The following is a 56211-nucleotide window of genomic DNA, read 5'->3' as shown; positions in this document are numbered from 1 at the left end:
CGAAAGGGTGATGTCCGCGGCGTCCACCTGCTCGACCACGGAGGCGGGAACCGGCTGTACGGTCGGGTCGCTCTGCCCCTCGGTAGAAAATGCAGTCATGCTCGGCTCCGGGTGATGGTGATGGTCACATCGTCGAAGGGGACGGTGATCGGCGCATCCGGCTTGTGGACGACGACTTCCACCTCCTCGACACCCTCGTGCCCCAGGCACTTCTGGGCGATGCGTTCCGCGAGTGTCTCGATCAGATCGACCGGGTCTCCCTGCACGATTTCGACGACTTCCTCCGCGACCACGCCGTAGTGCACGGTCTTCGTCAGGTCGTCGGCGGCTGCCGCGGGACGGGTGTCGAGGCTGAGAACCAGGTCCACGATGAAGGTCTGGCCCTCTTCCCGCTCCCGGGGAAACACACCATGGTTCCCACGGGCCCTGAGGCCGCGCAGCGCGACACGATCCACGCGAATCACTCCTGCTGTCGTTGGTCGTAGAGGCACGGGGCCGCATGCGGGTGGCGAGGTGCCCTCATTCGAATCTACCTGCGAGCACCGACAGTGCTCGCCCGCGGGGCTATGGACAGGGCCGTGCTGGGCCGGTAGCCGCCTCCCCTACCCGCCGTCCCGGATTCCATTCCCCTCGGAGGCATACCCGCTCAGGAGGGCGTGTCCTCGTCATCGTCGTCATCGGAGTCGGCCAGCACCGGCGACCCGTGGTGGGACCAGAGTTTCCAGCCGTCCCCGGTGCGGCGGAAGACATTGGTGGCGACGACGAGTTGGCCGACCAGCGGCCCGAGCTCGCCGCCGTCCTCCGCCGGGCCGCCGCTGAGGATGTTCTCGGTGCAGGTCACCAGAGCCGTGTCACCGGTCATCGAGACCCCGACATCGGTCAGGAAGAACTGGATGTACTCGGTGTTCGCCATGATCAGCGCATAGCTGCGCAGCACCTCGCCGCGGCCGCTGAGTACCGGCCAGCCGGGGTGGACGCAGGAGATGGTGAGGTCCTCGCCGGGCAGCCAGAGCCCGGAGAGCTCGTCGAGGTCGCCGCGTTCCATCGCCTCGTAGAAGGCGGTGTTGGCCTGCTCGACCGCCGCGATGTCGGCGGCGACCTCCGTCTGGTCGTCGTGCGGCTCGGTCACGCGGCTCCCTCGACGGCGCGGGCGACCCGTACGGCGTCGGCGGTGGCCCGGACCTCGTGGACCCTGACCGCCCAGGCGCCCGCCTGGGCGGACAGGGCGGAGATCGCGGCGGTGGCCGCGTCGCGTTCACGGGCGGGCGGCGGGGCGGCACCCTCACGGGCCAGCACATGGCCGAGGAACCGCTTGCGGGAGGCGGCGACCAGCAGCGGTCGGCCGAGAGCGCTCAGCTCGTCGAGGTGAGCGACGAGAGCGAGGTCGTGGGCGGCGTCCTTGGCGAAGCCGAGGCCCGGGTCGACCACGATCCGTTCGGGGGCGACACCGCCCGCGACCACGGCGTCCATCCGCATCCGCAGTTCCGCGACGACCTCGGCGACGACGTCCTCGTACACCGCGCGGCTGTTCATGGACTCGCTGAAGCCGCGCCAGTGCATGACGACGAACGGCGTGCCGGACGCGGCGACGACCGGGATCATGTCCGGGTCGGCGAGCCCGCCGCTCACATCGTTGACCAGGGCCGCACCGGCGGCGACGGCCTGTTCGGCGACGCGGGCCCGCATGGTGTCAACGGAGATCGTGACGCCTTCCCGGGCCAGCTCCCGGACGACGGGGACCACACGCCGCAGTTCCTCGGACTCGTCCACCCGGCTGGCGCCCGGGCGGGTCGACTCGCCGCCGACATCGACCAGGTCGGCGCCCTCGGCGACCAGGTCGAGGCCGTGCTTGATCGCAGCCGTGGTGTCGAACCAGCGGCCCCCGTCGGAGAAGGAGTCCGGGGTCACATTGACGACACCCATGACCGCGCAGCGGTCCCACCCCGGCAGGCCTTGGACCGTGCCTCGTCCACGCAACGTACTCATGCGACCAGCGTAGGCCCGTACCGAGCAGTGTTATGCCGTACGGGCACCGTGCTCCTGGCCGGCGACCGGTGCGTGGGCGCAGGGGAGGGGCCGGGCGGACGCGAAGCGGCGAGCGAAGGGACGGGGCAGGCCGACGTTGACGAAGCCCTCGGCCTGCATCGCGGCGAAAGAGATCCGGGGCAGGTCGCGGCTGCTGCGGTAGACGACGAAGCGGGGCTCCCAGCGGGGCCGGAACTTGGCGTTGAACTTGTACAGCGACTCGATCTGGAACCAGCGCGACAGGAAGATCAGCAGGCCGCGCCAGCCCCGGAGCACCGGGCCCGCGCCCAGTCGCTCGCCGCGGGCGAGCGCCGAGCGGAACATCGCGAAGTTCAGCGAGATGCGCTCGATGCCGAGCCGGGGCGCGTCCTGGAGGGAGGCGACGATCAGCAGCTCGTTCATGCCGGGGTCGGCGGAGCGGTCGCGGCGCATGAGCTCCAGGGACATGCCGTCCGTACCCCACGGGACGAAGTGGATCACGGCCTTCAGGTCGCCGTACGGGGAGTCGGCGGTGCGCTCGTCGGCCTTGTGGGCGGTGGCGATGACGCAGTCGCCGTCGGCCGGGTCGCCGATCCGGCCGAGCGCCATGGAGAAGCCGCGCTCGGTGTCCGTGCCGCGCCAGTCGGCGGCGGCCCGCCGGATGCGGGTCAGCTCGGTCTCGCCGATGTCGCGGACGCGCCGGACCCGGGTCTCGTAGCCGGCCCGCTCAATGCGCTTCACCATCTGGCGCACGTTGCGCATCGCGCGCCCGGCGAGCGAGAAATCCGCCACATCCACCACCGCCTCGTCGCCGAGCTCCAGCGCGTCGAGCCCGGTCTCGCGGGTCCAGACCTCGCCGCCTGTCTCGCTGCAGCCCATCACTGCGGGTGTCCAGGAGTGCGCCTTGGCCTCGTCCATGAACCGCTCGATGGCGCCCGGCCAGGCCTCCACGTCGCCGATCGGGTCGCCGCTGGCCAACATCACGCCGGAGACGACGCGGTAGCAGACGGCGGCCTTGCCGCTGGGGGAGAAGACGACGCCCTTGTCGCGGCGGAGGGCGAAGTGGCCGAGCGAATCGCGGCTGCCGTGCTTGTCGAGGAGGGCGCGCAGGCGGAGCTCGTCCTCCTCGGTGAGCCGGGCGGCCGGATGTTCGGGGCGGAACGCGAGGTAGATGGTGGTGACGGCGGTCAGCAGACCGAGTGCGCCGAGCGAGTACGCCACGGTCCAGGAGGTCACCCCGGCGTACTCGACGGGGCCCTCGAAGCCGAACATTCCGTACAGGACGTGCTGGAGCCGGTCGGCGATGGAGGGGTTCCCGACGACCCGGCCGGGGTGGACGGAGACGATGACCAGTCCCAGACCGAGCGAACCCGCCCCGAGGAGAACGAAGTTGGCCAGCGCCCTCCAACGGCTCCGCGGGTCGGGGAGTGCGGTGAACTCGTTCCGGTGGCGGACCAGCAGGTAGCACAGCGTCAGTGAGACGACGGTGCCGATGACCGAGTGACGGTAGGTGAACTGCGCTGCCGCACCGGCCGGGAGGAGGGCCACGGCGGCGCGCCAGGCCCGCCGCTTGCGCCGCTTGAGGCCGTGTGCGAGAAGCAGCAGCAGCACTCCCGCGCTCAGCGACAGTGCGGCGGCGAAGGGTCCGAGGGCCCCGGGGAGCACTTCGGCGAACGTGTGCATCCGGCTGTGCCTGAAGCGCGGGAACACGCCTGCGGCGACGTCGACCAGGCCGACGAACGTGCAGGCGGTGCCGACGAGCGCCGGTACGGCCTCCGGGCGCGGTCCGCGTGCGAGCTTGCGTACAGCACGCGGAACCAAACCTGATTTATCCCCATCTAGCGTGACAGACATCGCTTCCCGTGGTTCCGCGAGAGATTCTTGAGTCCGTCGGCCGAAGCGCCCCGGACGATGTGCGACCTCTAGGACGAGGCTTCCGGGCGGCGGGTTCACCCGCATCCCGGAAATTTCCTGACAAGAAAGCTCACCCACTATGGGGCTCACCAGTAAGGCAGTTCTGGCCCTGGCCATCGGGCTGGCTGTCGTTCTGTTCGCCGCCACGGTCTGTCTCTGGCCGAGGCTCGCCCGCCGCAGCGTGTCCGCGGTGTTCGGCCGGGTCGGCCTGTTGCTGGCCACTCAGGTGATGCTCTTCGCCTCGGTTGGCCTGCTGGCAAACAACTCCTTTCAGTTCTACGGCTCCTGGGCCGACTTTTTCGGCCGGCAGCAGGAACTGGGCGTGGTGGCGGACGGTGCCACCGGGGCGTCGGCATCGAAGAACATCGTCCGGGTCGGGATGGAACGGCCCGATGTCCCGGGCGAATCGCGGACCACGGCCGTCGGCCGGATCGACAAGGTCGTCGTCGCAGGACGGCTCTCGGGAATCGAGAGCTCGGCGTATGTGTATCTGCCGCCGGAGTACTTCCAGTCCGAGTACGCCCGCCGGACGTTCCCCGCGGTCGTCGTCCTCACCGGCTACCCGGGCACCTCGGAGAACCTCCTGAAGGGTCTTCGGTACCCGCGGACAGCGCTCGACCGGGTGAGATCCGGCCGGGCGCAGCCGATGATTCTGGTGATGCTGAGGCCAACGGTCACGCCGCCGAGGGACACCGAGTGCGTGAACATAAAGGGTGGTCCCCAGACCGAGACGTTCTTCGCGAAGGACCTGCCGCAGGCGGTCTCGGACGCGTACCGGATCGGGAAGCGGGCGCGGAACTGGGGCATCATCGGCAACTCGACCGGTGGCTATTGCGCGCTGAAGATCGGCCTGCACCACCCGGACAGGTTCTCGGCCAGCGCCGGTCTGTCCGCGTACTACAGGGCCGCCGAGGACCCGACGACCGGTGATCTCTTCCAGGGGAGCCGGCAGGCCCGCGAGCGCGCCGATCTGCTGTGGAGCCTGGATCATCGGCCGCAGCCCGATTCGTCCTTCCTGGTGACCACGTCGCGGCACGGCGAGGGGAACTACCGGGGTACGCGGCACTTCATGGCGAAGGTGAGGGCGCCCGCGCAGGTGTCGTCGATCGTGCTGGACAGCGGCGGGCACAACTTCAACACGTGGCGGCGGGAGATCCCTTCGGTGCTGGAGTGGATGAGCAGCCGGCTGAGTGAGGACTGAGCGCTCGTCGCCGGCCCGGCGAGTGCCGGTCTCAGCGAGCGCCGGTCCTGGCAATGGTCGCCACGGTTTCCACGGCCACCTCGGCGCGGGGCACGTCCTGGGCGTCCGCGTCGATCGAGCGACGTAGCGCTTCATGGAGGCGAGCCGGGGTGAGCACCCCGAGGAAGCGGCCGGTGCTCTCCTTGTCGATGACCGCTATCCAGCCCGCGTCGTGCTGGAGCATGGTGGCGAACGCCTGCTTGAGCGGGGCGCCGACGGGGAGCCAGGCCTCCATGCGGCGGGCGTGTTCACGGACCGTGCCCTTGGCCTCGGTGCGGGCGGTGTCCGCCGGGATCCAGCCGTGCAGTCTGTCATCGCGGTCCAGCACGACGGCCCAGCGCGCCCCTTCCGCTCGCAGCCGCTCGGTCGCCCGGGAGAGCGGGTCGTCCAGATGCACGACGGGAGGCTGGTCGAGGTCGCTCTCCTCGATGGGGGTGACGGAGAGCCGCTTGAGACCGCGGTCCGCGCCGACGAAGTCCGCGACGTAAGGGGTGGCGGGTGCGCCGAGTACGGTCGCAGGGGAGTCGAACTGCTCGATGGAGCCCTGCCCGTAGACGGCGATCCGGTCGCCGAGCCGGACGGCTTCCTCGATGTCGTGGGTGACGAAAAGAACGGTTTTGCGGACCTGTGCCTGGAGTCTGAGGAATTCGTTCTGCAGGCGTTCACGGACGACCGGGTCGACCGCACCGAAAGGTTCATCCATCAGCAGTACCGGCGGATCCGCGGCCAGTGCCCTTGCCACTCCGACGCGTTGGCGCTGACCGCCGGAGAGCTGGTCCGGATATCGGTCACCGTAAACGGACGGATCGAGTCCCACGAGGTCGAGGAGTTCGGCGGCGCGCTCCCGGCCCTTTCCTCGTTTCCAGCCGAGGAGATGGGGAACGGTCGCCGTGTTTTCCAGCACCGTCTTGTGCGGGAAGAGACCGACCTGCTGGATCACATAGCCGATACGGCGGCGCAGTCGGACGGGGTCGATGGCGGATATGTCGTCCCCGTCGAGGAATATCCGGCCCTCGGTCGGTTCGATCAGCCGGTTCACCATCTTCATGGTGGTGGTCTTGCCGCAGCCAGACGGCCCCACGAGCGTGACCAGTTCGCCCTCTGCCACGTCGAAGGAGAGATCGTCGACGGCGGTCGTGCCGTCCGCGTACCGCTTGGTGACGTGCTCGAATCGGATCATGGTTCCCCATTGTGGCGCGTGTTCTGTGAAGGACATGTTGCTGGAATACAACGGCCTCGGCGATTGTCAGTGGTCGAGGATAGGGTCGCCAGACATCGGTCCGACACGGCAAACGGGAGGTGGGGGGACGGATGGCCGGACAGAACTGCCTGGTGGCGAACGACTGGATCTGTGGGGAGTATCTCCGTTCCCGCAGCCAGGAGTTGACCGATGCGACCGTCCAGCACATCTGGATCACCGCGGTATCGGTGGTGATCGGACTCCTGGTGGCATTTCCGCTGGCGCTGCTCGCGCGCCGCAGCCGGCGGCTGGCGGGACCGGTGCTCGGGCTGACGACGGTGCTCTACACCGTGCCTTCGCTGGCGATGTTCTCGCTGCTGCTGCCGCTGTTCGGGCTTTCCGCCGCGCTGGTCGTCACCGGCCTTGTGCTGTATTCGCTGACCATTCTCGTACGGAACATCGTGGCCGGGCTCGAAGCGGTGCCGCAGGAGGCGAAGGACGCCGCGAAGGGCATGGGGTACGGGCCGGCGAGGCTGCTGTGGGAGGTCGAACTCCCGCTGGCGCTGCCCGCGTTGATGGCCGGGGTCCGGATCGCCACGGTCTCCACGATCGCACTGACGACCGTCGGCTCGATCGTCGGCAGAGGCGGCCTCGGCAACCTCATCGAGGATGCCCTGCCGAGCTTCTTCAAGGCGCAGGTGCTCACCGCGTCGGTGCTCTGCGTCCTGCTCGCGGTGGTCGCCGACCTGCTGCTGCTCGGGGTGCAGCGGCTGCTGACGCCCTGGACCCGGATACCGAGGGCCCGCGACGCCGTGGGTACGGGCGCTACGGAAGAGGCGGTCTGACGCATGGGGGTTCTCGGAGAGGCCTGGACCTGGCTGACCACCGGCGCCAACTGGTCGGGGGAGAGCGGGGCGGGCCACCGGCTCGGCGAGCATCTGTACGTCAGCGGGGTGTCGCTCGCGCTGGCCTGCCTGATCGCGCTGCCGTCGGCCCTGTATCTGGGGCACATCGGGAAGGGGGGTGCGCTGGCCGTCAACGTCTCCAATGTGGGGCGGTCGATACCGGTCTTCGCGGTGCTGGCCCTGTTCATGGTGTCGCCGCTGCGCAACGCCGGATATGTGCCGACGGTCATCGCGCTGGTGCTGTTCGCCGTGCCGCCGCTGCTGACCAACGCCTATGTCGGGATGACGGAGGTGGACCGGTCGGTGGTGGAGGCGGCGCGGGGCATGGGGATGTCCGGCGGCCAGCTCTTCGTGCGGGTCGAGCTCCCACTGGCCTATCCGATGATCATGACCGGTCTGCGCTCGGCGGCGGTCCAGGTCGTCGCCACGGCCACGATCGCCGCGATGGTCGGCCAGGGCGGTCTCGGCCGGATCATCACCGCCGGATTCAACACGTACAACACACCGCAGGTGGTCGCGGGCGCGCTGCTCGTCGCCGTTCTCGCCCTGCTCGTCGAGGCGGTGCTGGTGGGGCTGGACCGGGCCCTGTCGCCGCTCCGCCGCCGGCGAACCGCCTGATCACCGATCCCATTCATGTGCCCAACGCACCTCGCAAACAGCCCTGTTGCTGTGGACGGAGAACAACATGAGCAAGACCTCGCGCATAGCGGGCGCGGTCATCGGCATGGTCGTGCTGGCCGGCTCACTCGCAGCCTGCGGCGGCGACAGCCTGGAGAAGGACAAGGGCGGTTCCGCCGCGTCCGGTGATTCCGGGAAGAAGGGCTCGCTCGTCGTCGGTGCCGCCGCCTTCACCGAGTCCAAGGTGGTCGCCGAGCTGTACGCGCAGATTCTCGGCGACGCCGGATACAGCACCTCGGTCACCACGGTGAAGAACCGGGAACTGTACGAGCCCTCCCTGGAGAAGGGCGAGATCGACGTCGTACCGGAATACGCCGCGACGATCGCCGAATTCCTCAACGCCAAGGTGAACGGGGCGAAGGCGGCCGAGGAGAAGCCGGTTGCCTCCGGTGACGCGGCGGCTACCGTCGCCGCGCTGGAGAAGCTCGCCACCCCGCGCGGACTGAAGGTGCTTCCGGCCGGTGACGCCGTCGACCAGAACGCCTTCGCGGTGACCAAGGAATTCGCCGACAAGAACAAGCTGAAGACTCTTTCGGACCTCGGCGCTTCCAAGCTGAAGGTGAAGATCGCGGCGGGCGACGAGTGCGAGGTGCGGCCGTTCTGCGCGCCGGGTCTGAAGAAGACGTACGGCATTGATGTCACCGGTATCGACCCCAAGGGAGTCGGCACCCCGCAGGCCAAGCAGGCCGTGAAGGACGGCAAGGACCAGCTGGTCCTCACCACCACGACGGACGCGGTGCTGGACAGCTACGACCTGGTGTTCCTGGACGACGACAAGAAGCTCCAGAACGCGGACAACGTCCTTCCGGTTCTCAATGCCAAGGACGCCGGCGCACCGGACATTGCCGATGCGCTCGGCAAGCTCACCAAGGTACTCACCACGGAGGACCTCGCGGAACTGAACCGCAAGGTCGACGCCGAGCGTGCCAAGCCCGCCGATGTGGCCAAGGACTATCTGCAGTCGAAAGGCCTGATCAAGAAGTAGCGGATGACGACTTAGGAGGCCGCCGGTAAGCCCGCCAGGTAACTGCCGGGGAACAGATTGCCGGGCGGCCTCCCAAGTGACCCCTACGCACGGTAAATTTCAGGCCATGCCACGTGGACGTCATCGCCATTCGCCGCCTCTCCACAGAATCCTTCCTCCTTCGGTCGTCGCCGGAGCGGCAGTCGTCTGTGCGGCGGGCGCCTGGCTACTCGCCGAACCCCTGGTCCTGCGCGGACTGGTCGCCGCCGCGGCGGCCGCCGCCGTCACCGGGGCGTATCTGATGCGCGCCTGGGACCGGGAAGCGGGCCGCCGCGTCGCGGATCTGACGCGCGCCCGTGCCAGCGACGAATGGAATACCGAGGAGCGCATAGCGGAGCTCGAGGCCGACCTCGACGAGTCGCGGACGCTGCGCGTCCGGCTCGAGACGAAGCTGCGCCGCAAGCGCGTGGAGCTCGCCGGTCTGCGCGGTGAGCACGCCGCGCTGCTGCGCCGGTACGCCAACGCCGAGACCGAGCGGGCCAGCGCGCTGGAGGGCCGCAGGCAGCTCGCGATCGAAGCGGCCGCCACGCCCCGGGAGCTGCCCACCGCCCGTTCCACACCGACGCCGGCCGCGTATCTGCGTGCCGCCCAGGCCCTGCAGGACCTCAGCCGCAACGCCGCGCTCCAGGAGGCCCGCCGCACCGCCGAGCAGGCCCGGAAGCGCGATCTCGAGGAGCGCGCCCGGGAGGCCGAGGAGCCGCAGGGGAAGCATGCGGCGACCGCGGCACCGGGCACCGAGCAGCGTCGCCCGCAGGCTGCCCTGCCCCCGGCCCGCCGCCCGTCGACGGCGCTCCCGGCGCCGCGCACGTTCCCGGCCGCCAGCGCGGTCGTCCCGTACGCCGCGTCCCGCCGCCATCCGGTGCCGCAGGGAAGCTTCGACTTCTTCGGTACGCAGAAGGCACACGCCGCGATCGAGTCCGTGCAGAACGAGGACCTTGCGGACGTGGTCGGCGAGGAGGCACTGGCCGCGCACCGTACGGGCACGGCCGCGAACCGCACCGTCGGCAAGGTCATCGACCTGACTGCGCACGACGAGACCGAACAGCTGGACGTCGCCGGACTGCGCAGCGCGATCTCGTAGCGGGCCGGCGGATCTCGTTACGGGCCGGTGGCAGCGGGCCCGGGACCCTGCCGGCTACTTGTCGATGTCGCCGACCACGAAGAACAGCGAACCCAGGATCGCCACCATGTCGGCGACGAGCGTCCCCGGCAGCAGCTCGGTGAGCGCCTGGATGTTGTTGTACGAGGCGGAGCGGAGCTTCAGCCGGTACGGGGTCTTCTCGCCCTTGGACACCAGGTAGTAGCCGTTGATGCCGAGCGGGTTCTCGGTCCAGGCGTAGGTGTGGCCCTCGGGGGCCTTGAGCACCTTGGGGAGCCGCTGGTTGATCGGACCGGGCGCCAGCCCGGCCATCCGGTCCAGGCAGGCGTCCGCCAGTTCCAGGGCGTTGTGGGTCTGCTCCAGCAGACATTCGAAGCGGGCCAGGCAGTCGCCCTCGGTACGGGTGACGACCTTGAGGGTGTCCTGCAGCTCTCCGTACGCGAGATACGGCTCGTCGCGCCGCAGATCGAAGTCGACCCCGGAGGCGCGGGCGATCGGACCGGACACCCCGTACGCGTGCACGGTCTCGGCGGACAGTACGCCGACACCGCGGGTTCGGCCCCGGAAGATCTCGTTGCCGAGCACCAGCCTGTCGTACACGTCCATCCGCGAGCGGACGGACGCGACGGCGTCCCTCGCGCGGCCCAGCCAGCCCGCCGGGAGGTCCTCCTTGAGACCGCCGACCCGGTTGAACATGTAGTGCATCCGGCCGCCGGAGACCTCCTCCATCACGGCCTGGAGCTCCTCGCGCTCCCGGAAGGCGTAGAACACCGGGGTGATACCGCCCAGTTCCAGCGGGTACGAACCGAGGAACATCAGATGGTTCAGCACCCGGTTCAGCTCGGCGAGCAGGGTCCGCGTCCAGACCGCGCGCTCCGGGACCTCCATGCCGAGCATGCGCTCGACGGCCATCACGACGCCCAGCTCGTTGGAGAACGCCGACAGCCAGTCGTGGCGGTTGGCGAGCATCACGATCTGCCGGTAGTCGCGGGCCTCGAAGAGCTTCTCCGCGCCGCGGTGCATATAGCCGATGACCGGCTCGGCGTGCTGGATCCGCTCGCCGTCGAGGACGATCCGCAGACGGAGCACGCCGTGGGTCGAGGGGTGCTGGGGCCCGATGTTGAGCACCATGTCGGTGCTCTCCGCCGCGCCGCCGATGCCGACTGTCGTCTCCGTCATACGGCCAGTATTCCCTGAGCGCCGGGGGCGGTGCGGGGTGGGGCGCCTGCGGCGGGGCCCGCCCCCTACGTGCCCCTTCCCGCCCCGGACCCCGGTACTCGACGCCGGACGGGCCGAGAGAGGCCCTCAATCACCGGGCGGGCCGGTCGTGCCGGACGCGGCCGCCGGATACGGCCGCCGCGTCACCCGTTGCATCAGCCAGCCGAAGTCCCCGAGCCCGCCCCGCGCGGTCAGCTCAGCCGCCTCACCCGCCGACGCGAGCGCGCGCAGGTATCCCGCCGGATCGGTCGAGGCCAGGGCGAGCGACGGCCGCTCCCCGCTGATACCCAGCCCCCGCAGTGCCTCCCGCTGATCCATCACCTCGGGCTCCTCGCCCATGGTCCCGGCCGCCGCGCACGCGTCCAGCGCCACATGCGAGGTGAGATCGCAGCTGCCGTCCGGCACCGGCTGCACCTCGCGCCCCGCCCGGAAGCCGGTCAGCGTGCCGAACGGCGGCCGCGCCTGCCGTACGTGGGCGTAGTCGACAGCCACCGCGAGCCCCGCGGACAGGGTGGAGACCGCCCGCGCCCACGCCTCGTCGCGCGGCCGGCCGATCTCCGCACGGCTGCCCGGCCCGGCCGACGGCCACCAGCGTCGCAGCCAGGCGGCGTCCGCCCCGGTCACCGGTTCACCCAGCCGCTCGGCGCCGTCCGCCGTCCTGACAAGGACATACCGGTCGATGCCGTCCGCGTCGGTCTCCGCGACCGGCGTCGGGACGTTGTCCAGCCACTCGTTGGCGAAGAGCAGCCCCCGCGCCCCCGGCGGCGGCTCGGCGCACCACTCGATCCGCGGGTCCAGGCCGGCCGGCCGCCCGGCGATCTCCACGGCGTACGCCCGTACCGAGAGTCCCGCCGGGGCGATGCCGGGCAGCGCAGCAAGCACCCCCGTCACCAGCTCTCCCCGCCCGGCCCCCAGATCCACCAGATCGACCGCGTCCGTCCCCAGCTCCCGCGCCGTCCCGACCAGCAGCCGGGCCACCGCGGCGGCGAACTGCGGGGACGCGTGCACGGACGTACGGAAGTGCCCGGCCGGCCCTTCGAGGCTCCGGTAGAACCCCCCGTCCTCGTACAAAGCGGCCTCGGCCGCCTCCTGCCACCCACGCCACTCATCCGTCACGGGACCAAGTCTCCACCTTGGGGAGTACGGTCCCAGGAACCGGATCGACCCTCCGGCTGACCCACCCACCTGCCGCCTGTCCCTACGCTGGGTTACGTGCAGCGCCTCTACGACTTCATCCGCAGACACCCGACGGGCGTCGACATCTTCTGGGCTGTCGTCCTCCTCGGGCTCTCCGGTGTGTCCGTCGTGGGTGACCAGGGCCGCGGCACACATCGGCTGGCTGCCGTGCCGGTCGTCATCGGCCTCTGCCTGGTCGTCGCGCTGCGCCGCCGGGCGCCGGAGAAGATGCTGCTGCTCGCCGTCGCGGCGGGCGTCGCGCAGCTGCTGCTCGACGTCAGGCCGAGTGTCGCGAACTTCGCCATGCTGGTGATCACCTTCACGGTGGCCACGGTCGGCGAGCGATGGGCCTCACGGCTCGCACTGGCCTGCAGCCTGTGCGCGGCCGGTCTATCGCAGCTGCGCTGGCCCAGCGAGACCCGGGGCGGCTGGGTCCAGGAGGTCTTCGTCGTCGTCGTCATGACCGTGCCGTTCGTCCTCGCCTGGGTGCTCGGCGACTCGATGCGGACCCGGCGGGCGTACTTCAGTCAGCTGGAGGAGCGGGCCGCCCGCCTGGAGCGGGAGCGTGAGGCACAGTCGAAGGTCGCCGTGGCCGCCGAGCGGGCCCGTATCGCCCGCGAACTCCACGATGTCGTGGCGCACAACGTCTCGGTGATGGTGGTGCAGGCCGACGGGGCGGCGTACGTGATGGACGCGGCGCCCGACCAGGCCCGGCAGGCCCTGGAGACCATCTCCAGCACCGGCAGGCAGGCCCTTGCCGAGATGCGCCGGCTGCTCGGCGTGCTGCGCACCGGCGACAGCCAGGAGAGCGGGGAGTACGTCCCGCAGCCCGACGTCGAGCAGATCGAGGACTTGATCGAGCAGGTCCGCCGGACCGGTCTGGCGGTGGACTTCAAGATCGAGGGCACACCGCGCCCGCTGCCCACCGGCGTCGAGCTGACGGCCTACCGCATCGTGCAGGAAGCCCTGACCAACACCCGCAAGCACGGTGGTCCGGACGCCGGGGCCAGCGTGCGGCTGGTCTACTTCGACGACGGGCTCGGGCTGCTGGTCGAGGACGACGGCCGGGGCGCGGCGCACGAACTGTACGAGGACGGCGGCGCCGACGGCGCAGGTCACGGGATGATCGGTATGCGCGAGCGGGTCGGCATGGTCGGCGGCACGCTGGACGCCGGTCCGCGGCCCGGCGGCGGGTTCCGGATCAGCGCACTGCTGCCGCTCAAGCCCGCCCACTAGCTTGCTGGACAGGAACAGGAGACAAGGACCCTCATGGCGATCCGCGTGATGCTCGTCGACGACCAGGTGCTGTTGCGCACCGGCTTCCGGATGGTGCTCGCGGCGCAGCCGGACATGGAGGTCGTCGCCGAGGCCGGCGACGGCGCGGAGGCGATCGAGAACCTTCGCTCCACCGCCGTCGACGTGGTGCTGATGGACGTACGCATGCCGAGGCTGGACGGTGTCGAGGCGACCCGGCGCATCTGCGCGCGGCCCGATGCGCCCAAGGTGCTCATCCTGACCACGTTCGACCTGGACGAATACGCCTTCTCCGGTCTGAAGGCCGGGGCCAGCGGTTTCATGCTCAAGGACGTGCCGCCGGCCGAACTGCTCGGCGCGATCCGTTCGGTGCACAGCGGCGACGCGGTCGTCGCCCCGTCCACCACCCGGCGGCTGCTCGACCGCTTCTCGCCCCTGCTGCCGAGCAGCACCGACGAACCCAAGCACAAGGACATCGGCAAGCTCACCGAACGCGAACGCGAAGTGATGCTGCTGGTCGCGCAGGGCATGTCGAACGGCGAGATCGCGGCGCGGCTGGTGCTCTCCGAGGCGACGGTCAAGACGCACGTCGGCCGCATCCTCACCAAACTGAACCTGCGCGACCGGGTACAGGTCGTCGTGCTCGCGTACGAGACGGGGCTGGTGCGGGCCGGCGGAGGCGGGGCGGGCTGACCAGGGCGGGCGCGCGCGGCTCACCTCACCGCAGCACGCCCTCCAGGAAGTCGCTGCCGAGCCGGGCCACCACCGTCAGGTCGAGCTGGTGCAGTACGTAGCGGCCGCGCCGCCGCGTGGTGACCAGACCGGCCTTCTTCAGTACCGAAAGATGCCGGGACACCTCGGGCGCCGTGATGCTGTGCGAGTCGGCGAGCTCACCGGTCGTGTACGGAGAACGGGCGAGGTTGCGGCACAGCCGCATCCGCATGGGGTGGGCCAGCGCCTCCAACCGCAGCTGGAGCGTTTCGACCGAGGCGGAGGAGGGCAGCTCGGGGCGGTGCACCGGATAGTGGATCACCGGGCGCCATCCCGGCGCGTGCAGCACCATCAGATGCGGCCAGCCGAAGCTGGTCGGGATGAGCGTGAGCCCGGCGCCGACGGCCGGGTCGGTCGCGGTGGTCGAGCCCTCCGTCATCTTGTCGGCGCTGATCCTGCACGCGCCCTCGTCGAGCGAGAGCGCGGCGGACACCGCGCCCAATGCCTCACCGGCCCCCTTGCGGCGCAGCAGATCCGTCTTGTGCCGGGCGTCGGCGACCAGCTGGACCTGGACCCGCCGCCAGGTGTCCGCGAAGAACGCCTCGTCGCAGTCCTCGAAGAGACGCCGGACCCAGCGGCGTACGGGGACGGGGTCGGCCAGCAACTGCCGGGTGAACTCCACCTGCCGCGGGCCGCGCGCCGCCGCCATGTCCAGTGCGCGGGCGCGCATCAGCGGGTCGCTGAGCGGGGAGGGCGCGCCGATCCCGTACAGACTGGCGCAGGTGAACTCCAGGGCGGAGGCGACGAACCGTTCGTCGTCCAGCCGGTCGAGGATGTCCAGATCCTCGGCGAGCGTCGCCCCGGTCCGGCCGTCGCCGCCGCGCACCCCGGCGAACGGCATGAAGACGTCGGAGAACGTGTTGCGCCACAGGAAATCGGCCTCGTGCAGCCGGTCGGCCAGGTCGGGCTCCAGCGAGGCGGCGGTCGCCGTCGCCCAGCCGTGAAGTCCGGGATGGTGCCCCGGCTCGGAGAGCGCATGCAGAGCCAGCCCCAGCTCGGCGAGGGGCGAGGTCTCGAAGACGATGCGCTCGGGCGGCAGTCCCGCGATGTCGATGTTCACGCTCACCCCCCAATAGTGCGGGGTGCGGCGAAAACGTCAGGTGCCGTTTGACGGAGGTCGTCAATCGTCGCGCGGGACCGCCGGGACCGGCCCACGCTGAGTTCATGGACGCCATTCAGCAGCACATGATCTACAGCTATCGCTCGGCCCAGCACGGTGAACTGCCGCCGCCGCTGCCCGGCCGGCACGACTGGGCGGTGGTACGGGACGTACGCGACCGGCGCCGCTTCGACGCGGTGACAGCGGGCCTCCCGGCACGCCGCCGCTGGCGCACGGCGCTACGAGAACTGTTCACCCACGGGCATCGCCCCACCCCGCCTGACTCCACCCCGCCGGGCAACTCCAGCCCCTCCGGCGCTTGAGGACGGAGCGGCCGCCGGCTTGAGGACGGAGCGGCCGCCGGACCACCCGGTGCCCCGCTAACCCAGCCGCTTCACGAATTCCCCCACCGCCACCCGCACATCCCGCGCGGTCCACTCCAGCCCCGCTTCCGACACCGTGACCTCCGTGTACGACACCCCGGGCGGTCCTGCCGAAGCCGGGTGCCACCTGCGGAAGAGCGCCACGCCCGTCTCCTCCGCCTGCCGTACCGCCGCCTCGGTCAGGGCCTCCGCCCCGTACGGCAGCCATACCTGGAACTGGTGCGTGTGCGGCGGTTCCGGATGCACCCGGAACCACGGAACAGCGGACTCCGTGAAGCCCTCGGCCAGGGCGCCGGCCACCACCTTCGCCTGCGCCACGTAGGACGACAGCTTCGGCAGCTCCCGGTCCAGGCCGACCAGCGCGGAGAGCGCCGCGGGGAACTGCTGGTAGAGCTGGCCGCCGTACCGGTGGCGCCAGGTGCGGGCCTCCTCGATCAGGGACTCCGGACCGGCGAGCGCGGCCCCGGACAGTCCGCCGAGCGTCTTGTAGAACGACACATACACGCTGTCCGCGAGCGCTGCGATCTCCGGCAGCCCGCGCCCGAAGCGGGGGGCGCACTCCCACAGTCGCGCGCCGTCGAAGTGCACCACTGCATCGCGTTCGCGGGCGGCCGCCACCACGGCCTCCAGCTCCTCCCACTCCGGCAGTACGAAACCGGCGTCGCGCAACGGCAGCTCCAGCATCAGCGTGCCGAAAGGTTCGGTGAAGTCGCGGATCTCCTGCGCGGTGGGCAGCCGTGGCTCGGACGTCGGGTGGACGGTACGCAGCCCGCTCACCGACCCCAGAGCACCGCGCTCGTGCACTTCCGGGTGGGCGAGCGGATGCAGTGCCACGGTCTGGCTGCCGGTGCGCCCTGCCCAGCAGCGCAGCGCGACCTGCTGAGCCATCGTTCCGGTCGGGAAGAAGGCCGCGGCCTCCATGCCGAGCAGATCGGCGATGCGCTGCTCCAGTACGGCGACGATCCCGTCGCCGTAGATGTCCGCGGGCCGGTCCAGATCGGCCACGGAACCGGCGTACGCGCCCAGGTCGGCCAGTTGCTCGCCGAGGGTGCGGTCGACGGGCGGCCGCGAAAGTATCCGTTCGGCCCGGCGCCAGGCGGCGATCCGCCGGAACCGTTCAGCCGTTTCGCGGTCCGGCTCACCGTCCCGTATCCCGTCCCCTGCCCGGTCCCGGATCTCCTCCCGGATCTCGTCCTGCGCCTGTGCTCGTGCCTGCTCATGCCTGTCTGCCATGGGACGATCATCACGCAGAAGGCGGCCCCCGCCCACACGGTTACGCGGTCCACGCCCCGGCGGCCGTCCACGCATTCGTCCACAGGCTGTGGACGGCCCGGAGTCTGCGCGAAACGCTGGCGTAGCATGCAGAGAAATCGTCCGGTACCCCCCGCGGACTGGAACGGAAGGCCATCGCCGCGTGAACGCAACAGCACCCAAGGAGCCCCTCGACGCGAGGGATCGCCCCGCCCGCCTCACCGTGGGCGTCGTGGGCGCGGGCAGGGTCGGCCCTGCCCTTGCCGCGTCCCTGCAGCTCGCCGGTCACCGCCCGGTCGCCGTGTCGGGCGTCTCCGACGCGTCGGTGCGCCGGGCCGCCGCGCTTCTGCCCGACGTACCTCTCGTACCGCCCGCCGAGGTGCTCGCGCGTGCCGAGCTGGTCCTGCTGACCGTGCCCGACGACGCCTTGCCCGGCCTCGTCGAGGGCCTGGCCGAGACCGGTGCGGTCCGCCCGGGGCAGCTGATCGTCCACACGTCGGGGCGGTACGGGACACGGGTCCTGGACCCTGCCCTGCGGGCCGGCGCGCTGCCGCTCGCCCTGCACCCTGCGATGACGTTCACCGGCACGAGCGTCGACGTCCAGCGGCTGGCCGGCTGCTCCTTCGGCGTCACCGCGCCCGAGGAGCTGCGACTCGCCGCGGAGGCGCTCGTCATCGAGATGGGCGGCGAGCCCGAATGGATCGCGGAGGAGTCCCGTCCGCTCTACCACGCGGCGCTCGCCCTCGGCGCGAACCACCTGGTCACGCTGGTCGCCCAGTCGATGGAGCTGCTGCGCACGGCAGGGGTCGAGGCTCCCGACCGGATGCTCGGCCCGCTCCTCGGAGCCGCTCTCGACAACGCCCTGCGTTCCGGTGACGGCGCGCTGACCGGCCCGGTCGCCCGTGGCGACGCGGGCACGGTCGCCGCACACATCGGCGAGCTGCGCAAGCACGCCCCGCAGACCGTGGCCGGATACCTCGCGATGGCCCGCGCCACCGCCGACCGGGCGCTGGCGCACGGCCTGCTCAAGCCGGAGCTGGCGGAGGACCTGCTCGGCGTCCTGGCCGACGGGGCCACGGGTGCGGGCACCACGGGCAGCACCGGACCGGGAGAGACCCGATGACCGAAACGTCCACCGCCCTGGTCCGTACGGCGGCGGAGCTCGACGCGTCCGGCGGGCGCAAGGGACCGCGGGCCGTCGTCATGACCATGGGCGCCCTGCACGAGGGGCACGCGAGCCTGATCCGGGCCGCCCGCGCCGCCGCGGGCCCGGACGGCCAGGTCGTCGTCACCGTCTTCGTCAACCCGCTCCAGTTCGGGGAGGCCGCGGACCTCGACCGCTACCCCCGTACCCTCGACGCCGATCTCGCCGTCGCCGGCGCGGCCGGTGCCGACGTGGTGTTCGCCCCGTCCGTCGACGAGGTCTACCCGGGCGGTGAGCCGCAGGTCAGGATCGCCGCGGGCCCGATGGGCGAGCGGCTGGAAGGGGCGTTTCGTCCCGGCCATTTCGACGGGATGCTGACCGTCGTCGCCAAATTCCTGCACCTGACCCGCCCCGATGTCGCGTTCTACGGGCAGAAGGACGCCCAGCAGCTGGCGCTGATCCGCCGTATGGTGCGCGACCTGAACTTCCCGGTGGAGATCGTCGGCGTGGAGACGGTCCGCGAGCCGGACGGCCTCGCGCTCTCCAGCCGCAACCGTTTCCTCGACGCCCAGGAGCGCCGCACCGCCCTGGCCCTGTCCGGGGCCCTGTTCGCGGCCCGCGACAGGCTCGCCGCCCAGCAGGCGCTGCACGCCCGCGCGCAGACCACCCCGGCGACGACGGGCCGGGCCGCCGCACTCACCCGGCTCGGCGAGGCCCGCGCGGCCGCCGACACCCAGGCGGTGGCCCGGGCCAGGCCGGACGACGGACCCGCGGCGGTGCGCGCCGCCGCACGCATGATCCTCGACGACGCGGCCGCCGAACAGCCCCCGCTCGCCCTGGACTATCTGGCGCTCGTGGACCCGGCGGACTTCACCGAGATCCCCGACGACCGGACCATCGGAGACGCGATCCTCGCCGTCGCCGCCCGGGTGGGCGCCACCCGCCTCATCGACAACATCCCGCTGACCTTCGGAGCCGACACGTGACCGGAATACGGCTGACCGCCCCCGCCCCCGGCTGGGCCATCGACGCGGATGTCGTGGTGGTCGGCTCCGGCGTCGCCGGCCTCACCACCGCGCTGCGCTGTGCGGCCGCGGGCCTCGCCACCGTCGTCGTCACCAAGGCCCGGCTCGACGACGGCTCCACCCGCTGGGCGCAGGGCGGTATCGCGGCAGCCCTCGGCGAGGGCGACACCCCGGAACAGCATCTGGCCGACACCCTGGTCGCGGGCGCGGGCCTGTGCGACGAGTCGGCGGTACGGACCCTGGTCACCGAGGGCCCCGACGCCGTACGCCGCCTGATCGGGACCGGCGCGCACTTCGACACCACCGACACCGGCGACATCGCGCTCACCCGTGAGGGCGGCCACCACCGTCGCCGGATCGCGCACGCGGGCGGGGACGCGACGGGCGCCGAGATCTCCCGCGCCCTGGTCGAGGCGGTCCGCTCCGCAGCCCTCCACACCGTGGAGAACGCCCTGGTCCTGGACCTGCTGACGGACGCCGAAGGCCGCACCGCCGGCGTCACCCTGCATGTCATGGGCGAGGGCCAGCACGACGGCGTCGGCGCGGTCCACGCCCCCGCGGTGGTCCTCGCCACCGGCGGTATGGGCCAGGTCTTCTCCGCCACCACCAACCCGCCGGTCTCCACCGGCGACGGCGTCGCCCTCGCCCTGCGGGCCGGCGCCGAGGTCTCCGACCTCGAATTTGTCCAGTTCCACCCGACGGTGCTCTTCCTCGGCGCCGATTCCGAGGGCCAGCAGCCCCTCGTATCGGAAGCGGTTCGGGGCGAGGGCGCCCATCTCGTCGACGCGTCCGGCACGCGGTTCATGGTCGGCCGGCACGAACTGGCGGAACTGGCGCCGCGCGACATCGTCGCCAAGGCCATCACCCGCCAGATGCAGCTGCACGGCACCGAGCACATGTACCTCGACGCCCGCCATTTCGGCGCCGAGATGTGGGAGCAGCGCTTCCCCACGATCCTGGCGGCCTGCCGGGCCCACGGCATCGACCCGATCACCGAGCCGATCCCGGTCGCCCCCGCCGCGCACTACGCCTCCGGCGGCGTCCGTACGGATCTGCGCGGCCGGACGACGGTCCCTGGGCTGTACGCGTGCGGCGAGGTCGCTTGCACGGGCGTGCACGGCGCGAACCGGCTGGCGTCCAACTCGCTCCTCGAGGGCCTGGTCTTCGCCGAACGCATCGCGGCGGACATCGTCGAGGACCGGTCGCGCACGACGGAGGCCTCAGCCCTTGTGACGAAGGCAGCGGTCCCGGTGACGGACCGGGACACCGAAAGGGACACCGACCGCCCCGCCCCCTCGCCGCTGCTCGCCCCCGAGGTGCGGACCACGATCCAGCGGATCATGACCCGGGGCGCCGGCGTCCTGCGTTCCGCCGCCAGTCTCGTCACCGCCGCCGACGAACTCGAGGCCCTGCACAACAGTGCGGCCGCCGACGCCTGGGCGGCCGGGCCGAAGCGTGCGGAGCCCGGTGTCGAGGCGTGGGAGGTCACCAACCTGCTCCTCGTCTCGCGCGTCCTGGTCGCCGCCGCCCGGCAGCGCGAGGAGACCCGCGGCTGCCACTGGCGCGAGGACCGGCCCGAGCGGGACGACGAGACCTGGCGCTGCCACCTCGTCGTGCGGCTCACTCCGGACCGCCGGCTCGTCCTCAGCCGGACTGAATCCGAGGCATTCCCGCCCGTACACCCGGCGGGGGCACCAGACTGCGCAGCAGCGACCACGACCCACCCCACCCCCGAGGAGCCGTAACGGTGAGCACGCCCGAAGAGAATCCGCGCCCCACACCCGTGGACGTACCGCTGATCCAGATCGGCGCGCCCGCACCGTCCGCCGGCGGCTGCGGGGACGCCTGCGGCTGCGGCGGGGACGACGACTACGAGCTGGACCCGCTGGAGTGCGGCCTCGACCCCGACCTCGCCCAGCTCCTCGCCGACGCGGGCCTCGACCCCGTTCAGGTCGAGGACATCGCGCACGTCGCCATCGAGGAGGACCTCGACCACGGCGTGGACGTCACGACCGTCGCGACGGTCTCCGAGGAGGCCATGGCCACAGGTGACTTCACCGCCCGTGAGGCCGGTGTCGTCGCAGGTCTGCGGGTCGCCGAGGCCGTCCTGTCCATCGTCTGCACGGCCGAGTTCGAGGTCGAGCGCCACGTCGAGGACGGCGACCGCGTCGTCCCCGGCCAGAAGCTGTTGACGGTCACCACTCGCACCCGCGACCTGCTCACCGGCGAGCGCAGCGCGCTCAACCTGCTCTGCAGGCTCTCCGGCATCGCGACCGCGACCCGCGCCTGGGCCGACGTGCTCGAAGGCACGAAGGCCAAGGTCCGCGACACCCGGAAGACCACTCCGGGACTGCGCGCCCTGGAGAAGTACGCGGTGCGCTGCGGCGGCGGCGTCAACCACCGGATGTCGCTCTCCGACGCCGCGCTGGTCAAGGACAACCATGTCATCGCGGCGGGCGGTGTCGCCGAGGCGTTCAAGCGGGTGCGGGACGAGTTCCCGGACGTACCGATCGAGGTCGAGGTCGACACCTTGGACCAGGTCCACGAGGTCCTGGCGGCGGGCGCCGACCTGATCCTGCTGGACAACTTCACCCCGGCCGGGACCGAGGAGGCCGTAGCGGTCGTCGGCGGCCGCGCGGCCCTGGAGTCGTCCGGCCGTCTCACTCTCGACAGCGCCCGCGCCTACGCCGACGCGGGCGTCGACTACCTCGCCGTGGGTGCGCTCACCCACTCCTCGCCGATCCTCGACATCGGCCTGGACTTCCGTGACACCGACGGGGCCGGCGCCTGATGCTGCTCACCATCGACGTCGGCAACACCCATACCGTCCTGGGCCTGTTCGACGGTGAGGAGATCGTCGAGCACTGGCGGATCTCCACCGACGCCCGGCGTACCGCGGACGAGCTCGCGGTGCTGCTCAACGGCCTGATGGGCATGCACCCGCTGCTCGGCGAGGAGCTGGGCGACGGCATCGAGGGCATAGCGATCTGCGCCACCGTCCCTGCGGTGCTGCACGAGCTGCGCGAGGTCACCCGCCGTTACTACGGGGACGTCCCTGCCGTGCTCGTGGAGCCCGGCATCAAGACGGGAGTGCCGATCCTGGTGGACAACCCGAAGGAGGTCGGCGCGGACCGCATCATCAACTCGGTCGCCGCCGTCGAGCTCTACGGCGGCCCGGCCATCGTCGTCGACTTCGGCACCGCCACCACTTTCGATGCGGTCTCCGCCCGCGGCGAGTACGCGGGCGGGGTCATCGCCCCCGGCATCGAGATCTCGGTCGAGGCGCTCGGCGTCAAGGGTGCCCAGCTCCGCAAGATCGAGCTGGCCCGGCCGCGCAGCGTGATCGGCAAGAACACGGTCGAGGCCATGCAGGCGGGCATCGTGTACGGCTTCGCGGGTCAGGTCGACGGCGTTGTCGAACGCATGAAGAAGGAGCTGGCGGCCGACCCGGACGACGTCACCGTCATTGCGACCGGCGGCCTTGCTCCGATGGTGTTGGGCGAGTCCTCCGTGATCGACGAGCACGAGCCCTGGCTCACCCTCATCGGCCTGCGCCTGGTGTACGAGCGCAATGTGGCCCGGATGTAGGCGGAGCGCCGGGCACCTGCGGGAACGACGCGGCGGCGGGATGGCCGCCGCCGCGCCGCCGTCGGCCAGCTAAGCCGATTTTGTCCATTTAGCACGTATTGTCGCGCTATGCCCACGCCTTACGGATCACGCGGCGGTATGGCGTTCAGCGCGGACGAGCTGCGAGTGCTCCGACGCGCCCTCGCCAACGCCCTCCACCCCGCGCCCCTGCCCGACGACGATGTCCAGGACTGCCTGCGTCTTGCGGGCTCCGTCGACGAGGTGGCCGGCGAGGCGGGACGGCTGCGCGCGTTCCTCCTCGCCGACCTCGTCCGCTACCGAGATGCCCTTCCCGGCTCCGCCACCGGCTATCTGGAACTGCTCCAGGACGCCCTGGCCGCCGGTTACGACCCCCGCCCGGAGGATCTGGCCGCACTGCGCCTCCAACGCTGCAGACCGGTCGCCGCGGCGCTCCTGGAGCGCTGCCAGGTGCTCGCCGAGCGGTCGGTACGGGCCCGGCTCGCCGGCCGGGCCGTACCCGCGACGACCCCCGCTCCGCGCAGCCGGCTGCTGGCGCTGCCCGGCGGCCGGGCGGCGGCCGCCGAACCCGAACGGCCGAAGACCCCGCCGGCCCCGGCCCGTCCGGTGCCGACGCCCGAGCGCCCCGCGCCGAAGCCCTCGGAGGTCTTCCCGCCCCGCCGCCCGGCCCCGCCGGCCCCGCCGGCGCAGCAGCGCGCCGCGGGATAACCACGCCGGACGGCGGAGGGGGCACACGGAAGTCCGTACCGGGCTCGCTACTCTGGACGCCATGGACTACGTATCCGCGCTCGTGCCCCCCGTGGTGATGGCCGCCTTCTTCATCGGTCTCGTCGTGACGATCGTCAAGAGTCAGGGCGGCCCCAACAAGGCCAAGGAGGACGCGGCCGTGGACTCGGCGACCAGGCGCGCCGAGGCGGTGCAGAAGACCCCGCGGACCGACGGCGTCTGACCGGTACCTCACGTACTGCCACTGCACTGCACAGCACTGGATCGCATCGCACTGCACCGAGCGAAGGGCGTACGGCTCATCATGAGCCGTACGCCCTTTTGCTGTGCAAATAACCTGCCATTCCAGACATCTAGCACTATGGTGACGCTGTGCCCCGCCAATTGGGAGAGCTGGAAGACGCCGTGATGACGCGGGTCTGGCAATGGAACCGTCCGGTCACCGTGCGGGAAGTCCTTGAGGACCTTCAGCAGGAACGGTCCATCGCGTACACGACCGTCATGACGGTAATGGACAATCTCCATCAGAAGGGCTGGGTGCGCAGGGAAGTCGAGGGCCGCGCATATCGATATACGGCGGTCTCCACCCGCGCCGCCTACTCGGCCGCACTGATGAACGAAGCCTGGTCGCACAGTGACAACCCGGCGGCCGCTCTTGTCGCCTTCTTCGGCATGATGTCCGCCGAGCAGCGCGAAGCTCTCCGCGATGCGATGCGGATCGTATCCCCGGAGGCCCCGGGGGCCGGTGATCACCCGGCTGATGACGCGGGCCCGGAGGCCGAGCGATAGCGTCGGGGCATGTCCTCAGAGCTTCCGCATACAGATTTCCGTACCGAACCGTCGGTTATAAACGCAGCCATCACTGTCCGCCGTGCCAGGACGAGCGATGTGCCCTCGGTCCGTCGTCTGCTCGACGGGTACGTACGCGAAGGCATCCTGCTCGACAAAGCGACGGTGACGCTTTACGAGGACATCCAGGAGTTCTGGATCGCGGAACGCGACGCGGATGCCCGGGTCATCGGCTGCGGTGCACTCCATGTGATGTGGGAAGACCTCGCCGAAGTCCGTACTCTCGCGGTCGATCACAGCATCAAGGGTGTCGGAGTGGGGCATCAAGTGCTGGACAAGCTGTTGCAGACCGCTCGCTGGCTGGGTGTGCGCCGGGTTTTCTGTCTCACCTTCGAAGTCGACTTCTTCGCCAAGCACGGCTTCGTGGAGATCGGAGAGACACCGGTCGACACAGATGTCTACAGCGAGCTGCTGCGTTCCTATGACGAGGGCGTAGCAGAGTTCCTCGGTCTCGAACGAGTGAAGCCGAACACCTTGGGCAACAGTCGGATGCTTCTGCACCTGTGACCGCTGGAAGAACCCGGAACCCTATGTCCGAATCGCGCATGTTTCCCGTGTTCTTGCACTCCTGAACCTCTCCCAGGGGTTTGTGTTTTCCGGAGAAAAGCGGTTTCCTTTCCGCGTACTGCATTTTCGATGAAAGGAAATCCGGTGGCACAGAAGGTTCAGGTCCTTCTTGTCGATGACCTCGACGGTGGCGAGGCGGACGAGACAGTGACGTTCGCTCTGGATGGCAAGACGTACGAGATTGACCTCACCACGACCAACGCGGACAAGCTCCGCGGTCTTCTTGAGCCGTACGCCAAGGGTGGCCGACGCACCGGTGGCCGTGCCGCGGCCGGCCGTGGCAAGGGTCGCGCCGTTCCCGGTGGCAACAAGGACACCGCCGAGATCCGTAAGTGGGCGCGCGAGAACGGTCACAATGTGAATGACCGCGGTCGTGTTCCGGCAGAGATCCGCGAGGCTTACGAGAAGGCCAACGGCTGAGCTGTCGACTGATCGGCCGTGCATCCCGTTGCCGGCCATCCTGTTCCGGTACGCGTCAACCGGGCCCGGTGGCATTCCGTTGCCACCGCGTCCACGAGCCGTACGAGATCGGGAGCATCCCCACCCCTGCTCCCGAGGCCGGCGAGGGCCGGGAGCTCCGACTCCCCCTCGTGCCGCAGCTCGGGGGGCCGCAGCCATACGGCGGCCCCCGGCGAGCCGGCCGCCCAGCCGGGCGGTGCCGGCGCGATGATCCGCCCGCCCGTTCCGACGGCGGTCAGTGTGAGGGCCACCCCGCCCCACTCCAGCCAGTCGAGCAGCCCCGGCAGCTCGTCGGCGCCTCCCGGGGCCACCAGTAGCCCCATGGTCTGCCCGGTCAGTGCCACCGGCCCGGTGCGTCCCGCCCGCCGCAGCGCAGCGTGACCCGCGACCGCGGGCAGTTCCAGGACGTCGAACCGCAGCCCGGTCAGCAACCGGACCGGAGCGGTGCCCGTCGTCGCCCAGCCGAGCTCGCGTTCGTACCACTGCGCATGGTCGCCATGGCCGTCGCGGTCGTCGGCGAGCGGCGAGCGCGGAGGCGGGACGGGGAGGGCCATGCCGGAAGAACTGCCGAGAGACCCCAAGGGTTACGCAGAGTCCTCCATTGCGTGCACAGCGTGTCCGGAATGGAGGGCGCACGAGCGCATTTTGGAGCGCAAGGATGTTCGCCCGTAGCGGAGGGAACCGGCGTGCGCCGCATGGACTGTCTGTAATTGCGGGTAAGACATCCCTAGTGGGGAGGGGCGACACGCAGGCCGAGACGTCTCACGTTCGCCGTCGGCGTACTGGCGATAGGGGTATCTGCCTGGCCTGCGGGAACATCGTCTCGCACCATCGGGTTGGAGCAGTTGTCGGCGTTCGGGGCAGGAGGCCAAGGACGGGTGTCGGCAGTTGGAATGAGCGGTCCCCGCTTGCGGGACTAAGCTGCGGAAGGACAGGGAGGGGACCGACCCCTTACTGCCTGACCGCTCTGAGGAGCGATTAACGATGTTCGAGAGGTTCACCGACCGCGCGCGGCGGGTTGTCGTCCTGGCTCAGGAAGAAGCCCGGATGCTCAACCACAACTACATCGGCACCGAGCACATCCTCCTGGGCCTTATCCACGAGGGTGAGGGTGTCGCCGCTAAGGCCCTGGAGAGCCTCGGGATTTCGCTCGAGGCGGTCCGCCAGCAGGTGGAGGAGATCATCGGTCAGGGCCAGCAGGCCCCGTCCGGGCACATCCCCTTCACCCCGCGAGCCAAGAAGGTCCTGGAGCTGTCGCTCCGCGAGGCTCTTCAGCTCGGCCACAACTACATCGGTACCGAGCACATCCTGCTCGGCCTGATCCGCGAGGGCGAGGGCGTCGCCGCCCAGGTCCTCGTGAAGCTGGGCGCCGACCTGAACCGCGTGCGGCAGCAGGTCATCCAGCTGCTCTCCGGTTACTCGGGAGGCAAGGAGGCGGCCACTGCAGGCGGCCCCGCGGAGGGCACGCCCTCCACGTCCCTGGTGCTCGACCAGTTCGGCCGGAATCTCACCCAGGCCGCTCGCGAATCCAAGCTCGACCCGGTCATCGGGCGCGAGAAGGAGATCGAGCGGGTCATGCAGGTGCTGTCCCGCCGTACCAAGAACAACCCGGTTCTCATCGGCGAGCCCGGCGTCGGCAAGACGGCGGTCGTCGAGGGCCTGGCGCAGGCCATCGTCAAGGGCGAGGTGCCCGAGACCCTCAAGGACAAGCACCTCTACACCCTCGACCTCGGCGCGCTGGTCGCCGGCTCCCGCTACCGCGGTGACTTCGAGGAGCGCCTGAAGAAGGTCCTCAAGGAGATCCGCACCCGCGGCGACATCATCCTGTTCATCGACGAGCTCCACACCCTGGTGGGTGCGGGCGCCGCCGAGGGCGCGATCGACGCGGCAAGCATCCTCAAGCCCATGCTGGCGCGAGGCGAGCTCCAGACGATCGGTGCGACGACGCTCGACGAGTACCGCAAGCACCTGGAGAAGGACGCGGCCCTCGAGCGCCGCTTCCAGCCCATCCAGGTCGCGGAGCCGTCGCTGCCGCACACCATCGAGATCCTCAAGGGTCTGCGCGACCGCTACGAGGCCCACCACCGCGTGTCCATCACGGACGAGGCGTTGGTCCAGGCCGCGACGCTGGCCGACCGCTACATCTCGGACCGCTTCCTGCCGGACAAGGCGATCGACCTGATCGACGAGGCCGGTTCCCGGATGCGCATCCGCCGGATGACCGCGCCGCCGGACCTCCGCGAGTTCGACGAGAAGATCGCGGGCGTCCGCCGCGACAAGGAGTCGGCCATCGACTCCCAGGACTTCGAGAAGGCAGCGTCTCTCCGCGACAAGGAGAAGCAGCTGCTGGCGGCGAAGACCAAGCGGGAGAAGGAGTGGAAGGCCGGCGACATGGACGTCGTCGCCGAGGTCGACGGCGAGCTGATCGCCGAAGTCCTGGCCACGGCCACCGGCATCCCGGTCTTCAAGCTGACGGAGGAGGAGTCCTCCCGTCTGCTGCGTATGGAGGACGAGCTCCACAAGCGCGTCATCGGCCAGAAGGACGCCATCAAGGCCCTCTCGCAGGCGATCCGCCGTACGCGAGCCGGTCTGAAGGACCCGAAGCGCCCCGGTGGCTCGTTCATCTTCGCCGGCCCGTCCGGTGTGGGTAAGACCGAGCTCTCCAAGACGCTCGCCGAATTCCTCTTCGGTGACGAGGATGCGCTGATCTCCCTCGACATGTCGGAGTTCAGCGAGAAGCACACGGTTTCCCGCCTCTTCGGTTCTCCCCCCGGTTACGTGGGTTACGAAGAGGGCGGCCAGCTCACCGAGAAGGTGCGCCGCAAGCCGTTCTCCGTCGTCCTCTTCGACGAGGTCGAGAAGGCCCACCCCGACATCTTCAATTCCCTGCTCCAGATTCTGGAAGACGGTCGCCTGACCGACTCCCAGGGCCGGGTCGTGGACTTCAAGAACACGGTCATCATCATGACGACCAACCTCGGGACCCGGGACATCTCCAAGGGCTTCAACCTGGGCTTCGCCGCCCAGGGCGACGTCAAGACCGGCTACGAGCGGATGAAGAACAAGGTCAACGAAGAGCTCAAGCAGCACTTCCGGCCCGAGTTCCTCAACCGTGTCGACGACACGGTCGTGTTCCACCAGCTGACCGAGGAAGACATCATCCAGATCGTCGACCTCATGATCGCCAAGGTGGACGAGCGGCTGAAGGACCGCGACATGGGCATCGAGCTCAGCGCGGAGGCCAAGTCGCTCCTGGCGAAGAAGGGCTACGACCCCGTGATGGGCGCCCGGCCGCTGCGCCGGACGATCCAGCGCGAGATCGAGGACATCCTCTCCGAGAAGATCCTCTTCGGTGAGCTTCGTCCCGGTCACATCGTGGTCGTGGGCACTGAGGGCGAGGGTGAGGACAAGAAGTTCACCTTCCGTGGCGAGGAGAAGTCGGCACTGCCCGACGTCCCGCCGATCGAGCAGGCGGCAGGCGGCGCCGGCCCGAACCTGACGAAGGACGCGTAAGGGCGCGTCGAGCGTCTGAGCATGTGAAGGGGCTGCCCCGGACCGTTCCGTACGGTTCCGGGGCAGCCCCTTTTTCTGTGCGGTCCGGGATCAGCGGGTGATGCGGAGGCCCGTCGGTCCGAGGACGTGGACACCGATGTACTCGAACTCGACCTCGACAGCGAGGCCGGGCAGGACCAGGAGCGGCGTGAGATCCGGCGGCGCCGACCACTTCCTGCCCTGACGCCGATCACCTCCCTCCCCGGCCTGCGCCAGGTGAAGCTTTCGCACGTGCCCGCGTACGGGCTGGACAGCGTCCTCATGTACGGCAGGGGCGAGCCAGCTGGTCCGGGCCTCACAGGACACCCCACGGGACGGTCTCGGCGCCTGGGCGGGCCTGACATCGCTCTGCCTACGCACCCTCGCTCTGCCGGCGGCCCTCTTCGCCGGTCTGCACCGGACGCTCGCCGTCACCGACCTCCGGCCGGCCGAGCCCGGGCTGTGCGGCCGCGCCGCAGAAGCGGCCCTGCCCGATGTCCAGCTCCTCGGCATCGGGCAGGGCCCACGTAGACCTGCACAGCACGGTCTCCTGGCGGTACTGGAGGTCCAGGCCGGCTCCGACAGGCCGGGCGGCGCGGGCCGGCAGGGCCGGCTCCTGCCGCCCGGCGCAGATAGGCGAAGAGGCCGCAGGCCGAAGGTCCCGAATCGGACAGCCCTTGGTCCCACCGCGGGTGACAAGGCGCACAGCCCTTTCGGGGCCTACTACGAGACATAGGGGGCGTGGCCGCGAGCGCGGGAGGGACCTCTGCCCCGGGGGCGACCGGGACCTTCGGGGCGACAGCGCGGGATGCCTGGAACGCTAGGCAATGTCCGTTTAGGGCGGTTTGGAACTGGGGTTAAACCTGCCCGGCCGAAGAGATCCGGCGGGGTGCGGCGGGGGGTCCGCAGGAATGGATTCCCGCGGGGTCGGCTACGGCTTTTGTTCGTAGATGGGGTGTTTGGGCATTGCTGGGGGTCCGGGTTACCAAGGGATAGCCAGCCCGGCGGACAAGCCGGGACGACTCACCTCCGGAGGATCTCCGCATATGTCGAAGCGCGCTACGTTCCAGCACTCCCGCCGCCCGTCCGTGTCCCGCGTCCGTGGCGCCGTGGTGGCAGCCGGCCTGGGGACGACGATGGTTCTCGGTGCGGGCGCTGCGTTCGCGGCCGGTGCGGCGGCGAGCGTCCCCGACGCGGCGAGCCTGGTCAACGCCGCGGCCGATTCGGTCGCCAAGCAGGCGACCGTTCAGGGCAAGGCGGCCCAGGTCGCCAAGCAGGCGGTGGCCAAGAAGGCTGCCGAGGCGAAGAAGGCCGCTCGCCTGGCGACCTCGTGGGAGGCCCCGGTCAGCCACTACAAGCTGAGCGCCAGCTTCGGCAACGACGGCTCGCGCTGGGCCCACAAGCACTCCGGCCAGGACTTCGCCGTGCCGATCGGCACCAAGGTCGAGGCCGCGCACGGCGGCGTCGTCGTGAAGGCCGGTCCGAACGGCGGCGGTGACGGCCCCGCGTACGGCAACGCCATCGTGATCAAGCACGGCAACGGCATGTACTCGCAGTACGCCCACCTGTCGAGGATCGACGTGCACATCGGCCAGTCGGTGGAGAAGGGGCAGAGGATCGCCCTTTCCGGTAACACCGGCAACTCCAGCGGCCCGCACCTGCACTTCGAGATCCGGAACACCGCCAACTACGGTTCCGCGGTCAACCCGGTGGCCTTCCTGTACAAGCAGGGCGTCACGGTCTGACCGGACCGGACGCGCTCACCCGCACAGCCCGGGCCCCGCTACTTTGCGGGGTCCGGGCTGTGGGCTTGCGTGACCAGACCGACGGCGACTTCGAGGACGGCCTCGCGCTTGTCCTCGACGTTGCCGTCGACGTCCTTGAGGAAGAACATCCCGGCGTGCATCGAGACAAGCGCGCTGACGCAACGGACCTGGTCGGCGAGGGCGGCGTCGGGGTCCTTGAGCAGATCGAGCAGCTCCATGAGCCTCTTCTTCGAGGTCTCCCCGACGCTGAGATCGCGCACGGCCGCCTGGTTCTCCTGCATGAAGCGGAACAAGGGGGCGGCGTCGATCAGTGCGTCGCTGTAACGGACCAGGAGCTCCTTCTTCGTCTCCAGGGTGCGAGGCTGCTCCTTGCCCCAGGCGATCAGCTTCTCGACGGGCCGGTTGAGGTCGTCGAAGATGCTGACGAGGATGTCCTCCTTGGTCTTGAAGTGGTAGTACAACGCCGCCTTGGTGACGTCCAGCTTCTCGGAGATCTCGCGCAGTGAGGTCTTCTCGTAACCCTGCTCGGCGAAGAGCTCCAGGGCGACGTCCTGGATGCGCTGGCGCGTGTTGCCCCGGCGTGGCTGCGGCGTGCTGCCCATGGTGCTCTCCCCAAAAAACTTACTTGACGCCCGGCTAGTTACAGGTTCTACTGTCACCAGTGTAGTCAACTAGCCGGGCGGCAAGTAAGTGGCCGGTGAACAGGGGATCAGGGAGTTGGGGATCATGTCGGACCTGAAGAAGGCGGCAGACGGGAAGGCGGACGGCAGATCAGCCGGCAAGGCTGCCGACGCGCCGGGCACCGCGCCCGAGCCGCGCCAGCGCAGCGTCCGGGTGGTGATGCTCGCCCTGATGATCACGATGCTGCTGGCCATGCTCGACAATCTGATCGTCGGCACCGCCATGCCGACCATCGTCGGCGACCTCGGCGGTCTGGAGCATCTGTCCTGGGTCGTCACCGCGTACACCCTGGCCACCGCGGCCTCCACCCCCATCTGGGGCAAGCTCGGCGACATGTACGGACGCAAGGGCATCTTCCTCACGTCCATCGTGGTCTTCCTGATCGGCTCCGTACTGAGTGGAATGGCCCAGGACATGGGCCAGCTGATCGGCTTCCGGGCGATCCAGGGACTCGGTGCGGGCGGCCTGATGGTCGGCGTCATGGCGATCATCGGCGACTTGGTGCCGCCCCGTGAGCGCGGCAAGTACCAGGGCCTGATGGCCGGTGTGATGGCCATCGCCATGATCGGCGGACCGCTGGTCGGCGGCACCATCACCGACCACCTCGGCTGGCGCTGGAGCTTCTACATCAACCTGCCGCTGGGTGCGGTCGCCCTTGCCATGGTCACCGCCGTGCTGCACCTGCCGAACAAGGAGCGCACCAAGGCGAAGGTCGACTACCTCGGTGCCGGGCTGCTGACTCTCGGCATCACCGCGATCGTGCTGGTCACCACCTGGGGCGGTTCGGAGTACGCCTGGGACTCCGCCATGATCATGGAGCTCGCCGCGATCGGCGTCGTCTCCCTCGTCGGCTTCCTCTTCGTCGAGACGAAGGCTGCAGAACCGATCATTCCGCTGCACATCTTCCGCAACCGCAACTTCACGCTGATGTCCCTCGTCGGCTTCATGTCCGGCTTCGTGATGTTCGGCGCGGTGCTCTTCCTGCCGTTGTTCCAGCAGTCCGTCCAGGGCGCGTCCGCGACCAACTCCGGACTCCTGCTCCTGCCGATGCTGCTGTCGATGATGGTCGTCTCGCTGATCGCCGGACGGGTCACCACCAGCACCGGAAAGTACAAGATCTTCCCCATCATCGGCTCCGTCCTGATGGTGGCCGGTCTGTTTCTGCTCTCGCAGATGGACACCGGCACCAGCCGCTTCACCTCCGGCATCTACATGGCGGTGCTCGGCGCGGGCATGGGCTTCCTGATGCAGATCACCATGCTCGTCGCGCAGAACAGCGTCGAGCTGAAGGACATGGGCGTCGCCTCCTCCGCGACCACCCTCTTCCGTACGCTCGGCAGCTCCTTCGGTGTCGCGATCATGGGGGCGCTGTTCACCGGACGAGTGCAGGACGAGATGGCGGCCCGCGGCGGCGGAGCGGCCACCGCGAGGTCAGCGCAGCTGGACGCGGCGAGCCTGGCGAAGCTGCCGGACCCGGTGCGTGAGGCGTACCAGTTCGCGGTCTCGTCCGGGACCCACATCGCCTTCCTGGTCGGCGCTTCGGTCGGCGTGATCGCGCTGCTGGCGGCGGTGTTCGTCAAGGAGGTGCCGCTGCGCGGAGCCGGCCCGGAGGCCAAGGCGGAGGCCGACGGGGAGGCCATCGCGGACGCCGGTACCGGCACCAGGCAGAGCGAGACCGTCTGATCACCGTCTGATCCGGCCGACCTGGCAACAACGGCAAGGCCCCTGGGGCGCGATCCACGCACCCCAGGGGCCTTGCCGGTCTTCTCGCCCAGCTCAGCTCGGTCTCAGCCCACCTCAGCCACCGAACTGTGTGCCGTCCGACGCGGCGTTCGCCCCCGGACTGTCCGTGCCGCCCGGTTCTGCCTTGGCTGCCCTGCGCTGTTCGGCGAGCTGAAGGATGGGGAAGCTGCCCGTGTTCGTCGGGGCGTGCTCCGGCAGCCACAGCACGGCGATCGCCCCGCCGGCCCCCTCCGCCGCGCCCTGCGGCGCCGCGTTCCGGAAGGTCAGCCGGGCGCCGAGGACCCGGGCCTGACCGGCGGCGATGGTCAGCCCAAGCCCGTGCCCGTGCCCGGCGCGGTCGCTGCTTCCGGTACGGAACCTGCTCGGGCCCTCCCGCAGCAGCGCCTCCGGGAAACCGGGCCCGTGATCGCGGACGCGCACCACCCGCCCCTCGACCGTGACCTCCACCGGAGTGGAACCGTGCTTGGCCGCGTTGCCCAGCAGATTGCCGAGAATGCGCTCCAGCCTGCGCGGATCGGTGTTGACCCACGACTCGTGCACCACCTGGACCTGCACGTCCGGGGCCAGCAGAGCGACCCGCCGGCCGACGAACTCGCCGATCGCGATCTCCTGCAGCTCGGCCCGCTCCGACGCACTGTCCAGCCTGGCCACCTCCAGCACGTCCTCGACGAGCGTGCGCATCGCCTGTGCCCGGTCCCGAACGAGCTCGGTGGGGCGGCCCGGCGGCAGCAGCTCGGCCGCCGTCAGCAGCCCGGTCACGGGTGTGCGCAGCTCGTGCGCGATGTCCGCGGTGACCCGGCGCTCGGCCTCGATCCGTTCGTTCAGCGCGTCCGTGAGGGCGTCCACCGCGCGGGCCAGGTCGTCGGTCTCGTCCCGGATGACGCCGCCGATGGCGTCCCTGACCCGTACCTCCGTATTGCCCTGCGCGACCTTCCCGGCCGCGGCTGCCGCTTTGCGCAGCCGGCGCGACAGCTGGCCGCCGATCAGTACGCCGAGCGCGCAGCCGCCGAAGACCACCGAGACGGAGCCGATGATCAGCGCGCGGTCGAGATCGCCCATGATCGTGGTGCTGCGGTTGGCGAAGCGGGTGTGCAGCGACAGCACGTCACCGTTGGCCAACGGCACCGCCGCCCACACATCGGGTACCCCGTTCGCGTACTCGTCGACATGCGTGGCGCGCCGGTTCCTGCGGGTCTCCGCGCGCAGGCTCTGCGGCATCGTCGGGTCGTTGAGCTTGGCGCCGAACTTGGGGTCGGCCTTCTTCGTCTTCGTCGCCTCGTACAGCAGCTGCGCGTATGTCAGCCGCTCCAGCTGGACCTCACGGGCGTTCTCCAGCATCGAGACGCGGGCGGCGTTGTGGACGACGAGACTCAGCGCGACCGCGATCAACGCGCCGACCGCCGCGATCGCGATGCTGATCTTCCAGCGGACACCTGTCCGCAGAGCCGGCCGCGTCATGCCTTGAGCTTGTAGCCGAAGCCGCGGACCGTCTCGATCCTGTCCTGTCCGATCTTGGTGCGCAGCCGCTGCACATGGACGTCCACGACCCGGGTGTCGCCGCCCCAGCCGTAGTCCCAGACCCGTTCGAGCAGCTTGTCGCGGGAGAGCACTGTGCCGGGCGCGGACGAGAACTCCAGCAGCAGCCGCATCTCGGTAGGAGTGAGCGCCACCTGCTCGCCGCCCCTGCGTACCTCCATGCCCTCGGTGTCGACCTCCAGATCACCGAAGACCAGCACCCCGGCGACGGGCTGCGACTCCGTCTCCGTACCGCCCGACTGTCCGCCCGACGCATGACCGAAGCGGCGCAGCACGGCGCGGATCCTGGCGACCAGCACGGCGCCGTCGAAAGGCTTCGTGACGTAGTCGTCGGCGCCGGCCTCCAGGCCGAGCACCACGTCGATCGAGTCGGCGCGGGCAGACAGCATGATCACCGGGACCGTCGACTCGTCCCGGATGCGGCGGCAGAGACTGACGCCGTCCAGGCCCGGCACCATCACGTCGAGCAGGGCGATGTCCGGACGGTCGGCCCGGAACGCCTCCAGGCCGGAGAGGCCGTCGGGCATCGCGGTGACCACGAATCCGTCCCGCTCCAGCGCCAGCTGGGTGGCCTCGCGAATGACATCGTCGTCCTCGACGAACAGGACGTGGGTCTCGGCCATCGACTGCTCTCAGCTCTCGCTTCTCGGGTTGGCGGCTCTTCGCCGGCTCGTAGGCGCCGGTCTCGGTCCTTCGGCGGTCTCAGTTCGTCGTCGGATCGGCGGGCTCCGGGAGCCCCGCTTCCCCGTTGCCGACAGCTCTGTTGAAGTCGTTGTGCACCCGGTCGTGCTCGCTGAACCGGTTGCCGACCCAGCGGTACGTGACCACTTCGTCGCCGGACGGGTATGCGACCGCGTCCTTCTTCTCGTACACCTGCGTCGTCACCACCAGGTCACCCCGGTCGATGGTGCCGTAGACCGCGGGCTGCTCAGTGGTGAAGACGTTCTGGTACGTGCCGTCGCTGCGCGCGCGGTACACGTAGGTGCCGACGCCTACCGAGTCGCCGCAGGTCATCACATTCACCACGACGTCCGCCGACGAGCCGCCGGTCAGCGTGCCGTACGAGGCGTCGACCGGGTACTCGTCCCCCGTGCAGGCCTTCAGATCCGTCCTGACCCGCTCGCTCACCTTGGGGTCCCGCTTGACCAGCTGGACGGCATCGACCCGCCGCACGGACTTCCCCGTGGGCGGGGTGGCGGCCGACGGTGTGACCTGGGCGACCGGCTGCGTGCCGGCCGGTCCCTCGTCGCGGGTGCCCGTGCCACCGGTGGAACAGCTGACGGTGAACAGCCCGAAGGCGGCGAGCCCGGCCATTGCCGTGCTGCCCGCCGCCCAGCCGGTGAGACCGCCGCCTCTGCCGGTCGCTCTGCTTCTGCCTGTCAGGCCGCGCACCGCTCCCGCCCCCGTTCCTCGTACCGCCGGTCCGCCTGTCCGCGGACCTGCGCCGGTACCCGTGCACGCCCCGGAGCACCGGTGGCCGGAGTCCGGTTGCCCGCCGTGCTGCGCTGGGCCTCACGGATCGTGGCTTCCCTGCTCATCGCCTCTCGGCTCTCCAGCTCCTGGCGCAGTCGCGCCAGCGCCCGGTGCAGCGTGCTCTTCACCGTACCGGCCGACATTCCGAGCGCCGCGGCCGTCTCCTCCGTGCTCATCTGCTCCCAGTGTCGCAGCACCACAACGCTGCGCTGCTTGGGAGCCAGCACGCCCAGGACGTCCATCAGCAGAGCACGGTCGGCGCGCTGCTCGGTGCCGTCCTCGACGCTCGCGTCGGGCAGCTGCTCGGTGGGAACCTCCTCCAGCTTGCGGGCCCGCCACCACTCCGTACGCGTGTTGATCATGACGCGGCGCAGGTAGGCGTCGGCGAGGGACTTGTCGGCGATACCATCCCAGCGGCCGTACGTACGGGCCAGGGCGGTCTGCAGCAGGTCCTGCGCGTCCACCGGGTCGGGGACCAGGCGGCGCGCACTGCGCAGCAGGGCCTCCTGCCGGGTGCGTACGTACTCTTCGAATTCGAGCACCTCGCCATGCGCCATTCCAACCGCCTCCGTCCCCGTAGATCCCCGTCTGACCTCTGCCAGCCACTGGTCGCGTGAGCTGACGGTCGGAGACGTTACGGAGCGGTTGTCACGGCGCTGTGCGGAGCAGCCATACGCCGACGCACGGCTGTCCATCGGTTGTGTAACAGCGGGTGGGAGCCCCCCTCTTGCTCCTAACCCAGCGGCAGTTGGTAGTGATCGCCCGGAAGTGGTTCGACCAGGCCGTCGGCGACCAGGCCGTCCAGCGCCCGGGCCCGTTGCGCCGGCTCCTCCCATACGGCGTCGAGCGCCGACTGCGGAACCGGGGCCACCGCCTCGCGGAGCACGGCGAGCAGCCGGCCGCGCACCTGCCGGTCGGTACCGACATAGGTCTGACCGCGGCGCGGGGGCCCCTGATGCTCCGGCTTCCCGGCCAGCCGCCAGGCGCACTGCATGGCGATTGGGCATCGCGTGCAGTCCTCGTTCTTGGCGGTGCAGACCAGCGCTCCGAGCTCCATCGTCGCGGCCGCCCAGCGGGCCGCCCGTTCGTCCTCGTCGGGCAGGAGCGCGCGGGCGAGCTTCCGCTCGGCGGCGGTGGTCGCATTCGGCGGGTACTGGATGCCGGTCGCGGCCCGGGCGAACACCCGGCGGACGTTCGTGTCGAGTACGGCATGCCGCTGTCCGTACGCGAACGAGGCCACGGCCGCCGCCGTGTACTCACCGATCCCGGGCAGCGCGAGCAGCTGACTGTGCTCACTCGGTACGTCGCCGCCGTGTCGTTCAGTTATTGCCTGCGCGGCTCCGTGCAGGCGCAGCGCTCGCCGCGGGTAGCCGAGCCGACCCCAGGCACGGACCGCTTCACCGGGCGGCTCGGCGGCCAGATCGGCGGGGCGCGGCCAGCGGGCCAGCCACTGTTCGTACACCGGGAGGACCCGGCTGACGGGGGTCTGCTGCAGCATGAACTCGCTCACCATCACACCCCAGGCACCCGCTTCGGGGCGGCGCCAGGGCAGATCGCGGGCGTGCTGGTCGAACCACCCGATGACGGGCGCGTGGAGGGATGTGGGGGGCGTCTGTGTCGCAGTCATGGCAGTCATCGCAAGCCGATCCTGGCATGGAAGGGCAGGCAACGGTCTTGGCAGCGGGGGTGTCGCCCGTCATGGGGGGCCCATGGAGTGATAATGCCACCCGTCTGTCCCCACAGTGAGCCTCAGCCGGCGTCTTCATCCGCGCTCGGCGCGGACTAGGCTGTCCGCTCCGGGGCCCGGTGTCCGACCGCGAGGGGCACCGGGCTGTTCCTTGCCGTCAGGGCGAGCGACCGAGCCGGGCGGGACAGCCGACGATCACCAGCGCCGCGACCGATCCCGCCCACAAGCAGACCCGCCGCCACATCGCACGGAAGGCGCACCCCGGCAAAGACCCGCGAGACCGCCGACAGCAGCGCCGGCGGCACCGTGAACCAGGCCGTGCGCGGCCGGCGACCGCGAGAGCGGCGGCAGCCGCGGCTGCCGCCGCCGTGTGGTTGCCGGGAAACGACCGGCTGCCGTCGGCGGACACGGCACCGGCGAGGCCGCCGCAGCAACGACCGACCGGTATGGACGCTCCTCGTCCACGATCGGCTTGAGAAGCTCACCGGCGACGTGGCTGGCGGCTGTCGCGAGTGGCGCGAGCAGCGACAGGGGCAGGGGCAGGTCTCCCGCATCCGCGCTGCGCGCACGCGCCGTGTGCGAAATCGGTGATGTCGCTGTGCAGGGAGGAGAAGGGAGTTGAACTCTCCATGTGACAGACCGTAGGCAACAGGGCGGGGTTGTCACGGTGGGCGATCATCTGGGGGCGCGCCTGACGAAAGTCGGGGTCGTAACAGGCCACTGCATGATGATGATCCGCAAAACTTGGGGATCAGAGCGGCGGGTGGGGCGGGAGTTGGCGCGGATCTCTCGTACAGTTTGCGCCGTGGGATCTCTGCGCAATCCGATCGGGCCGCTTCCCTCCAGCATCTATTGGCGACGGAGGGCCGTAGCGGCGATGCTGGTTGTGCTGCTCGCGCTGCTGATCGCATGGGTCGTCACTTCCGGTGGCGGCAAGGGGAACATGGACGACTCCCGGCCCAACGGGTCCGGACCCGCACACTCGATCACTCCGGGACCCGCCAGTTCCGGTCCGGCCATCACGCAACAACCGGGCGGGCGCGACGATTCGGACGACTCCGGTGGGGGCGGCGGCAGCGGCAGCGGTACGGACGCGGGTTCCGACGGCACCGCCGACGGTGGCTCCGGCACCGACGCCGGATCCGGATCGGGTTCCGGCAGCGCGTCCGGTGGCGGAAGCGAGGGGCAGCAGGTTCCGGCCGGCTCCTCGATCCCCGACTGCACTTCCTCCGCACTGCAGTTGACCCTGCGCACCGAGCTCAACTACAGCCCTGGCGAGAACCCGAAGTTCGAACTGATCGCCAAGAACACCTCGTCGACCGCCTGCAAGGCCGACTTCGGGCCGAAGAGTGCGGTGGTGACCATCACCGAAGCCGGTGGCGACGACAACGAGGTGTGGTCCTCCAAGGACTGCCCGCGCAATGCGGGCAGTGTGCTGCTGGAGGTTCCGGCAGGCGCGACCATCGTCCACACCGTGGAGTGGGACCGGAAGAAGAGCGCCCCGAAGTGCGCGACGCCGCCCGCGGGGGCTGCGGGGGCCGGTACGTATCTCGTCGAGGCGAAGGCTCCCGGCGAGCCGGTGCAGCGTGCCTCCTTCGTCCTCGCGAAGGACTGAGCGGCGCCCGTCCGAGCGGTTCCTGACCGGTACGCGATCACTGTCGCGGTCACGGGAACTGTCGATCACGGGCGTGGTCCGAAACGTACTTCGGGGCCCGGTCCACCGACCGGCCCCGAGGCATGTACTGCTCCGCGCAACCGCTGCGCTAGACGTACCGCTCAAGAATCGACGACTCGGCCAGCCGCGACAGCCCCTCGCGCACACTCCGCGCCCGTGCCTCGCCGACTCCGTCCACCGTCTGAAGGTCGTCGACGCTCGCTGCGAGCAGCTTCTGCAGTCCGCCGAAGTACTCCACCAGCCGGTCGATGATTGCGCCGGGCAGCCGCGGCACCTTCGCCAGCAGCCGGAAACCGCGGGGCGAGACCGCCGAGTCGAGGGTCTCGGGTGAGCCGCTGTACCCCAGGGCCCGTGCCACGACCGGCAGTTCGAGCAGCTCGGTGTGCGAGAGCCCGTCCAGCTCGGTCAGCGCCTCCGTGACCGTACGCGACCGCTTGGCGGTCGGCTCCGGCACGTAGTCACGCACGACCAGCTCTCGCTCCGGCTCGACTCCCGCGATCAACTCGTCGAGCTGGAGGGAGAGAAGCCGGCCGTCGGTGCCCAGCTCGACCACGTATTCGGCGATTTCGGTCGCGATCCGGCGGACCATCTCCAGACGTTGCGCGACAGCCGTCACATCCCGCACCGTGACCAGGTCCTCGATCTCCAGCGCGGAGAGCGTGCCCGCGACCTCGTCGAGGCGGAGCTTGTATCGCTCCAGGGTGGCGAGGGCCTGGTTGGCGCGGGAGAGGATCGCGGCGGACTCCTCCAGGACCCGGCGCTCCCCGTCCACGTACAGCGCGATCAGACGCATCGACTGCGAGACCGAGACGACCGGGAAGTTGCACTGCCTGGAGACCCGGTCCGCCGTGCGGTGGCGAGTGCCGGTCTCCTCGGTGGGGATGGAGGCGTCCGGGACCAGCTGCACGCCGGCCCGCAGGATCTTCGTCATGTCCTTGTCGAGGATCAGTGCCCCGTCGAGCTTGGCCAGCTCGCGCAGCCGCGTCGCGGTGAACTCCACGTCCAGCACGAAGCCGCCGGTGCACATCGACTCGACGGTCTTGTCCATGCCGAGCACGATCAGCCCGCCGGTGTTGCCGCGGAGGATGCGCTCCAGGCCGTCCCGCAGGGCCATTCCGGGCGCGACGGCGCTCAATGAGGCGCGCATCAGCGCCTCATTACCGGTGCCTTGGCCGGACTTTCCGGGCGATGCTGCCCGGTCGCTGGCTGCCACTGCACTCCTCCGGTCACAGGTTTGCGGTGCCCTTATGTCCCTCATACCGTTCGTACGGACGGGCGAGACCAGGGCAAAGTCTACCGGCGTGCGTCGGCCTCCCGTGGGGGCTCTGTACGAGACCGGCGCGGGAGCACTCTCAGCGCGTCGCCCATGTTGGCGACTTCCGTGACCTTCATACCGGGTGGAACCTTCCCTGGGTCGGTCGGCACCAGTGCGTGGGTGAAGCCCAGGCGGTGTGCTTCGGCCAGTCTGCGCTGCACCCCCGTAACCCTTCTGACCTCGCCCGCGAGGCCCACCTCGCCGATCGCCACCAGGTTCTTGGGCAGTGGTGTGTCGCTCGCCGCACTGGCCAGCGCAAGCGCGATCGCAAGGTCCGCGGCGGGTTCGGAGAGCTTCACACCGCCGACCGTGGCGCTGTAGATGTCCCGTTTGCCGAGTGCGCTGATCCGGCCGCGCTGCTCCAGAACCGCCAGCATCATCGAGACCCGGGACGTCTCCAGGCCGGAGGTGGTGCGCCGCGGTGAGGGGATCTGCGAATCGACCGTCAGCGCCTGCACTTCGGCGACGAGCGGGCGCCGCCCTTCCAGCGTGACCGTCAGACAGGTGCCCGGCACGGGTTCGTCGCGCCGGGTGAGGAAGAGGCCGGACGGGTCGGCGAGGCCCGTGATGCCCTCGTCGTGCAGTTCGAAACAGCCGACCTCGTCGGTCGCCCCGTACCGGTTCTTCACGCCTCGGACCAGCCGGAGGCGCGCATGCCGGTCGCCCTCGAAGGAGAGCACCACATCGACGAGATGCTCCAGCAGTCGCGGCCCGGCGATCGCGCCGTCCTTGGTGACATGGCCGACCAGCAGCGTGGACATGCCGCGTTCCTTGGAGGCGCGGATGAGCGCACCGGCTACCTCCCGGACCTGTGCCATCCCGCCGGGTGCGCCCTCGATCTCGGGCGAGGCGACGGTCTGTACGGAGTCGAGGATGAGCAGGGACGGCTTGACCGCGTCCAGATGGCCGAGGACCGCGGAGAGGTCGGTCTCGGCGGCGAGGAAGAGGTGGTCGTTGATCGCCCGGATCCGGTCGGCGCGCAGCCGCACCTGGCTTGCGGACTCCTCCGCGGTGACATAGAGCGTGCGGTGCTCGTCGCTGGCGGCCTTGGCGGCCACATCCAGCAGGAGCGTCGACTTGCCGACGCCCGGCTCGCCCGCCAGCAGCACCACGGCGCCGGGGACCAGCCCGCCGCCGAGCACCCGGTCCAGCTCGTCCACCCCGGTCGGCCGGGCGGTGGCCTGTCGGCTGTCGACCTGGCCGATGGGGAGTGCGGCCGAGCTGACGCGGCCGGCCGCCGTCGTCCGTACGGCAGGGGCGCCGCCGAACTCCTCGACCGTCCCCCACGCCTGGCATTCGGGGCATCGGCCGAGCCACTTGGCGGTCGTCCAGCTGCACTCGGTGCAGCGGTAGGACGGCCGGTCCTTCGCGGATTTTGTACGGGCAGCCATGGCGCCACCGTATAGGTGAGGACTGACAACGCCGCCCGGCGCGGGTACGTGGAAGCTCGCGGTGGTGTCTGTGGCGTGCGGGCGAGGGGGAAGCGCGGGGGTGCAGGGAGAGGGGCGACCGGTCAGGAAGCCCGACGGAATTGACGATTCCTGTCCCCTTTCAAGGGATACGTTCACCCGTAAGGGTTAAATGTGCGAAAGGGGTGCCAGGGCCATGCTCTGCCTTGCTTACGGTCGCAAGGTGACGAGCAGCAGGCTGCAGACCCCCAGGCACTCCACCGGCGCACACCGGGCGCAGCGCCGTGCGCCCCAGGCGTCGCCGGAGCGAGCGCCCGCCCGTTCCGAGGCGTATCTCGACGGCCTGTTCACCTACTGCCTCTCCGTGCTCTGCGATCACGACGGAGCCATCGAGGCGCTGGGCGCGGTACTCGCCATTGCGGAACGGCAGGACGGGCGGAGCCCCGGGGGGGAGGAGGAACGTAAAACCTGGCTGTACGCGCTGGCCAGGTGGACGTGCCTGCGCAAGCTCGCGGAGCAGAAGAGCCAAACGCAGAACCGGGGCCGGCAGGCGCACCGCCAGCAGGCGGCCGGGCGGCCGGGCGGTACGACCGCGGCCGCCCAGGGGGCGCGCTCACAAATCTGTGTGCCCCCCGACGCCACCGCCCTCGCCGCAGATGCCACGGACGCCTCCGAGACCGCCGCGGCAGCCGAAGCGCACCGCCGCGAACTCGCGCAGCTCGCCTGGCCCGAGGCCGCCGGCACCACGCCCGAACAGCGCGAAGCGCTCGAACTGGCCGTACGCCACCGCCTCGCCCCGCGCGCCGTCGCCTCCGTCCTCGGCCTCGACCCCGCGACCGCCCGTGAGCTCCTGGCCGCCGCGGCCTGCGAAGTGGAACGCACCCGGGCCGCCCTCGCCGTCGTCGAAACCGGCAACTGTCCCACCGTCGCCCGGCTCTTCGGCGACCACCGCGTCCTGCTCTCCGCCGCCCTGCGCAGCGAGCTCGTCCGCCACGTCGACGACTGTCCCCGATGCCGCCGCGTCGCCGAGCGGGCGGGCGCCGAAGGCCCCTGGCCGGGCGCGTCCGTCAGCCCGGGTGCCGCACTTCCGGTCGTCGAGGCCCCGCGGCCCTCCGCGTACGTGGCGATGGTCCATGCCCAGAGGAATCGGTCCGCCACTCCGCGCTTCGACCGGACGGGCTTCCCGATGGACCCGAAGGACCACGCCGCGCGCCGGGACCGGCTGCGGGCGAGAGTCGTGACGACGACGTTGGTGGCGACGGTCGTCGCCGCCCCGGTGATCGCGCTGTGGTCCGCCTACCGGGGCGCGCCGCTGACCGGCGAGGGGCACGAGGGCTCCTCGGTCACCGCGACCGAGAAGGACGGCCCGAGCGAGTTCGGCGGCGACCCGTACGACCGCTACCAGAACGCGGGCAATGCCAGCCCCGACCCCGGCTCCCGTTTCAAGGACGGCAGTCGTACGCCGGATGTCTCCGCAGAAGTCATCAGCTCCGGGACGGGGCAGCACGGCCCCGGCCGGCTCGCCGTCACGGCCCGCTCGTCCGGCGACACCACGCTGATCACACTGACCGCCTCAGGCGCTGCCCCCGTGGCCTGGACGGCACGGGCGGATGCGCCCTGGCTCCGCCTCGGCAGGCACTCCGGAACCCTCGCCGCGGGGGAGAGCGTCACGATCCGCGCTTACGTGGACCATGCGCGGGAACCGGCCGGGGCCTGGAGCGCGAGCATCAGTCTCGCCCCGTCGGGCTCGACAGTGCTGGTCCGCGGGCACAGAGCGGCGCCGGCCCCGTCCGGCGGCCCGACCGGCCCCACCAAGCCGCCCCACTCGGGCCACCCGTCCGTCCCACCGTCGACCTCGCCCGGCCCGAGCCACCCGACGGACCCCACACCGTCACCGACGGCCCCGGAACCGTCCCCGGATCCGTCGAACCCGTCCACCCCCTCCGACCCGTCCCCTGACCCCTCCGCCCCGGGGACAAGCACGAGCGCCCCGGCGCCGACGGGCTGACAGGACGGCTTCAGCCCGTCTCCCCGGCCTCGGTCAGGACCTCGCAGGCCCGGACGGCTGCACCGGAGGATCCGCAGGATGCGGCGCCATGGGCAGCAGCGAGGACAACCGCTCCTCGCACAGCTCGACCAGCCGCTCGTACCCCTCCTTGCCCATGAGCTCGGTGAGCTCGGGCCGGTAGGACACATAGACCGGCTCCCCGGCGCCGTGCGCCGATGTCGCCGACGTGCACCACCAGTGCAGATCGTGACCGCCCGGACCCCAGCCCCGGCGGTCGTACTCGCCGATCGAGACCTGGAGCACGCGTGTGTCGTCGGGTCGGTCGATCCAGTCGTACGTACGCCGGATCGGCAGCTGCCAGCACACGTCCGGCTTGGTCTCCAGGGGCTCCTTGCCCTCCCGGAGCGCCAGGATGTGCAGCGAACAGCCTGCTCCCGCCGCGAACCCGGGCCGGTTCTGGAAGATGCAGGATCCCTTCCAGCGGCGCGTCTGGCGTTCCCCGTCGTCGTCGACCTCGACCCAGCCCGTCTCCGTACCGACGTCATGGAACTGCCACAGCTCCGGGGTCAGCCGGGAGACATGATCCGCCACCCGCTTCTCGTCGTCCTCGTCCGAGAAGTGCGCGCCCAGCGTGCAGCACCCGTCGTCCGCACGGCCCGCCTGGATGCCCTGACAGCCACTGCCGAAGATGCAGGTCCACCTGGAGGTCAGCCAGGTCAGGTCGCAGCGGAAGATCTGTTCGTCGTCCGCGGGGTCGGGGAACTCGACCCAGGCACGTGCGAAGTCGATCCCCTTCTCGTCTTCGGACCGGTCCGGTCCGCTCACTTCCGGCTGCTGCATCTCCTGCTTCATTCTCTGCTTCTTAGTGACTTTGTCCGGCTTCGCCTTTTTCGTCTTTGGCACGGGCCAAGGGTAAGTCCGCGAGAGCAGTAGCGTGCCGGGTATGAGACTCGGAGTCCTCGACGTGGGGTCGAACACGGTTCATCTGCTGGTGGTGGACGCGCACCCCGGCGCCCGCCCGCTGCCCGCGCATTCACACAAGGCGGAGCTGCGCCTGGCCGAACTGCTGGACGCGGACGGGGCGATCGGACCCGCCGGCGTGGACCGGCTTGTCACGACGGTCGCAGATGCGCTGCAGGCCGCCGAGGACAAGGGTTGCGAGGACGTGCTGCCGTTCGCCACGTCCGCGGTACGGGAAGCGAGCAACGCCGACCAGGTGCTGGCCCGGGTACGGGAAGAGACCGGCATCGACCTCGCTGTCCTCACCGGCGAGGAGGAGGCACGGCTCACCTTCCTCGCCGCCCGCCGCTGGTTCGGCTGGTCGGCCGGGAAGCTGCTGGTCCTGGACATCGGTGGCGGCTCGCTGGAGATCGGTTTCGGCATCGACGAGGAGCCCCACACCGCGGTGTCGCTGCCGCTGGGGGCCGGACGCCTCACCTCCGGCTGGCTGCCGGGCGATCCGCCGGACCCGGTGGAGGTGAAGGCGCTGCGCCGCCATGTGCGGGCCCAGATCGCCCGTACGGTCGGCGAATTCAGCCGCTTCGGCCGTCCTGACCATGTCGTAGCGACCTCCAAGACGTTCAAGCAGCTCGCCAGGATCGCGGGCGCCGCGCGCTCCGCGGAGGGCCTGTACGTAGAGCGCACCCTGAGCCGCAAGGCGCTGGAGGAGTGGGTGCCGAAGCTGGCGGCGATGACCGCCGACCAGCGCGGGCGTCTGCCCGGGGTCTCCGAGGGGCGGGCGGCGCAGCTGCTGGCCGGGGCGCTGGTCGCCGAGGGGGCGATGGACCTCTTCGGGGTGGAGGAGTTGGAGATCTGCCCGTGGGCGCTGCGCGAGGGAGTCATCCTGCGCCGCCTGGACCACCTCCCGACGGCGTCCGCGGCCCTGAACTGACCCACGCCATCCACCTCACCCAGCCACCCACCCGGCGCACCGGACGGCGCGAAAGAGCCACAGGAAGCCGTCCGGAAGCCGCCACGGAAGAGGTCCCGGAGCCGCGGAAGCCGTTCGCAGACAACCGGAAACAGGTCGGCGCCGACCGAAACCGTCCGGCGCCGGCCGAAAGCCGCTCGCAACCGACCGGAGGCCGGGCCGGGGGTCGATCGGGAGCACGCGGAGCCGACCATGGCCCTGATCACTTTCCGCCTCGGCCCCTCGGTGGCGCGCACAGCCGCCCCGTACCCTGTCTCCGTGGCAGAACCAGTGGTGCGCATCCCGGATGCGAAGGTCGCCCTGTCGACGGCCTCCGTCTATCCGGAGTCGACGGCGACGGCCTTCGAGATCGCCGCGCGTCTGGGCTACGACGGTGTCGAGATCATGGTCTGGACCGACCCCGTCAGCCAGGACATCGAGGCGCTGCGACGGCTCTCGGACTATCACCAGGTGCCGATCCTCGCCGTTCACGCGCCCTGCCTGCTGATCACGCAGCGGGTCTGGTCCACCGATCCATGGGTGAAGCTCCAGCGGGCCCGGGCGGCCGCGGAGAAGCTCGGAGCGTCGACGGTCGTCGTCCATCCGCCGTTCCGCTGGCAGCGGCAGTACGCGCGCGATTTCGTCAGCGGTATCTGGCGTATGGCGGACGAGACGGACGTGCGGTTCGCTGTCGAGAACATGTACCCGTGGCGGTACCGGGACCGCGAGCTGCTTGCGTACGCCCCCGACTGGGACGTCACCAACGACGACTACCGTCATTTCACCGTCGACCTCTCGCACACCGCGACCGCCCGCACCGACGGCATGGCCATGGTCGAGCGGATGGGCGACCGGCTCGCCCACATCCACCTGGCCGACGGCAAGGGCTCCAACAAGGACGAGCACCTGGTGCCCGGCCGCGGTGACCAGCCCTGCGCCGAACTGCTGGAACGGCTGGCCCGTACCGGCTTCGACGGCCATGTGGTCATCGAGGTCAATACCCGCCGCGCCATGTCCGCCGCCGAACGTGAGGCCGACCTGGCGGAGGCGCTGGCCTTCACCCGGCTCCACCTGGCGTCCGCGACGGCGCAGGCACCGCGCCCATGACCACCGACGGGGGTCCTGTCCCGCACGGCCCCGCCGAACGTCCCAAACGCCGCGGCCGCCCCGCCCGTACGGCCGAAACCACCGGCCCCGGCGCCCGCGAACGCATCCTGGAGGCGGCCCGTACCGAGTTCGCCGAACGCGGCTACGACAAGACGTCGATCAGGGGCATTGCCAAGAGGGCAGCAGTCGACGCCGCGCTCGTGCACCACTACTACGGTACGAAGGACGAGGTCTTCGCGGCGGCGATCGAGGTCTCCTTCGAACCCGCGCTGGTGATCCCGGCCATCCTCAGCGGCGGCACGGACGGCCTGGGGGAGCGGCTGGCCCGCTACTTCATCGGTGTATGGGAGAACCCCGCGTCCCGAGCCCCCTTGCTGGCGATCATGCGGTCCGCGCTGACACACGAGGCGGCGGCCAAGGTGCTGCGCGGCTTTGTGCTGCGGCGGCTGCTGGAACGGATCGCGGAGGCACTGGACGTACCGGACGCGACGTTCCGCGCGGAGCTGGCCGCCTCGCACATGATCGGGATCGCGATGCTGCGGTACGTGATCAAGGCGGAGCCGCTGGCCTCGGCGGAGCCGGAGAAGATCGTCGCGATGGTCGCACCGACGCTGCAGCGCTATCTGACGCAGGCCTGACCGATCTTCCGGGCGTCATCGCCCGGCCCGTCCGGCATCCAGGCGCCGGTGGCTGGGCGTCCCGCTCGCACAGCGAGCAGGCCATCCCGCATTCCGGACAGAGTGTCCAGATCTTGGAGCCGAGGCGTACCCTCGGAGGGAGTCATATCTGTCGAAGGAGCGAGCGACGATGCCCCAGCTGAGGTCCCGCACTGTCACCCACGGCCGCAACATGGCGGGCGCCCGCGCCCTTATGCGGGCCTCGGGCGTAGCGAGCGAGGACATCGGCAAGCCGATCATTGCGGTCGCCAACTCCTTCACCGAGTTCGTCCCCGGCCACACCCATCTCGCGCCGGTGGGCAGGATCGTCTCCGATGCCATCAAGGCCGCGGGCGCGGTGCCTCGCGAGTTCAACACCATCGCCGTCGACGACGGCATCGCGATGGGCCACGCGGGGATGCTCTACTCGCTCCCCTCCCGCGACCTGATCGCCGACTCCGTCGAGTACATGGTCGAGGCGCACTGCGCGGACGCGCTGATCTGCATCTCCAACTGCGACAAGATCACGCCCGGCATGCTGATGGCCGCGATGCGTCTGAACATCCCGACGGTCTTTGTCTCCGGTGGCCCGATGGAGGCCGGCCGGGCCACCCTCGTCGACGGCACGGTCCGCAAGCTCGACCTGATCAACGCGATCAGCGACGCGGTCAACGAGAGCGTCTCGGACGAGGACATCCTCCGTATCGAGGAGAACGCCTGTCCCACCTGCGGCAGTTGTTCCGGCATGTTCACCGCCAACTCGATGAACTGTCTGACCGAGGTCCTCGGTCTCTCCCTCCCCGGCAACGGCTCCGTCCTCGCCACGCACACCGCCCGCAAGGCGCTGTACGAGGAGGCCGGCCGTACGGTCGTCGAGATCACCAAGCGCTACTACGAGCAGGACGACGCAACGGTCCTGCCGCGCTCCATCGGCACCCGCGCCGCTTTCGACAACGCCATGGCGCTGGACATCGCCATGGGCGGCTCCACCAACACGATCCTGCACCTGCTCGCCGCCGCTCAGGAGGCCGAGCTGGCCTACGACCTCGACGACATCAACGAGGTCTCGCGCCGCGTCCCCTGCCTGTCGAAGGTCGCGCCCAACGTGGCCCCCGGCGGCACGTACTACATGGAGGACGTCCACCGGGCCGGCGGCATCCCCGCCATCCTCGGTGAGCTCCACCGCGCCGGCCTGCTCGACGAGGACGTGCACTCGGTGCACTCCGCCACTCTCGCCGAGTGGCTGAAGAACTGGGACGTCCGCGGCGGCTCTCCGTCCCCCGAAGCCGTCGAGCTGTGGCACGCGGCCCCCGGCTGCGTCCGTTCCGCGACCGCCTTCTCGCAGTCCGAGCGCTGGGAGACCCTCGACCTGGACGCGGCGGGCGGCTGCATCCGCGACCTGGAGCACGCGTACTCCAAGGACGGTGGCCTCGCGGTCCTCAAGGGGAATCTCGCCGAGGACGGCTGCGTGGTGAAGACGGCGGGCGTTGACGAGTCGATCTGGACCTTCGAGGGCCCGGCGGTCGTCTGCGAGTCGCAGGAGGAGGCCGTCGACAAGATCCTCCGCAAGGAGATCAAGGAGGGCGACGTCGTCGTCATCCGTTACGAGGGCCCGCGCGGCGGCCCCGGCATGCAGGAGATGCTCTACCCCACCTCGTTCCTCAAGGGCCGCGGCCTCGGCAAGAGCTGCGCCCTGGTGACCGACGGTCGCTTCTCCGGCGGTACGTCGGGTCTGTCGATCGGCCACGCGTCGCCGGAGGCGGCATCGGGCGGCACGATCGCGCTCGTCGAGGACGGCGACCGGATCAGGATCGACATCCCGAACCGGTCGATCGAGCTCCTCGTCCCCGAGGCCGAGCTGACCGCCCGCCGTGAGGCGCTGAACGGCGTGTACGCGCCGAAGAGCCGCGAGCGCAAGGTCTCGGCGGCGCTGCGGGCGTACGCGGCGATGGCGACAAGCGCGGACCGCGGCGCGGTACGCGACGTCTCCAAGCTCGGCTGACACACGCACACACCCCCGACCTCTTTCGGCCCCCGGCGACCCAGTGGTCGCCGGGGGCCGAGGCACACCCGCTGCGGGCGGCCCCCGCACGGGGGCAGTGCCGCCGCAGCTACGGCCCGGGGATAATCGACCTCGTGAGCGAGAACAGCGAAGCACCCAGCGGCCCGGAGCCCGGATCCACCGCTCCCGGCCCGCAGCCCGAGCCCATCCGCTTCTTCGGTACGACCTGGCTCGAGCACGACGGTCAGTACGGGCTCCGCCGCGTCGGCGTCGCCCTCGGCTCCCTCGCCGCGGCCGTCGCTTCCTGCTTCGTGCTCCGCTTCGCCTACCAGGGCCTGGAGATCGCCGATGTCGGCAGCCTCGTCGGCATCCTGGTCGTCCTGATGTTCGCCGTCTGCAGCGCCGTCGCCTTCCGCAAGACCTGGGAAGGATTCAGCCACCGCCCCGCCGACCAGGCCCGTGAGGACAACCTGCGCGGTCTCAAGACGATCGGCTTCGTCGGCTCGCTGCTCGCGTACTTCTTCCGCTCGTTCCTGGAGGCGCCGGGCGAGAAGCTGCGACGTACGGAGTACGAGACGGCCGTCGCCCGGTATGCGAAGCGCCGCTCGACGAAGACCGGGAACCCGGCGGGCCGCAAGACGTCGAAGGCCAGGAAACCTCGGCGCAAGTAGCCCCACCCGGGCGACGATGGTCCCGTGCCTCACACGGACCCGCCCACGCCCCGTCCCCGCGCCCTCTCCTTCGACCGCGCCGCCGCCCAGTACGCTGCGGCCCGGCCCGGCTACCCGCCCGCCCTCTTCACCACGGTCGAAGAGCTCACCCGTCACCCCCTGCGCGGCGCCCGCACCCTCGACATCGGGGCCGGCACCGGTATTTCCACCCGTCTCCTCCACGACCGGGGCGCCCACGTCACGGCCGTCGAGCCGGGCCCCGGCATGGCGGCGGAACTCCACCGGTCGCTCCCGCAGATCCCCATCGTGCGCGGTGACGGCAACCGCCTCCCCTTCGCCACCGCCTCGGCCGATCTGATCACGTACGCCCAGTCCTGGCACTGGACCGACCAGGCCCTCGCCACCCCCGAGGCCCTCCGCGTCCTGCGCCCGGGTGGCTCCCTTGCGCTCTGGTGGAACGTCTCCGACCATTCCGTTCCTTGGATCGCGGAGCAGGACGCCCGCCTCCGCCACTTCTTCGGTGCCGACGAGGGCGCCCACGGTTCGCCCGTCCGCTCCCGCGACCTGCCGGCCGGGCTCGGCTTCGTACACCGCACGGTGCCGTGGACCCGCCGGGTCCCGCTCGACACCCACCTCGCCAACCTCGGCAGCCACTCCGCGTTCCTCGTCCTCGGTGAGGAACCCGCCCGCCGGTTCCTCACCGAGGAGCGCGTCCGCCTCGCGGAGCTCTTCCCTGACGGCGCGGTCGAGGAGAGCTACGTGGTCGACCTCAGCGTGGCAACGCGCTGACCGTCATGCCGAAGCGGAGGCTCCGCCCGTCCCCTGCACCCCCCGCGCCCGTATCGCCAGGTCCCTTGACGCGCGGGCGCCACGGGGACCAAAATTCATCGCATGATGAATTCTTCGGGCGTCGCCATCGAGGCCCGCGGCCTCACCGTCGTACGAGGCGATCGAACCGTCCTGCGCGGCCTCGACTTCACCGTCGAACCGGGCAGGATCACCGGCCTCCTCGGCCCCTCGGGCTGCGGAAAGACCACCCTGATGCGAGCTGTCGTCGGCACCCAGGCCAAGGTCACCGGAACCCTCGACGTCCTCGGCACTCCTGCGGGCCACCCCACCCTCCGCCCGCGCATCGGGTACGTCACCCAGGCGCCGTCGGTCTACACCGACCTCAGCGTCCGGCAGAACCTCGACTACTTCGCGGCCATCCTCCAGCCGGGCCGCAGCCACCGGGAGGCCCGCCGGGCCACCGTCACCCGGGCCATCGCCGATGTCGACCTGACCAGCCACGCGGACGCTCTCGCCGGAACTCTGTCCGGCGGCCAGCTCACCCGCGTCTCCCTCGCCGCCGCCCTGCTCGGCACCCCCGAACTCCTGATCCTCGACGAACCGACGGTCGGGCTCGACCCGGTACTCCGTCGCGATCTGTGGAACCTCTTCCACAGCCTCGCCGCCGACCACGGCACCACGCTCCTCGTCTCGTCCCACGTCATGGATGAGGCCGAGCGCTGCCACCGCCTGCTCCTCATGCGTGAGGGCGAGATCCTCGCCGACGGCACCCCCGAGGCGCTGCGCACCGACGCCCGCACCGCCACCGTCGAAGAAGCCTTCCTCCACCTGGTCGACGAGGCTGCCACCCGTCAGGAGAACGCCCGATGAGCTCGACGAACACGCCGCAGCAAGCCGCCGCCACTCCGCAGGCAGCCACCGACTCCCACCCCCACGCGCAGCCGGGGCCCCAGGCCCTCAGCCCCGCCCGCACCCTCGCCACCGCTGCCCGCGTCCTGCGCCAGCTGACCCACGACCCGCGTACCGTCGCGCTGCTGCTCCTCATCCCGGTCGTGATGATCACGCTGCTGCGGTACGTCTTCGACGGCAGCCCGCGCACGTTCGACGCGATCGGAGCCTCGCTGCTCGGCATCTTCCCGCTGATCACAATGTTCCTGGTGACGTCGATCGCCACCCTCCGCGAACGCACCTCGGGCACCCTGGAACGCCTCCTCGCCATGCCGCTGGGCAAGGGTGATCTGATCGCCGGTTACGCCCTCGCGTTCGGCGCCGTCGCGATTCTCCAGTCGCTCCTGGCCACCGCGCTCTCGGTCTGGGTGCTCGGCCTCGACGTGGTCGGCTCCCCCTGGCTGCTGCTCCTCGTCGCCCTGCTCGACGCCCTGCTCGGCACGGCACTCGGCCTGTTCGTCTCCGCCTTCGCCGCATCCGAGTTCCAGGCCGTCCAGTTCATGCCGGCCGTGATCTTCCCGCAGCTCCTGCTCTGCGGCCTGTTCATCGCACGCGACCAGATGGCGCCCGTCCTCGAAGCCATCTCGAACGTCCTGCCCATGTCCTACGCGGTCGACGGCATGAACGAAGTCCTCCACCACACCGACATCACCGGCAACTTCGTCCGTGACGTCCTGATCGTGGCGGGCTGCGCCCTCCTCGTCCTCACCCTCGGCGCAGCCACCCTCCGACGCCGCACCGCCTGATGTCCCGGTGCGAGGATGGCGGCGACGACGTACCACCAGAACCGCGTACCACCGCACCGTCCGGAGGGTGAACCGCATGACCCAGACAGTCGCAGTCCTCGGCACCGGCAAGATCGGCGAGGCTCTGCTCAGCGGCATGATCCGGGCGGGCTGGCGCCCCGCCGACCTGTTGGTCACCGCCCGCCGCTCCGAGCGTGCCAAGGAACTCCGCACCCGCTACGGCGTCGAGGCCGTCACCAACGCCGAGGCCGCCAAGCGCGCCGACATCCTCATCCTCGCCGTCAAGCCCCAGGACATGGGCCGGCTCCTCGAGGAGCTCACCCCTCACGTCACCGCCGACCGCCTGGTCATCAGCGCCGCCGCCGGCATCACGACCGGCTTCATCGAGGACCGCCTCGCTGCGAGGACTCCGGTCGTACGTGTCATGCCGAACACCCCCGTCCTCGTGGACGAGGGCATGTCCGTCATCTCCGCGGGCAGTCACGCCACCACCGACCACCTCGCCGCCGCCGAGGCGATCTTCGGCGGCGTCGGCAAGACCCTTCGTGTCCCCGAGTCCCAGCAGGACGCGGCGACCGCGCTCTCCGGATCGGGACCCGCGTACTTCTACTTCCTCGTCGAGGCGATGACCGACGCGGGCATTCTGCTCGGCCTGCCGCGCGCCCAGGCCCACGACCTGATCGTGCAGGCCGCCATCGGCGCCGCGGTGATGCTCCGCGACAGCGGCGAACACCCGGTCAAGCTCCGCGAAGCCGTCACCAGCCCGGCAGGCACCACCATCAGCGCCATCCGCGAGCTGGAGAACCACGGCGTACGGGCCGCCCTGATCGCCGCCCTCGAAGCAGCCCGCGACCGCAGCCGCGAGCTGGCCTCGGGCAACGGCTGACCCTCACTTCCCCGCGGCCGCCACCAGATCCGCGCTCGGCACGACCTTCGCGAACCCACCGCTGTGCAGCGTCACAGCGGTGGCCCGCGCCAGCTGGTCCGCGCTCAGTTCCCACCCCCACGGCCCGATCGCGTCGAACGTGTACGTCGCATCGAACGCGAAGAACACCTCGTACCCGAGGTTCCCGCCCATTCGCGCCGTCGTCTCCGCGCACATATTGGTCTGGATCCCAGCCACCACGATCTGCCGTACTCCGGCCTCGTTCAGCCAGGCCCCCAGATCGGGCGTCCCGTAGAAGGCAGAATTGACCGTCTTCCTCAGAAACAGCTCGGGCCCACCGCCCTTCCCCCGCCGCTCCTCGACGTATCCCTTGAACGCGTTCCCCGAGTATCCGGGCCGCAGTGGTGAATCCGGCTTCGTCGAGTCATGCCGTACGAATACGACGGGGCGCCCGCTCTCCTGCCACGCATCGATCAGCTCGGCGATGTTGCGATCCGCCTCGGGATTGTTCCGCGGCCCCCAGTACCCCACCTCCTCGAAGCCTTCCTGCACGTCCACCACGACCAGCGCTGTGTTCTCCGCAATCTCCATGGGAACGATGCTGCCGCCTCGAACCCGTATCGCCCAGAGGTCGAAAAGTCATCGATCGATGCTTTACTGCCACCATGGCGCTCCGATACGCACCCACCCCCGCCCGCATCGCCCTTGTCGCGTTCCCCGGCGTCCGGGCGTTCGACGTCTCGGTCATCACCGAGGTCTGGGGTGTGGACCGCACCGACCGCGGCGTCCCGCCCTTCGACCTGCGCCGCATCGCCGCCGACCCGGCCCCCGTTCCCCTGCGCGGTGGCCTCTCCCTCACCCCGGACCGCACCCTCGCCTGGCTGAATCGCGCCGACCTGATCGTCGTCCCCGGCCTCGACGACCATCTGACACCCGCCCCCGCCCCGGTCCTGGAAGCCCTCCGCCGCGCCCACGCCCGCTCCACCCCGATCGCCGCGCTCTGCGGCGGCGCATTCACCCTCGCCCAGGCGGGCCTCCTCGACGGCCGCCGGGCCGTCACCCACTGGAACCTCACCGACCTCCTCCGCACCCACCACCCCCGCGTGACGGTCGTCCCGGATGCGCTGTTCCTCCACGACGACAACATCTGGACGTCAGCGGGCACCGCGGCCGGAATCGACCTCTGCCTCCATCTCGTCCGGACCACCCATGGCGCCGAGGCCGCAGCAGCGATCGCACGTTCGATGGTCACGGCCCCGTTCCGCACCGGAACCCAGGCCCAATTCATCGAGCACCCCACCCCGCACACCGACCGGGATGCCGACACCCTCGCCGCGGTACGGGCCTACGCCCTGACCCACCTGGCCGAACCGCACACGGTGGCCGGCCTCGCCGCCCGCGCCGGCATGTCCCCCCGCTCCTTCGCCCGCCATTTCCAGGCGACCACGGGCACCACCCCCCTGCGCTGGCTGATCACTCAGCGCATCGCCGCAGCTCAAAAGCTTCTGGAACGCACCGACCTCCCGCTCCCCGAGGTGGCCCGCCGTACGGGCTTCGGCAGCGAGATCACGATGCGCCAGCACTTCGCCACCCACCTGGCCACCAGTCCCCGCGACTACCGCCTGGCCTTCCAGCACACCCCGGACCAACGGGGGGTTGACATGGCCCGCCCGCATCCGTAATGTGCTCCGAGTTGTCCGACGTGAGTGCCGACCCCGGTCGGTCCCCGGACAACCATTCCGCAGTAACCACAACGAGCGAGCGACGCCTGTCGCCCAGCTCTCTGTGCGCATTTGCGAAATGAAGAATCCGCGTTCGAAGGAGCGCGACCCCGATTAGCGTCGGGGCGCAGGATTCGCTAAAGTCTCACTCGTCGGAACGGCCCAACAGCCGGGAAGACAAGCCCCGCTGACTGGGAATCAGGCCCGAAAGGATCTGATAGAGTCGGACTCGCCGGAAAGGGAAACGCGAAAGCGAGAACCTGGAAAGCGGAACCCGCTTCGACCGGGAATCGGACACGAAAGAGTCTGATAGAGTCGGAAACGCAAGACCGAAGGGAAAAGCCCGGAGGAAAGCCCGAGAGGGTGAGTACAAAGGAAGC

56 protein-coding genes (1 of these 56 only partly in view) are annotated in these 56211 nt (G+C 70.3%); 33 read left to right on the top strand and 23 right to left on the bottom strand.

All coding sequences use genetic code 11. The annotated features are described in order from the left end of the window. The 5 genes from folK to ACIA8E_RS22690 all read right to left on the bottom strand — a co-directional run. Positions 1-99 carry the 5' end (the start) of a 2-amino-4-hydroxy-6-hydroxymethyldihydropteridine diphosphokinase gene (folK, locus tag ACIA8E_RS22710; RefSeq protein ID WP_399301045.1) on the bottom strand. The gene continues 513 nt to the left of window position 1, outside the view, so 99 of the gene's 612 nt are visible here — the first part of the coding sequence; it begins with the start codon at positions 97-99; its stop codon lies off the left edge, out of view. Further along, on the bottom strand, positions 96-455 hold the full coding sequence (gene folB, locus ACIA8E_RS22705; protein ID WP_030972318.1) for a dihydroneopterin aldolase: 360 nt from the start codon (positions 453-455) through the stop codon (positions 96-98). Before folB ends, folK begins: the two co-directional genes overlap by 4 nt. A 191-nt stretch (positions 456-646) precedes the next feature. After that, positions 647-1129 (bottom strand): nuclear transport factor 2 family protein, encoded by a 483-nt coding sequence (locus tag ACIA8E_RS22700; RefSeq protein ID WP_399301043.1) that lies wholly within the window; start codon positions 1127-1129, stop codon positions 647-649. Further along, positions 1126-1923, bottom strand: a complete 798-nt coding sequence (folP, locus tag ACIA8E_RS22695; RefSeq protein ID WP_399301310.1) for a dihydropteroate synthase — start codon at positions 1921-1923, stop codon at positions 1126-1128. Before folP ends, ACIA8E_RS22700 begins: the two co-directional genes overlap by 4 nt. Before the next feature lie 93 nt (positions 1924-2016). Continuing rightward, positions 2017-3858, bottom strand: a complete 1842-nt coding sequence (locus tag ACIA8E_RS22690; protein ID WP_399301041.1) for a phosphatidylglycerol lysyltransferase domain-containing protein — start codon at positions 3856-3858, stop codon at positions 2017-2019. A 139-nt stretch (positions 3859-3997) separates the two neighbouring features. Here ACIA8E_RS22690 and ACIA8E_RS22685 point away from each other — a divergent pair, with 139 nt between their 5' ends. Further along, positions 3998-5119, top strand: coding sequence for an alpha/beta hydrolase (locus tag ACIA8E_RS22685; protein ID WP_399301039.1), 1122 nt, complete (start codon positions 3998-4000; stop codon positions 5117-5119). Between the two features lie 31 nt (positions 5120-5150). Here the strand turns inward: ACIA8E_RS22685 and ACIA8E_RS22680 are convergent, their stop codons facing one another. Next, positions 5151-6338, bottom strand: coding sequence for a betaine/proline/choline family ABC transporter ATP-binding protein (locus tag ACIA8E_RS22680; protein WP_399301037.1), 1188 nt, complete (start codon positions 6336-6338; stop codon positions 5151-5153). A 131-nt stretch (positions 6339-6469) separates the two neighbouring features. Here ACIA8E_RS22680 and ACIA8E_RS22675 point away from each other — a divergent pair, with 131 nt between their 5' ends. The 4 genes from ACIA8E_RS22675 (at position 6470) to ACIA8E_RS22660 (ending at position 10026) form a co-directional block, all read left to right on the top strand. After that, the gene (locus ACIA8E_RS22675) at positions 6470-7183 is read left to right on the top strand and encodes an ABC transporter permease (RefSeq protein ID WP_399301035.1); all 714 of its coding nucleotides are present in this window, start codon (positions 6470-6472) and stop codon (positions 7181-7183) included. Between the two features lie 3 nt (positions 7184-7186). Further along, positions 7187-7861, top strand: coding sequence for an ABC transporter permease (locus ACIA8E_RS22670; RefSeq protein ID WP_399301033.1), 675 nt, complete (start codon positions 7187-7189; stop codon positions 7859-7861). Between the two features lie 67 nt (positions 7862-7928). Continuing rightward, positions 7929-8906: an ABC transporter substrate-binding protein gene (locus tag ACIA8E_RS22665; protein ID WP_399301031.1), complete on the top strand. Its 978-nt coding sequence runs from the start codon at positions 7929-7931 to the stop codon at positions 8904-8906. Positions 8907-9012: 106 nt separating this feature from the next. Continuing rightward, positions 9013-10026: a hypothetical protein gene (locus ACIA8E_RS22660; protein WP_399301029.1), complete on the top strand. Its 1014-nt coding sequence runs from the start codon at positions 9013-9015 to the stop codon at positions 10024-10026. Between the two features lie 54 nt (positions 10027-10080). Here ACIA8E_RS22660 and ACIA8E_RS22655 read toward each other — a convergent pair whose 3' ends face one another. Continuing rightward, entirely contained in the window at positions 10081-11223 is a 1143-nt protein-coding gene (locus ACIA8E_RS22655; protein WP_399301027.1) for an NADH-quinone oxidoreductase subunit D, read from the bottom strand. A 126-nt stretch (positions 11224-11349) separates the two neighbouring features. Next, positions 11350-12378: an SAM-dependent methyltransferase gene (locus ACIA8E_RS22650; protein WP_399301025.1), complete on the bottom strand. Its 1029-nt coding sequence runs from the start codon at positions 12376-12378 to the stop codon at positions 11350-11352. 96 nt (positions 12379-12474) lie between these two features. Here ACIA8E_RS22650 and ACIA8E_RS22645 point away from each other — a divergent pair, with 96 nt between their 5' ends. Both ACIA8E_RS22645 and ACIA8E_RS22640 read left to right on the top strand, forming a co-directional pair. Further along, positions 12475-13674: a sensor histidine kinase gene (locus ACIA8E_RS22645; protein WP_399301023.1), complete on the top strand. Its 1200-nt coding sequence runs from the start codon at positions 12475-12477 to the stop codon at positions 13672-13674. 33 nt (positions 13675-13707) lie between these two features. Next, positions 13708-14385 (top strand): response regulator transcription factor, encoded by a 678-nt coding sequence (locus ACIA8E_RS22640; RefSeq protein WP_030925297.1) that lies wholly within the window; start codon positions 13708-13710, stop codon positions 14383-14385. A 25-nt stretch (positions 14386-14410) separates the two neighbouring features. Here ACIA8E_RS22640 and ACIA8E_RS22635 read toward each other — a convergent pair whose 3' ends face one another. Further along, a complete protein-coding gene (locus ACIA8E_RS22635; RefSeq protein ID WP_399301309.1) occupies positions 14411-15523 on the bottom strand; it encodes a DUF5937 family protein in 1113 nt (370 codons plus the stop codon). A gap of 104 nt (positions 15524-15627) precedes the next feature. Here ACIA8E_RS22635 and ACIA8E_RS22630 point away from each other — a divergent pair, with 104 nt between their 5' ends. After that, the gene (locus tag ACIA8E_RS22630; protein WP_399301020.1) at positions 15628-15885 is read left to right on the top strand and encodes a hypothetical protein; all 258 of its coding nucleotides are present in this window, start codon (positions 15628-15630) and stop codon (positions 15883-15885) included. Positions 15886-15942: 57 nt separating this feature from the next. Here ACIA8E_RS22630 and ACIA8E_RS22625 read toward each other — a convergent pair whose 3' ends face one another. Beyond that, on the bottom strand, positions 15943-17178 hold the full coding sequence (locus tag ACIA8E_RS22625) for a threonine aldolase family protein (RefSeq protein WP_399301019.1): 1236 nt from the start codon (positions 17176-17178) through the stop codon (positions 15943-15945). Positions 17179-17359: 181 nt separating this feature from the next. Between ACIA8E_RS22625 and ACIA8E_RS22620 the strand changes: the two genes are divergently transcribed. From ACIA8E_RS22620 to ACIA8E_RS22575, 10 genes are all read left to right on the top strand, one after another. Next, a complete protein-coding gene (locus ACIA8E_RS22620; protein WP_399301017.1) occupies positions 17360-18319 on the top strand; it encodes a Rossmann-like and DUF2520 domain-containing protein in 960 nt (319 codons plus the stop codon). Then, a complete protein-coding gene (gene panC / locus ACIA8E_RS22615) occupies positions 18316-19326 on the top strand; it encodes a pantoate--beta-alanine ligase (protein WP_399301015.1) in 1011 nt (336 codons plus the stop codon). The genes ACIA8E_RS22620 and panC overlap by 4 nt, the downstream gene beginning before the upstream one ends. Next, positions 19323-21110: an L-aspartate oxidase gene (locus tag ACIA8E_RS22610; RefSeq protein WP_399301013.1), complete on the top strand. Its 1788-nt coding sequence runs from the start codon at positions 19323-19325 to the stop codon at positions 21108-21110. Before panC ends, ACIA8E_RS22610 begins: the two co-directional genes overlap by 4 nt. Positions 21111-21112: 2 nt before the next feature. Next, positions 21113-22156: a carboxylating nicotinate-nucleotide diphosphorylase gene (gene nadC / locus ACIA8E_RS22605; RefSeq protein ID WP_399301011.1), complete on the top strand. Its 1044-nt coding sequence runs from the start codon at positions 21113-21115 to the stop codon at positions 22154-22156. Next, positions 22156-22953, top strand: coding sequence for a type III pantothenate kinase (locus ACIA8E_RS22600; protein WP_030925312.1), 798 nt, complete (start codon positions 22156-22158; stop codon positions 22951-22953). Before nadC ends, ACIA8E_RS22600 begins: the two co-directional genes overlap by 1 nt. Before the next feature lie 138 nt (positions 22954-23091). Further along, complete coding sequence (locus ACIA8E_RS22595; RefSeq protein ID WP_399301308.1) at positions 23092-23679, top strand: hypothetical protein; 588 nt, start codon at positions 23092-23094, stop codon at positions 23677-23679. Positions 23680-23740: 61 nt separating this feature from the next. Next, positions 23741-23920, top strand: a complete 180-nt coding sequence (locus ACIA8E_RS22590; protein ID WP_399301009.1) for a hypothetical protein — start codon at positions 23741-23743, stop codon at positions 23918-23920. Between the two features lie 149 nt (positions 23921-24069). Next, positions 24070-24486 carry a BlaI/MecI/CopY family transcriptional regulator gene (locus tag ACIA8E_RS22585; protein WP_399301007.1) on the top strand — a complete coding sequence of 139 codons (417 nt, stop codon included), beginning with the start codon at positions 24070-24072 and terminating at the stop codon, positions 24484-24486. A gap of 9 nt (positions 24487-24495) precedes the next feature. After that, on the top strand, positions 24496-25053 hold the full coding sequence (locus ACIA8E_RS22580) for an amino-acid N-acetyltransferase (RefSeq protein ID WP_078852725.1): 558 nt from the start codon (positions 24496-24498) through the stop codon (positions 25051-25053). Between the two features lie 144 nt (positions 25054-25197). Then, entirely contained in the window at positions 25198-25533 is a 336-nt protein-coding gene (locus ACIA8E_RS22575; RefSeq protein ID WP_399301004.1) for an Lsr2 family protein, read from the top strand. On the opposite strand, the gene ACIA8E_RS22570 is transcribed toward ACIA8E_RS22575, so the two are convergent. Continuing rightward, entirely contained in the window at positions 25512-26126 is a 615-nt protein-coding gene (locus ACIA8E_RS22570) for an SCO3374 family protein (protein ID WP_399301002.1), read from the bottom strand. The two genes, ACIA8E_RS22575 and ACIA8E_RS22570, sit on opposite strands and share 22 nt — an antisense overlap. A 430-nt stretch (positions 26127-26556) precedes the next feature. Between ACIA8E_RS22570 and ACIA8E_RS22565 the strand changes: the two genes are divergently transcribed. Then, complete coding sequence (locus ACIA8E_RS22565) at positions 26557-29085, top strand: ATP-dependent Clp protease ATP-binding subunit (protein ID WP_093777840.1); 2529 nt, start codon at positions 26557-26559, stop codon at positions 29083-29085. Positions 29086-29175: 90 nt separating this feature from the next. On the opposite strand, the gene ACIA8E_RS22560 is transcribed toward ACIA8E_RS22565, so the two are convergent. Both ACIA8E_RS22560 and ACIA8E_RS22555 read right to left on the bottom strand, forming a co-directional pair. Continuing rightward, positions 29176-29355, bottom strand: a complete 180-nt coding sequence (locus ACIA8E_RS22560) for a hypothetical protein (RefSeq protein WP_399301000.1) — start codon at positions 29353-29355, stop codon at positions 29176-29178. A 121-nt stretch (positions 29356-29476) separates the two neighbouring features. After that, the gene (locus ACIA8E_RS22555) at positions 29477-29647 is read right to left on the bottom strand and encodes a hypothetical protein (protein WP_399300998.1); all 171 of its coding nucleotides are present in this window, start codon (positions 29645-29647) and stop codon (positions 29477-29479) included. A 502-nt stretch (positions 29648-30149) separates the two neighbouring features. Here ACIA8E_RS22555 and ACIA8E_RS22550 point away from each other — a divergent pair. Continuing rightward, positions 30150-30848: a M23 family metallopeptidase gene (locus ACIA8E_RS22550; protein WP_399300996.1), complete on the top strand. Its 699-nt coding sequence runs from the start codon at positions 30150-30152 to the stop codon at positions 30846-30848. Positions 30849-30886: 38 nt separating this feature from the next. Here the strand turns inward: ACIA8E_RS22550 and ACIA8E_RS22545 are convergent, their stop codons facing one another. Then, positions 30887-31471: a TetR/AcrR family transcriptional regulator gene (locus ACIA8E_RS22545; protein ID WP_399300994.1), complete on the bottom strand. Its 585-nt coding sequence runs from the start codon at positions 31469-31471 to the stop codon at positions 30887-30889. A 124-nt stretch (positions 31472-31595) separates the two neighbouring features. Between ACIA8E_RS22545 and ACIA8E_RS22540 the strand changes: the two genes are divergently transcribed. Continuing rightward, entirely contained in the window at positions 31596-33233 is a 1638-nt protein-coding gene (locus ACIA8E_RS22540) for an MDR family MFS transporter (protein WP_399300992.1), read from the top strand. Between the two features lie 114 nt (positions 33234-33347). Here the strand turns inward: ACIA8E_RS22540 and cseC are convergent, their stop codons facing one another. From cseC to ACIA8E_RS22515, 5 genes are all read right to left on the bottom strand, one after another. Next, positions 33348-34751 (bottom strand): two-component system sensor histidine kinase CseC, encoded by a 1404-nt coding sequence (gene cseC, locus ACIA8E_RS22535; protein WP_399300990.1) that lies wholly within the window; start codon positions 34749-34751, stop codon positions 33348-33350. Further along, complete coding sequence (cseB, locus tag ACIA8E_RS22530) at positions 34748-35452, bottom strand: two-component system response regulator CseB (protein ID WP_399300988.1); 705 nt, start codon at positions 35450-35452, stop codon at positions 34748-34750. Before cseB ends, cseC begins: the two co-directional genes overlap by 4 nt. Before the next feature lie 79 nt (positions 35453-35531). Further along, positions 35532-36221: a hypothetical protein gene (locus ACIA8E_RS22525; protein ID WP_399300986.1), complete on the bottom strand. Its 690-nt coding sequence runs from the start codon at positions 36219-36221 to the stop codon at positions 35532-35534. Further along, complete coding sequence (locus ACIA8E_RS22520) at positions 36209-36859, bottom strand: SigE family RNA polymerase sigma factor (RefSeq protein WP_399300984.1); 651 nt, start codon at positions 36857-36859, stop codon at positions 36209-36211. The genes ACIA8E_RS22525 and ACIA8E_RS22520 overlap by 13 nt, the downstream gene beginning before the upstream one ends. A 176-nt stretch (positions 36860-37035) precedes the next feature. Beyond that, on the bottom strand, positions 37036-37938 hold the full coding sequence (locus ACIA8E_RS22515) for an A/G-specific adenine glycosylase (protein ID WP_399300982.1): 903 nt from the start codon (positions 37936-37938) through the stop codon (positions 37036-37038). Between the two features lie 856 nt (positions 37939-38794). Here ACIA8E_RS22515 and ACIA8E_RS22510 point away from each other — a divergent pair. Continuing rightward, complete coding sequence (locus tag ACIA8E_RS22510; RefSeq protein ID WP_399300980.1) at positions 38795-39604, top strand: hypothetical protein; 810 nt, start codon at positions 38795-38797, stop codon at positions 39602-39604. Positions 39605-39752: 148 nt separating this feature from the next. Here ACIA8E_RS22510 and disA read toward each other — a convergent pair whose 3' ends face one another. After that, positions 39753-40877, bottom strand: coding sequence for a DNA integrity scanning diadenylate cyclase DisA (gene disA, locus ACIA8E_RS22505; RefSeq protein WP_030925348.1), 1125 nt, complete (start codon positions 40875-40877; stop codon positions 39753-39755). Between the two features lie 80 nt (positions 40878-40957). Beyond that, positions 40958-42370: a DNA repair protein RadA gene (gene radA, locus ACIA8E_RS22500; protein WP_399300978.1), complete on the bottom strand. Its 1413-nt coding sequence runs from the start codon at positions 42368-42370 to the stop codon at positions 40958-40960. A gap of 190 nt (positions 42371-42560) precedes the next feature. Between radA and ACIA8E_RS22495 the strand changes: the two genes are divergently transcribed. Beyond that, on the top strand, positions 42561-44396 hold the full coding sequence (locus ACIA8E_RS22495; protein WP_399300976.1) for a hypothetical protein: 1836 nt from the start codon (positions 42561-42563) through the stop codon (positions 44394-44396). Positions 44397-44429: 33 nt separating this feature from the next. Here ACIA8E_RS22495 and ACIA8E_RS22490 read toward each other — a convergent pair whose 3' ends face one another. Continuing rightward, positions 44430-45299, bottom strand: a complete 870-nt coding sequence (locus ACIA8E_RS22490) for a hypothetical protein (RefSeq protein ID WP_399300974.1) — start codon at positions 45297-45299, stop codon at positions 44430-44432. 40 nt (positions 45300-45339) lie between these two features. Between ACIA8E_RS22490 and ACIA8E_RS22485 the strand changes: the two genes are divergently transcribed. The 9 genes from ACIA8E_RS22485 to proC all read left to right on the top strand — a co-directional run bounded on the left by ACIA8E_RS22485 (position 45340) and on the right by proC (position 54110). Next, entirely contained in the window at positions 45340-46287 is a 948-nt protein-coding gene (locus tag ACIA8E_RS22485) for a Ppx/GppA family phosphatase (protein WP_399300972.1), read from the top strand. A 297-nt stretch (positions 46288-46584) separates the two neighbouring features. Continuing rightward, positions 46585-47412, top strand: a complete 828-nt coding sequence (locus tag ACIA8E_RS22480) for a sugar phosphate isomerase/epimerase family protein (RefSeq protein WP_399300970.1) — start codon at positions 46585-46587, stop codon at positions 47410-47412. Then, positions 47409-48050: a TetR family transcriptional regulator gene (locus ACIA8E_RS22475; protein WP_399300968.1), complete on the top strand. Its 642-nt coding sequence runs from the start codon at positions 47409-47411 to the stop codon at positions 48048-48050. Before ACIA8E_RS22480 ends, ACIA8E_RS22475 begins: the two co-directional genes overlap by 4 nt. A 169-nt stretch (positions 48051-48219) precedes the next feature. Beyond that, positions 48220-50070 (top strand): dihydroxy-acid dehydratase, encoded by a 1851-nt coding sequence (gene ilvD, locus ACIA8E_RS22470; RefSeq protein ID WP_399300966.1) that lies wholly within the window; start codon positions 48220-48222, stop codon positions 50068-50070. A gap of 134 nt (positions 50071-50204) precedes the next feature. Continuing rightward, on the top strand, positions 50205-50741 hold the full coding sequence (locus ACIA8E_RS22465) for a hypothetical protein (RefSeq protein ID WP_399300965.1): 537 nt from the start codon (positions 50205-50207) through the stop codon (positions 50739-50741). A gap of 24 nt (positions 50742-50765) precedes the next feature. Next, positions 50766-51530 carry a class I SAM-dependent methyltransferase gene (locus ACIA8E_RS22460; RefSeq protein ID WP_399300963.1) on the top strand — a complete coding sequence of 255 codons (765 nt, stop codon included), beginning with the start codon at positions 50766-50768 and terminating at the stop codon, positions 51528-51530. 102 nt (positions 51531-51632) lie between these two features. After that, entirely contained in the window at positions 51633-52400 is a 768-nt protein-coding gene (locus ACIA8E_RS22455; protein WP_399300961.1) for an ABC transporter ATP-binding protein, read from the top strand. Then, on the top strand, positions 52397-53224 hold the full coding sequence (locus ACIA8E_RS22450) for an ABC transporter permease (RefSeq protein ID WP_399300959.1): 828 nt from the start codon (positions 52397-52399) through the stop codon (positions 53222-53224). Before ACIA8E_RS22455 ends, ACIA8E_RS22450 begins: the two co-directional genes overlap by 4 nt. A 76-nt stretch (positions 53225-53300) precedes the next feature. Then, positions 53301-54110 carry a pyrroline-5-carboxylate reductase gene (gene proC / locus ACIA8E_RS22445; protein ID WP_399300957.1) on the top strand — a complete coding sequence of 270 codons (810 nt, stop codon included), beginning with the start codon at positions 53301-53303 and terminating at the stop codon, positions 54108-54110. 3 nt (positions 54111-54113) lie between these two features. Here the strand turns inward: proC and ACIA8E_RS22440 are convergent, their stop codons facing one another. Then, the gene (locus tag ACIA8E_RS22440; RefSeq protein WP_399300955.1) at positions 54114-54701 is read right to left on the bottom strand and encodes a cysteine hydrolase family protein; all 588 of its coding nucleotides are present in this window, start codon (positions 54699-54701) and stop codon (positions 54114-54116) included. A 74-nt stretch (positions 54702-54775) separates the two neighbouring features. Between ACIA8E_RS22440 and ACIA8E_RS22435 the strand changes: the two genes are divergently transcribed. Continuing rightward, positions 54776-55792, top strand: a complete 1017-nt coding sequence (locus ACIA8E_RS22435) for a GlxA family transcriptional regulator (protein ID WP_399300953.1) — start codon at positions 54776-54778, stop codon at positions 55790-55792. The last annotated feature ends 419 nt before the right edge of the window (positions 55793-56211 follow it).

The organism is Streptomyces sp. NPDC051664 (assembly GCF_044453545.1).
Lineage (GTDB): Bacteria > Actinomycetota > Actinomycetes > Streptomycetales > Streptomycetaceae > Streptomyces.
This window is presented reverse-complemented; position numbering and strand designations above follow the sequence as displayed.

Excerpts from the sequence above, each read along its gene's own strand:
- folP (WP_399301310.1), bottom strand. The coding sequence starts at position 1,923 with ATGGGTGTCGTCAATGTGACCCCGGACTCCTTCTCCGACGGGGGCCGC.
- ACIA8E_RS22690 (WP_399301041.1), bottom strand. The coding sequence starts at position 3,858 with ATGTCTGTCACGCTAGATGGGGATAAATCAGGTTTGGTTCCGCGTGCT.
- ACIA8E_RS22685 (WP_399301039.1), top strand. The coding sequence starts at position 3,998 with ATGGGGCTCACCAGTAAGGCAGTTCTGGCCCTGGCCATCGGGCTGGCT.
- ACIA8E_RS22680 (WP_399301037.1), bottom strand. The coding sequence starts at position 6,338 with ATGATCCGATTCGAGCACGTCACCAAGCGGTACGCGGACGGCACGACC.
- ACIA8E_RS22675 (WP_399301035.1), top strand. The coding sequence starts at position 6,470 with ATGGCCGGACAGAACTGCCTGGTGGCGAACGACTGGATCTGTGGGGAG.
- ACIA8E_RS22670 (WP_399301033.1), top strand. The coding sequence starts at position 7,187 with ATGGGGGTTCTCGGAGAGGCCTGGACCTGGCTGACCACCGGCGCCAAC.
- ACIA8E_RS22665 (WP_399301031.1), top strand. The coding sequence starts at position 7,929 with ATGAGCAAGACCTCGCGCATAGCGGGCGCGGTCATCGGCATGGTCGTG.
- ACIA8E_RS22660 (WP_399301029.1), top strand. The coding sequence starts at position 9,013 with ATGCCACGTGGACGTCATCGCCATTCGCCGCCTCTCCACAGAATCCTT.
- ACIA8E_RS22655 (WP_399301027.1), bottom strand. The coding sequence starts at position 11,223 with ATGACGGAGACGACAGTCGGCATCGGCGGCGCGGCGGAGAGCACCGAC.
- ACIA8E_RS22640 (WP_030925297.1), top strand. The coding sequence starts at position 13,708 with ATGGCGATCCGCGTGATGCTCGTCGACGACCAGGTGCTGTTGCGCACC.
- ACIA8E_RS22630 (WP_399301020.1), top strand. The coding sequence starts at position 15,628 with ATGGACGCCATTCAGCAGCACATGATCTACAGCTATCGCTCGGCCCAG.
- ACIA8E_RS22625 (WP_399301019.1), bottom strand. The coding sequence starts at position 17,178 with ATGGCAGACAGGCATGAGCAGGCACGAGCACAGGCGCAGGACGAGATC.
- panC (WP_399301015.1), top strand. The coding sequence starts at position 18,316 with ATGACCGAAACGTCCACCGCCCTGGTCCGTACGGCGGCGGAGCTCGAC.
- ACIA8E_RS22600 (WP_030925312.1), top strand. The coding sequence starts at position 22,156 with ATGCTGCTCACCATCGACGTCGGCAACACCCATACCGTCCTGGGCCTG.
- ACIA8E_RS22595 (WP_399301308.1), top strand. The coding sequence starts at position 23,092 with ATGGCGTTCAGCGCGGACGAGCTGCGAGTGCTCCGACGCGCCCTCGCC.
- ACIA8E_RS22590 (WP_399301009.1), top strand. The coding sequence starts at position 23,741 with ATGGACTACGTATCCGCGCTCGTGCCCCCCGTGGTGATGGCCGCCTTC.
- ACIA8E_RS22580 (WP_078852725.1), top strand. The coding sequence starts at position 24,496 with ATGTCCTCAGAGCTTCCGCATACAGATTTCCGTACCGAACCGTCGGTT.
- ACIA8E_RS22570 (WP_399301002.1), bottom strand. The coding sequence starts at position 26,126 with ATGGCCCTCCCCGTCCCGCCTCCGCGCTCGCCGCTCGCCGACGACCGC.
- ACIA8E_RS22565 (WP_093777840.1), top strand. The coding sequence starts at position 26,557 with ATGTTCGAGAGGTTCACCGACCGCGCGCGGCGGGTTGTCGTCCTGGCT.
- ACIA8E_RS22550 (WP_399300996.1), top strand. The coding sequence starts at position 30,150 with ATGTCGAAGCGCGCTACGTTCCAGCACTCCCGCCGCCCGTCCGTGTCC.
- ACIA8E_RS22545 (WP_399300994.1), bottom strand. The coding sequence starts at position 31,471 with ATGGGCAGCACGCCGCAGCCACGCCGGGGCAACACGCGCCAGCGCATC.
- ACIA8E_RS22540 (WP_399300992.1), top strand. The coding sequence starts at position 31,596 with ATGTCGGACCTGAAGAAGGCGGCAGACGGGAAGGCGGACGGCAGATCA.
- cseC (WP_399300990.1), bottom strand. The coding sequence starts at position 34,751 with ATGACGCGGCCGGCTCTGCGGACAGGTGTCCGCTGGAAGATCAGCATC.
- cseB (WP_399300988.1), bottom strand. The coding sequence starts at position 35,452 with ATGGCCGAGACCCACGTCCTGTTCGTCGAGGACGACGATGTCATTCGC.
- ACIA8E_RS22520 (WP_399300984.1), bottom strand. The coding sequence starts at position 36,859 with ATGGCGCATGGCGAGGTGCTCGAATTCGAAGAGTACGTACGCACCCGG.
- ACIA8E_RS22515 (WP_399300982.1), bottom strand. The coding sequence starts at position 37,938 with ATGACTGCCATGACTGCGACACAGACGCCCCCCACATCCCTCCACGCG.
- radA (WP_399300978.1), bottom strand. The coding sequence starts at position 42,370 with ATGGCTGCCCGTACAAAATCCGCGAAGGACCGGCCGTCCTACCGCTGC.
- ACIA8E_RS22495 (WP_399300976.1), top strand. The coding sequence starts at position 42,561 with ATGTGCGAAAGGGGTGCCAGGGCCATGCTCTGCCTTGCTTACGGTCGC.
- ACIA8E_RS22485 (WP_399300972.1), top strand. The coding sequence starts at position 45,340 with ATGAGACTCGGAGTCCTCGACGTGGGGTCGAACACGGTTCATCTGCTG.
- ACIA8E_RS22475 (WP_399300968.1), top strand. The coding sequence starts at position 47,409 with ATGACCACCGACGGGGGTCCTGTCCCGCACGGCCCCGCCGAACGTCCC.
- ilvD (WP_399300966.1), top strand. The coding sequence starts at position 48,220 with ATGCCCCAGCTGAGGTCCCGCACTGTCACCCACGGCCGCAACATGGCG.
- ACIA8E_RS22455 (WP_399300961.1), top strand. The coding sequence starts at position 51,633 with ATGATGAATTCTTCGGGCGTCGCCATCGAGGCCCGCGGCCTCACCGTC.
- ACIA8E_RS22450 (WP_399300959.1), top strand. The coding sequence starts at position 52,397 with ATGAGCTCGACGAACACGCCGCAGCAAGCCGCCGCCACTCCGCAGGCA.
- proC (WP_399300957.1), top strand. The coding sequence starts at position 53,301 with ATGACCCAGACAGTCGCAGTCCTCGGCACCGGCAAGATCGGCGAGGCT.
- ACIA8E_RS22440 (WP_399300955.1), bottom strand. The coding sequence starts at position 54,701 with ATGGAGATTGCGGAGAACACAGCGCTGGTCGTGGTGGACGTGCAGGAA.
- ACIA8E_RS22435 (WP_399300953.1), top strand. The coding sequence starts at position 54,776 with ATGGCGCTCCGATACGCACCCACCCCCGCCCGCATCGCCCTTGTCGCG.